The sequence below is a fragment of the Halomonas cerina genome (assembly GCF_014192215.1).
In the GTDB taxonomy this organism is placed as follows: domain Bacteria; phylum Pseudomonadota; class Gammaproteobacteria; order Pseudomonadales; family Halomonadaceae; genus Halomonas; species Halomonas cerina.
Map to the genome: position 1 here is coordinate 56,828 of NZ_JACHXP010000007.1, position 56,323 is coordinate 113,150.

A 56,323-nucleotide genomic window follows, 5' to 3' on the forward strand; every position below is an offset into this window, starting at 1 on the left:
CTGGCTGAGCCTGCCGATCTTCCTCTACTGCTACGTGTTCCGCGGCACGCCGCTACTGATCCAGCTTTACCTGATCTACTACGGCGTGGTCTTCGTCGAGGGCATCCAGGAGACCTGGCTATGGGTGATCCTCGAGGAACCCTTCGTGCCGGCGCTGATCGCCTTTACGCTGAATACCGCGGCCTACACCACCGAGATCTTCCGCGGCGCCATCAAGGCCACGCCCCGAGGTGAGATCGAAGCGGCGCGGGCCTACGGCATGTCACGGGGCCTGATGCTGCGGCGGATCGTGCTGCCCAGCGCCTTCCGCCGCGCCCTGCCGGCCTACGGCAACGAGGTGATCTTCATGCTCCACGCCAGTGCCATCGCCAGCGTGGTGACCATCATGGACCTCACCGGGGCGGCGCGCTTCGTCTATGCCCGCTACTACGCGCCCTTCGAGGCCTTCCTGTTCGTGGCGGCCATCTACCTGTGCCTGACCTTCGCCATCCTCTATCTCTTCCGCACCCTGGAGCGGCGACTGCTGGCCCACCTCAGGCCGGCCGGGGGTTGACCGGCAGCGTCAAACGAGCGTTGGGAACTGGCGTTCGAATCGCGACGGTTGCCTCTTTCGACCCGCCCAGCCATTCGCTATCGTGATCGCGTCATCACCCACGAGGTGAAACCACCAACAACACGGGAAACCACCCCCATGAAGCTACAGAAGATCCTGAGCCTCGGCGTGTTCGGGGCCGCCCTGATCGCCGGCAGCGCCAGTGCCGAGGTCCGCGACATCCGCATCGCCGTCGACGTGCCCTACGAGCCCATGGAATACCGCACCCCCGACGGAGAGCTGACCGGCTTCGACATCGAGCTGGGCAACGCCCTGTGTGCCGAGATCGGCATCCAGTGCGAGTGGGTCGTGCAGGGCTGGGACGGCATCATCCCCGGCCTGCAGGCGCGCAAGTACGACGCCATCATGTCTTCCATGACCATCAACGAGCAGCGTCGCGAACAGGTGCTGTTCTCCGACCCCTACATCACTCCGCCCTCCGCCTGGTTCGCGCCGGCCGACGTCGAGATCGGCACCCCCTCCGACGAGACCCTCGAGGGGCTCACTCTGGGGGTCCAGCGCGGCACCCTGCAGGACAACTATGTCACTGACCTGTACGGCGACGTGGCCGACGTCAACCGCTATGCGACCGCCGATGACATGGTGCTGGACATGGACGCCGGTCGCCTCGACGCGGTCTTCCTCGACTTCCCGATCGGCAAGTCGACCCTACTCGAGAGCGAGGCCGGCGACTACAAGTTAGTCGGCGAGAAGATCACCGAACCCAAGGAGTATTTCGGGGAGGGCTTCGGCATCGCCTTCCGCCAGCGGGACGAGGAACTGGCCGCAGCCTTCAACGAGGCGCTCGCCACCCTCAAGGACAACGGGACCTACGACGAGATCTATGCCGAGTACTTCGGCGAGTGATAGGCGCCCGCCCCGGGCGAACCCGGGGCGGCGACACGGGGTCGAAGTGGGCATCGATCAGGCCGTCGGCATCGCAGCAGGGCCAGTTCGCCGATCTTCATGCTGGTGCTCCGCCGAGGACTTGACCCTATAGTGCCTACAGGGTGTGTCATCACACAAGACACCCAGACGGAGCGTGAGATGACCGACGCCCATGCCCCCCATACCGGTTGCTGCGGTCAGGCGGCCGAAACGCCCCGCGAGGCCGTCGAGGCCCCGCCGGGCACCACCACCCTGCGCCGGCGTATTGCGGAGATGGACTGCCCCACCGAGGAGGCCCTGCTGCGCAAGGCGCTGGCCGAGGCCCCCGGGGTCGAGGCCCTGGACTTCGACCTGATGAACCGGGTGCTGAGCATCCACCATCGCGGCGCCGACCCGGCGGATCTCGACCGGCACATCCGCGCGCTGGGGATGACCCCGCGCCCCGAGCACGACGCCGCCGAGCCCTCCACGCCCCGTGCCGAGCCCTGGGGCCGGATGGCACTCGCCATCGGCCTGGCGCTGGCGGCCGAGCTGATCGGCTGGACCGGCTGGGCGGGAAGCGCCTGGCTCTCGCCCCCCCTGGCGCTGGCCGCCATCGCCCTGATTGGCCTGCCCACCTGGCGCAAGGGCTGGGTGGCGCTGCGCCACCGCAGCCTCAACATCAATGCGCTGATGAGCGTGGCGGTGACCGGCGCCCTGCTCATCGGCCACTGGGCCGAGGCCGCCATGGTGATGGTGCTCTTCACCCTGGCCGAACGCCTCGAGGCCCGCTCCCTGGATCGCGCCCGGGGTGCCATCCGCTCGCTGCTGGACAGCGCCCCCGACCAGGCGCGCCGCCAGACCCCGAATGGGAACTGGGAAAGCGTGGCCGCCGCCGAGATCGCCGTGGGCGAGCTGGTGCGGGTCCTGCCCGGCGAGCGCCTGCCCCTGGACGGCGAGATCGTCCGCGGCGAGCCCACCCTGGACGAGTCGCCGATTACCGGCGAGAGCCTGCCCCGGGACAAGGGGCCGGGCGAGGCCGTCTATGCCGGCACCATCAACCGCCACGGCGACTTCGATGTCCGCACCACCCGGCCGGCGGACGACACCACCCTGGCGCGGATCATCCATGCCGTGGAGGCCGCCCAGTCGAGCCGGGCCCCCACCCAGCGCTTCATCGACCGCTTCTCCGCGATCTATACCCCGGCGGTACTGGGCCTGGCCGTGGCCACGGCGCTGGCCTGGCCGCTGCTGTTCCCCGGCGCCTGGCTCGACGGCATCTACCGCGCCCTGGTGCTGCTGGTGATCGCCTGCCCCTGCGCGCTGGTGATCTCCACCCCGGTGACCATCGTCAGCGCCCTCTCGGCCGCCGCCCGGGGCGGCATCCTGATCAAGGGCGGACGCTTCCTCGAACAGGGCCACCGACTCGCCTGGCTGGCCCTGGACAAGACCGGCACCCTGACCCGCGGCGAGCCGCGGCTAGCCGACTGGCACCCGGTCGATACCGCCGAGAGGGTGCCGCTGGCCCGACAGGCGGCCAGCCTGGCCGGACGCTCCACCCATCCCGTGTCCCGGGCGCTGCATCAGGCGCTGGTCACCGAGGCCGGCGAGACGGAGGTGGAGACCCTGCGGGAGCACCCGGGCCTGGGCGTGGAAGGCGAGGTCGACGGCGAGGCCCTGTGGCTGGGCAACCGCCGGCTGATGGCCGAACGCGGCCTCGGCGACCCGGCGCTGGTCGCCGAGCTCGATGCCCTGGCCGAACGCGGCGACAGCCTGGTGCTGCTGGGCGATGGTCGGCGAGTGCGGGCCTGGTTCGCCCTGCGCGATACCCTCAAGCCCGGCAGCCAGGCGGCCATCGCCGCCTTGCACGGCCTGGGCGTGAAGACGCTGGTACTCTCCGGCGATGCCGCCCCGGCGGTGGCCGCCATCGCCGCCGAGGCCGGGATCGACGAGGCTCGCGGGGAACTGCTGCCCGAGGACAAGCTGGCCGCCATCGAGGCGCTCGGCGCCCGGGGCGTGACCGGCATGGTCGGTGACGGCATCAACGATGCCCCGGCGCTGGCCCGGGCCGACATCGGCTTCGCCATGGGCGCCGCCGGCAGCGACGCGGCCATCGAGACCGCCGATGTGGCGCTGATGGACGACGACCCGGGCAAGCTGGCGACCTTCCTGAAGCTGTCCCGGGCCACGCGTCGGGTGCTGATCCAGAACATCGTCGTCGCCCTGGGGCTCAAGGCGGTGTTCCTGGTGCTGGCCTTCACCGGGCAGGCGACCCTGTGGATGGCGGTGTTCGCCGACATGGGCGCGAGCCTCCTGGTGGTGGCCAACGGCATGCGGCTGCTGCGCGGGCGCCCGGCACGCAGCGAAGCGCCGGAGGCCGCTACAGCGGCCTCCGGCTAACGCAGCACCCGGTGCACCAGCATCGGCCCGAGGGTCTCGAATACCAGGGTGGAGGCCACCACCGCCGAGAGCAGCGCTGCACCATGGGTCGGGAAGCGCTCCGCGGCGAGCAGCGCCATGCCCATGGCCACGCCGGCCTGGGGGGTCAGCGCCAGGCCGATGTTCCGGGGTAGCTCGGCCTGGCGCTCCCGGGCCAGGCGCACCCCCAGCAGGCCACCGAGCACGCGGCCGAGCAGTCGCAGCAGGATATAGGCCAGGGTCAGCCCCAGGGCCTCGTCGAGACTCGCCAGGTCGAGGCTGGCCCCGGAGAGCACGAAGAAGAACACCAGGAAAGGCCACTCGATGTGCTCGATCTCGTTGAACGAACGGGTATGGTGACGGGAGAGGTTGGCGATCAGCATGCCGGTGACCATGGCGGCCAGCAGCGAGGAGACGCCGAGCCAGGTCGACAACCCGGCGAGCAGCAGGATCAGGGCGATGGCCTCGACCTGGGTGGGCTCCCCCGGTGCCAGGCGTCCGGTGAGCCAGGCCGCGGGCAGGCCGATGGCCGTGCCGAGCAGCAGCGCCCCGCCTAGCTCCCAGCCGGCCTCGAGCAGCGCCACTTGGCCATCGCCGGACAGCGCCCAGCCCAGCCCCGCCATGGCCAGGCCGAACACCAGGATGCCCCAGGCATCGTCGATGGCCACGATCCCCAGCAACAGCCTCGCCCGCAGACGGGTATCACCGCTGGCATGCACCGTCTCCTGGACCGCCGCCGGATCGGTGGCCACCGAGATGGCGGCCAGCGACACCGCCATCGCCAGGGGGAAGCCCAATGCCAGCAGGCCGGCCCCCACGGCGAGTGCGCCCACGCCGACCACCGACAGCGAGACGATCAGGATCAGCGGGCCCGTCCGGCGCAGACGCTTGCGGGTCAACTCGCCACCCAGCAGGAAGGCCACCATGACCAGCGCGACCTTGATCAGCGGCTCGCCCAGTCCATCCAGCGGCCGGGCATCGGGCAGCTCCAGCACCCGTTGCTGGAAGACGGCGACCCCCAGCCCCACCAGCACCAGCAAGGAAATGCGCGGCAGCCGGGTGCGGCGCGCCACGGCGTCGGCGAAGATGCTGATCGAGAGGATCACCCCCAGCAGGATCAGCGCTGTCGCCGCCGGCGACAGCGCGAATGGCACCCAGCTCAATCCACCACTCCCTGTGTGGTTCACCGCCGCCTCCCCTCGCCTGTTGCCGGTGCATTGACACCCTCTCCCTGCCGAGCCTAGCATGCCGCACCCGCCGGTCCGGCCCCCGTCGCTCCGCCACACCCGATGTCGACCGGCAACACCGGTGCAGAATAGGGAGACGCCCCGGTGTCACGCGCCCCTGGCCAACGGCGGGGTCAGTGTGCCGCCTTCCGCCATTGCCAGACGCAGGTCAGCTCATGCCACCCAAGGATATCCCGACCCCCCTGTTCGCCCAGGACGCCCCCTCCCTGTCACGCCCGGACTCGGCCTGGGCCGGCTGGGGACAGTGGCTCGCGCTGGTCACCATGACCCTCGACCATCTGGTCCGCTACGCCATCCCCGACAGTTGGGGCTTGGGCTGGGTCGATTCCTCACTCGGACGCATCGCCTTTCCGCTGTTCGCCGGCATGGTGGCCTGGCACGGGCTGTTCAATACCCGCAACCCCATCCGCTATGCCCGGCGCATCCTGGTGATCGGCCTGGTCGCCCAGCTGCCCTACCAGCTCATGCCCCGCGAGGCACTGCTGCAGTTCAATATCTGCTTCACCCTGGCGCTGGGCCTGGTCGGGGCTGTCTGGCTGCAGCGCCGGATGCTGCAACGCACAGCCGGCACGCCGGCCTGGCGGCTGGCCGGGGAAAGCGCGCTGGTGCTGGCGGCCTGGTATATCGCCGGTTTCTGGGTGGAGTACAGTCACCTGGGCCTTTTGCTGATCCCCTTCTTTCTGCTGGCGATCGATCAGCTGCACCGAGCCGGTGAGACGCTCGCCGACCGACTGACGGCCGTGGTCGCCTGCCTGCCGCTGCTGGCGGTGGCCGGCCTGATGAACAGCTCCGACATGGCCAAGTCGTTCACCGTGGCCACCTCGCTGGCGGTCCTGCTGCTGGCGGCGGGCGCCCATCGCGCCATCCCCCGCGTGCCCCTGGCCATGCCGCGCCGCCTCTGGCTCGCCTGGTACCCGGGCCATTTCGCGGCCATCGCCGTACTGCTGATCGCCCTGGGTCAAGCGGACTTTCCGTGAACCGTGACGCGCCGTGAGTCGTGACATCGCACGGCAGGACGGGATCAAGCGACGCCGAAGTGAGACGCCGGAGTGGAATGAGGAGGAGTCCATCCCACTGCCTGGAGCCAGCGCCCCCCATGCCGGGCAAGATCACACCATGTAGCCGGATGTATATCAGCCGCCCACCCCACCGAAGAAGATGAAGACCAGCACCACCAACAGCAGGAACAGCGTCTCGGCGGCCATTAGGATGACCGGCTTCCAGCCGACTACCGCCAGCTTCTGGAAAGACGTCTTGATCCCCAGCGCGGCGATCGCGGTGACCAGGCACCACCGCGACAAGTCGGTGAAGCCTTCGGTGACCACCGGCGGTATCACGCCCAGGCTGTTGACGATCACCAGCGCCACGAAAGCCACCAGGAAACCCGGCAGCATCGTCACCTTGCGGTCGTCACTTTCCTCGCGACGGGCATGGCGGAACAGGAACATGAACGCCATCACCGCCGGCACCAGCATGGCGACGCGCAGCAGCTTGACGAAGGTCGATACATCGCCGGTGCTCTCGGAGATCATGTAGCCGGCACCGACCACCTGGGCGACATCGTGGATGGTGCCGCCGAGAAAGATGCCCGCCTGGTCGTCGCTGAGGCTCAGCATCCCCACGATCAGCGGATAGGTCACCATGGCCATGGTCGACAGCGTCGTGACCCCTACCACGGTAAGGATAGTGTTGCGCTCACTGGTCTCGTGACGCGGCATCACCGCCGACAGCGCCAACGCCGCCGAGGCCCCGCAGATGGCTACCGAGCCGCCGGTAAGCAGGCCCATGTCGCGGTGCAGCCCCAGCAGGCGAGCCAGCACCACCCCCATCAGGATAGTCAGCGAGACCCCGGCGACGACCGTCAGCAACGGGCCGATCCCCAGTTCCATGACCTGTTCGATGGTGATGCGCACACCCAGCAGCGCCACCCCGAGGCGCAAAATGGTACGCGCGGCGAAGTCGACGCCGGCCAGGCAGCGCTCGTCTTCGGAGAGGAAATGCAGCGACATGCCGAACAGCAGGGCATAGAGTAGCGTCGGTCCACCGTAGTGATCGGCGATGAAGGTGGTCGCCAAGGCAATGGTGATGCAGATCAGCACCCCCTTCCCCAGCCGGGGGACCGTGTGAATGGCTCCCTTGGCTACGCCAAGGGGCCATTGCAGTGCCTGTTTTCCACGCTCAAGCATCATGGGATAGCCATCCAATATCCAAACATCACGGCAGCAACACCACCTTGGCGGCAGCGGTACGGCCTGCTACCAGGTCGGCGAAGGCCTCGGCCCCCTCCTGCAATCGGCGGGTCTCGACCCAGGAAAGATCACCCAGCGCTCCCGAGTCCAGCAGTTCGACCGTGGCCCGGAGATCGGTTGCGGTGTAGGTGTAGGCGCCGAGAAACGCGATCTCCTTCAACGTGATGGCACGCACATCGAGACTCCCCTCATTGTCCTGGAGGCCGAGATGCATGATGGCGCCCCCGGGACGGACGGCTGCCACCGCCATGTCTCGGGTCGCGGCGGCGCCCACGCAGTCGAATACAGCCTCGACGCTGGCTTCCGGGGGGATATGATCCCGAGGGTCGAAGGTCTCGAGCCCTGCCTCTTGCGCGGTTTGCCGCCGCAACGGATTGGTGTCTGCCAACCGTAGTGTCCGCACGCCCCTTTGGCGCAGCATCAGCCCCGCCAGCAGCCCAATCGCCCCGGCGCCGATGACCAGCACCCGCGCTTCGGCCAGGGGGCGCGACAATGAACGCTCGAGACGCTGAATGCCATGCAGGGCGGTGGCTGCCGGTTCCGTCAGCGCGGCCGCGACCGGCGACAGGGTCTCGGGCAACTCGATCAGACAGTGATCGGGAATGGTCAGGGACTCGGCAAAGCTGCCCGCTCGCGTCATGCCGATCATGGTGCGATTGCTGCACAGATTCTGTCGGCCACTCAGACAGTAGTCACAGCGGCCACACACGATCAGCGGGTTCATGGTGACGCGCTTGCCAGCCAGAGCGCCTTCCACCACCTCGCCGGCCGCCTCGTGGCCCAGGATCAGCGGCGGCTGGCGGCGCGGATCGTGGCCATGGAAAGCATGCAGGTCGGAGCCGCAGATGCCGGTGGCCTGGATGCGCACCCGGGACTCGCCCTCGGCCAGCGGTACCTCCTCGGTCTCGCGCAGTTCGAGTTGCTCGGGCCCGACGTAATAGAGTGCTTGCATGGTGCATCTCCTAATGGTGATCAGCTCATTTGGCGGTGAAGCCGCCATCGACGTAGAGGGTCTGGCCGGTGACATAGCCGGAGGCGGGGGAAGCCAGAAAGACCGTGGGGCCGGCGATGTCCGCCAGGGTGCCGTTGCGACCGATGGCGGTGCGCCCGGCCAGGGCCTCGGACGCGGCCGAGTCGTCGAAGACCGGCGCCGTCAGCTCGGTGGGGAAGAACCCCGGGGCGATGGCGTTGGCGTTGATGCCGTGGCGTGACCAGGCCTCGGCCATGGCCCGGGTCAACTGCACGATGCCGCCCTTGCCGGCCCCATAGGGCGCGCTGTCGGGGAAGGCCCGCTGCGACTGTAGCGAGGCCAGGTTGATGATGCGCCCGTAGCCCTGCTTCCGCATGCCGGGCACCAGGGCCCGGGACAGGAAGAAAGGGGTGCCCAGATGCAGCTGCAGGGTCAGCTGCCAAGAGGCCAGATCGACCTCCTCGATGGGTTGGCGCAGGTTGACGCCAGCGGCGTTGACCAGAATGGTCACCGCACCGAAGGGCTCGGCCGCCCGTCGGGCGGTCTCCTCCAGGGTGCCGGGGTCGGCGAGGTCGGCGACGAGGGCGGCCGCCTGGCCGCCCTCCCCTTCGATGGCCGCCACGCTCTCATCCAAGGCCTCGCGCCGCCGGGCAGTCACTACCACCCGGGCGCCGGCGGAGGCCAGGGCCTCGGCCATGGCCCGCCCCAGGCCGCTGCTGCCGCCGGTGACCAGGGCGACCTGGCCGTCGAGATCGAAGCTTGGCCGCATCTCACACCTCCTCGGGAATCACCAGGTCGAAAGTCTCGTCCGGGTAGTACTTGGCCAGGCGGACATCACCGGTGCGCGCATGCCCTTCCATGCCCTCGCAGCGCGACAGGCGCGCGGTGGCCGCCGCCACGCTGCGGGTGGCCTCGCGGCTCTGGCGCTGGTAGGTGACGATCTTGAGGAACTTCTGGGCGCACAGGCCACCGGTATAGCGGGCCGCGCCCTTGGTCGGCAGGATATGGTTGGTCCCGGAACACTTGTCGCCGAAGGCCACGGTGGCCTCCTCACCGACGAACAGCGAGCCATAACTGTTGAGCTGTGCTATCCACCAGTCGAGGTCGGCGACCTGCAGTTCCAGGTGCTCGGAGGCATAGCGGTCGCTGACCTCGACGACCTCTTCCCGAGTGTCGCAGAGGATGATCTCGCCGTAGTCGCGCCAGGCGGCGTCTGCCGCCTTGCGCTGGGTCTCGGGCAGTGCCTCGATCAGGCCGGGCATGCGCGCGGTTACGGCGTCGGCCAGCTCACGGGAGGTGGTGAACAGCCAGACAGGCGAATCCGGCCCATGCTCGGCCTGGCCCACCAGGTCGGCGGCGACGATTTCTGGGTCGGCATTCTCGTCGGCGATGATGCCGATCTCGGTGGGACCGGCGAACATGTCGATGCCACAGCGGCCGAAGAGCTGGCGCTTGGCTTCCGCCACGAAGCGGTTACCGGGGCCGACCAGGATGTCGGCCGGCTTGCCGGTGAAGAGCCCGAAGGCCATGGAGGCGATGCCCTGCACCCCGCCCATCTGCAGGATGATATCGGCACCGGCCAGGTCCATGGCATAAAGGATCGCCGGATGGATGCCGTTCTCATCGCGTGGCACCGAGCAGGCCACGACATTCTTCACGCCGGCCACCTTGGCCGTGGCCACGCTCATGATCGCCGAAGCGATGTGCGCATAGCGCCCGCCGGGCACATAGCAGCCGGCGGTTTCCATCGGGATCAGCTTCTGACCGGCAAATAGCCCCGGCGACAGCTCGGTCTCGAATTCGCCGATGCTGTCGCGCTGGGCGGCGGCGAAGCGGCTCACCCGCTCGTAGGCGAAGTGGATGTCCTGCTTCAGCTGCTCGGGGACCTTGGCCTTGGCCGCCTCGATCTGCTCGCGGCCGACCACCACATCTCCTTCCCAGCCGTCCAGGCTGCGACAGTACTCCTTCGCCTTGGCCTCTCCGTCGGCCTCGATCTCGGCCAGCATCCGGGAAACGGTCTCCTGGGTCTGGTCGTAACCGGTGGACGCGTTCTTCTCGGCTTTCTTGTAGTAGTGGATCGCCATTGTTGTCTTCCTCTTGCTTGGGTTGCCTATCGTTGGCTCACCGGAGCCCGGATGGGCCCGGAGTTCACTGCGGGGCGGTCTGCCGCCCTTCCCTTGGCGTGTCGCGAAACATTGGCTGCGACACCCCACCTTTCGCCCCGGGGATTGCGTAAAGCTCTGCATTTCGCTTATGTAAGCGCTTACAATTTCGACTTAATAACCGATCTAGGTTCTTGACTCATGCGTTCCTCCTCAGGGCCTATAGCCACCAGGTCGATAGCCAGGGCACGAAGGCAATCAGCAGCACCACCAGCAACATGCCCAGCACGAAGGGGAAGGCATAACGGGCGATAGCCAATACCGAGCAGCGCGTCAGCCCCGAGACCACGAACAGGTTGAGACCGAGCGGTGGCGTGATGAAGCCCAGGCCCAGGGTGGTCACCATCAGGATCGCGAAATGGAATTCGTTCATCCCCGCCTGGAGGGCCACCGGCAGCAGCAAAGGGGACAAGATCACGATGTTGGGCGTGGTCTCCATGACGCAACCCGCCAGGACCAGGATGCCGATCATCAGCAGGATAATCACCGCCGGGGAGTCGGTCAGTTCGCCGATGCCGCCGACCAGGGTCTGGGGGATATCCAGGCTGGCCAGCGTCTGGGCCAGGGGCAACGACACGGCGATGATCGGCACGATGACGCCACACACCCGTGCCGAGGATTCCAGCATCCGCGGAATATCGCTGAGGGTCAGGCGTTTCTGGTGAAGGCCGATCAGCACGACCACCACGACGGCCACCGAGGCGGCCTCGGTCGGGGTAAAGAGCCCTGAATAGATGCCGCCGAGGATCACCACCGGCACGAACAGTGCCCAGCGGGCATCCCATACCGTGGCTCCCCAGCGGCGCCAGGAAAAGCGCGCCCGATCGCCCTCGAAGCCATACAGACGGTTGAGCACCACATTGGTGATCATCACCGAAAGCATCACCAGCACCCCGGGGATGGCGGCGGCCAGAAACAGGGTCGAGACCGACATGCCCAGTACCAGCCCCATCACGATGTAGGCGATCGAGGGCGGGATCAGGATGCCGGTACAGGCGCCGGAGGCCACCAGGGCACAGGCCGCCGGCAAGGGGTAGCCCCGCTCCACCAGACGATGGATGGTCATGCGTCCCACCGCCGCCGCGCCGGCGGCGTCGGAACCCGAGATGCAGGCGAAGAAGCCGCAGCCGAGGGTTGTGGAGCTACCGAGTCCGGTGCGCATGCCGCCGACGCTGGCCTCGGCCACATCGAGCAGCTTGTCCGAGAGTCCCGAGCGCACTAGCGCATCCCCGGTGAGGATGAACAGTGGCACGGCGATCAGTGCGAAGGCATTGATGCCCTCGAACAGCGACTCACCGAACACCGACAACGGCAACGTCTCGGTCATCGTCAGCATGCCCAGGGAGCCCAGGCCAATGGCCACCCAGATCGGCACCCCCAGCACGATCAGCCCGACCAGGGCCAACAGGGGCCCATAGAAGGTCCACCCCAGATCCGCGGTGGCCTGCCCAATCGTCATGAATTCCATAGCAGACCTCCTCAGTCGAACAACTTGTGGCCATCGAAGGGCGGTTCACCGCGCCGCATGCGACGGATGTCCGCCAGCATCGTCTGTAACACTCGGGACGCTACAAGCAGGAAACCGATGGGGATCGCCATCAGAAATACAGCCTGGGACACACGCAGCCCCGGGGTCACCGAGCCGAACTCCAGTGACGTCAGCACCGGCGAGACCGACAGCCACAGCGCCCATACCGCCAGCACCAGGGTGGCGATGTCCGAGAGCCACCAGGCCAGGCGCTTTATCCGCGGACCGCCGAGATTGACCAGCACGTCGATGCGGATATGGGCGCGGTCACGGACCGCCGCCGCGGCGGCGATCCAGGCCAGGTAGATGAAGGCATAGCGCGCCAGCTCCTCGCCCCACACCGACGAGTAGTCCAGCACAAAGCGGCGGATGACCTCGATGGCGACCGTCAGGATGATCAGCGCATAGAAGGTCAGCAGCAGCCACCGCTCGCTCTTGCGATCAATGCGATCGCAACGCAGGCGGAAGGCATGCCAGGCATCCTTCTTAGGCGTTGTTGTCGACGTAGTAGCCATTAGACACCTCCGTAGCGGCCAGCAGTTCGTCGAATACCTCCAGGGAGCCGGCCAGCTCGCGCTTGGTATCGTCCCAAGCCGACAGCTGGTGGCCGCAGCGTGCCTTCCACTGGGCGAGTTCGTCCTCGGTGGGCGCATAGATCTCGACCCCGGCCTGGCGCATCTGATGGTAGGCATAGGCCCGCGCCGCCGGCACCTTGGCCAGGTTCTCGCGGAAGGTGACATCGGCGGCTTGGAGGATGCCTTCCTGGATCGCGGCGGGCTGGGCATCGAACCATTTCTTGTTGCAGGTATAGACCTGGGCGTCGGGGACCGACTGGATGGTGGAGATGCTGGCCAGGATGTCGGTGAAGCCGAACACCAGCAACGCCTGAACACTGGGATCTAGGGCATCGGCGACGCCCTGCTGAATCGCCGAGGTGGTCTCGCCCCAGGCCACCGGTGTGGGGTTGGCGCCGGCCAAGCGATAGACCTTCTGCAGGATCTCCGAGGACGGCACCCGGAACTTGATACCGGCGATGTCCTCGGGGGTCCGCACCGGGCCGTCGAGCAGGCCATTACGCACCGCCACGGTACGCGGGTCGATGCAGACGTAGTTCAGCACCTTGAAGCCACGCTCCTCCACCTTGTGGTGGACCACATCGCGCCAGCTCCGGGAAGTCACCAGGTTGACCAGGCGTTGGTTATCGCCGCACCAGTAGGGGATGTTGATCAGGTCGACTTCGGGGGCGAACGGTGAAAGGTTGGAGATGGAATGCTGCGCTATGGCGATGGTGCCGTTCTGCACCTTGCTCACCAGGTCCCCGCCAGCGCCAAGCTGTCCGCCGGGTGCCAGCTTGACGTAGAGCCGGCCGCCGGTGAAGTTCTGCAGGTTCTCCTTGAAGTTGAGCTGCATGATCGGATAGGCCCGGGAGGCCCCCAGGGTATAGCCAGTGGCCAGCGTCAGGGTGGTCTCGGCGGCGGCGGCGCGTGCGCGCTCCTCCTGGGAGGTCTGGGCCATGGCTCGCTCCGAGAACAGGGTGCCGCCGACCGCGCCGATCACCGCGGCGCTGAAACCGTAGCGGGCTACGGCGCCCATGAACTGCCGACGCTCCGGCTGCTGAGGCTCGGCGGCGGCCCCGGGGACACGAGTGAAGGGATTCTTGAAGGGTGACATCAGCGTGCTCCTCATGATTGTTGTTGAAGCTCGGCCAGACCCTCGGTCATGGCGTGGAGGACTGTCGCGATTCGAGCCTGAGACACCCGGAGATGAAACAGGCGGTCGCAACCACCAGCAGTGCTGCTTCCAGGGCCGGAGCGATGTCGTACACCCCCGGCCAGAAGCGTTGCACGGCGACGTTGAGGAAGAAGAGAGCGAACAGGCCCAGGGCCAGCCACATCAGGCCGTCCAGGGTCCCGCTTGCCTTGCGTGGTGAATCCGACATCTTGGGTGGCTCCCGCGGTGTATTATTGTCGTTTGCCCGGTAAGGCCCCGTGCGCCTCGACCGGCCCAAGGGTGCGGCGCCTCGTTTGCCGATCCCCCAAGGGGGCTATACTGACAAGGAGCATTTTGTAAGCGCTTACAACCCTATGACTCCAAGCTAGACTCCTATACATGAGTTGTCCAGAAAAAATCTACCCCGCATGATGAGGGTATCCTCATGGCGCGGATGAGAGGCCACTCAAGGAGGCCAGAGAGCCCATGAGCAAGGAAATGCAACGCACGCTGCTGGAGGACGTGGCCCGGGAGGCCGGGGTCTCGACGGCCTCGGTCTCGCGGGTCCTTAATCGGGCCCCCCATGTCAGCGAACGGCTGCGCAAGCGCGTCGAGGCCGCCATTGACCGGCTCGGCTATGTACCCGACGGCACCGCCCGGGCGCTGGCCTCCCGACGTACCGGTGCCATCGGGGCCCTGGTCCCGACTCTGGACAACCCCATCTTCGGCACCATGATCGACAGCCTGGAGCAGCGCCTCAAGCGCCATGATTGCCGGCTGTTGATCGCCACCTATCGCTACGACCTAGACGACGAACTGCAGGCCCTGCGCACCCTGGTCCAGCAGGGGGTCGATGGCGTGGTGTTGATCGGCCACGACCACCGCCCCGCGGTCCAGGCTCTGCTCACGCGGCGTCAGCTGCCCTTCCTGTCCTGCTGGCACAGCGAAGACGACCCCGACTGGCCCTGCATCGGCTTCGATAATGCTGTCCCGGCGCGTCGCCTGGTGGAACACCTATTGGTGCTGGGCCATCGACGACTCGCGGTGGTCAGTGCCCCCACCGTGGGCAACGACCGGGCACGAGCCCGGCTGGAGGGCTTTCGCCAGGCAGCCGAGGCAGCGGGCTATCCCCTGCTACCGGAGCGCATCGTCACGGTGAACTATGGCATCGCCGAAGGAGTCCAGGCCTTCGATACCCTGATGGGCCTGGACGAACCACCCACGGCGATCCTCTGCGGCAACGACACCCTCGCCTTCGGGGTCATGCTGGCCGCCCAGCGGGCGGGGGTGCGTGTCCCCGAGCAGCTCTCGATCACCGGTTTCGACGACCTGCCCCAGGCATGCTTCATGTCGCCGCCGTTGACCACGGTCGCCGTGCCGGCGAGCGCAATCGGCCGATGGGTGGCCGATGACCTGATCGCGCGCATCGGCGGCGAGACCCTACCCCACCGCCGGTTGCTGGACGCACCCCTGGAGCTACGGGAGTCGACCGGCCCCGCGCCGATGACCGACTAGCGCCTCGGCCCGCCGGCGAGGGTCCCCCCACAGCGACAGGTCTATCATCTGGCCGCTGCGGCTCCTGGATCACACACGGCGACGCCCCCACCGGCAGTGGAGGCATCGTGGCCATGTTGTATCAGGCGCTTTCGTAGAGACGCGTCATCGCAAACTCACGATGCCCCAGCGCCTCGGCCGCCGTGTGGCGACCATTGGCGGTACGCAGCATCATTTCCAACAATGCATCACCCGCCTGACTCATATCCATTTCACGCCTGAGGATATGAGTGACATCGACATCGATGTGTTCGCTCATGGTACGCATGGTGCGTGGATTAGCGCAGATCTTGATGACTGGCAGGATCGGGTTGCCGATCACATTGCCCTGGCCGGTGGGGAAGAAGTGCACCACGTAACCCGCGGCGGCACACAGGGTGACCATCTCAGCGGCGGCTGACGAGGAGTCCATGAACCACAGCCCCGGCTTGTCCGGTGTCTCGGCCTTGTCCAACACCCCATCCACCTGACAGCGCTTACCGATCTTCTGGATGTTGCCCAGCGCCTTCTCCTCGATGGTGGTCAGGCCGCCCTCGATGTTGCCCTTGGTCGGCTGAGACTCGGACAGGTCGCTGGTCTTGTGGCGGTCGATCATGGCGCTGTAGCCGTCGAACATCGCCTGGAACTGCTCGCGCACCTCTGGGGTGGCACAGCGCTCGGCGACGAGATGCTCGCCCCCGGTCAGCTCCGAGGTCTCGCCGAATACCAGCGTACAGCCTGCATCGTAAAGCTTGTCGAAGGCGTTACCCGTCGTCGGGCAGGAGGCCAGACCCGAGGTAGTATCGGACTCGCCACACTTGGTGGAGACCCACAGTTCGTCGACGTCACACTCCTCGCGCTGAAGCTCACTGGCATGCTGCACGTACTCGCGGGCTTTCTTGGAGGCGGCACAGATGGTGTTGTGATCCCCGTTCTGCTCTATCCAGAAGCCTTCGACGGGCTTGCCGGTGGCCTTGATGCCGTCGACGACCTTGTTAGTCCAGCCCGGCTCGATACCAATCACAATCACCGCAGCAACGTTGGGATTACTACCGATCCCGATCAAGGTGCGAAAGTGCAGATCCAGATCGGCGCCGAACTGCAACCGGCCATAGGCGTGCGGCAATGCCAGGGTACCCTTGATGTTATTGGCGACGGCCTCGGCGGCGGCGTTGGAAATGTCGTCGACCGGCAACACGATGACGTGGTTTCGCACCCCCACACGGCCATTTTCGCGACGATAGCCCAGAAACTTGCGACTCTTGATTTCCATTTTTACCACCTCTTAGTTTTGACGTTATGGACGTGCAGGTGCTCACCTTTCTTGATGGGCTTGATCACGCGGCCGATATCGACGTTGTACTTCATGACGGCGTCACCCTCCGCCAGGTCGCGGATCGCCAGCTTGTGACCGATGGGAATGGGATCGCTCACCTGGCAGGTGATGGTTTGATTCTCCTGCATGACCCAACCGGTCAGCTCCTGACCGGCCTGAATTCCCTCGACCACCGCGACGCCGACGCTGTCGTCGGCTTCATGTACTACGAAGTCGATACTCATGATGTCTCCTCTCCACCTGGGAGGTTGATTGGCGTTGTCTCGATTCCAGCCTGAGGACAAAGCCGCGGTGAACCGGATACTGCAAACCCTCAATTCATGTATATGACATATGATATAGGACCGTCAAGTCTTCTACATGTTTTTTTGCTATCATCACCAAAGGGCCATGGCGCTCGAACGGAGTGAGCGCCGCACCGGCATCGACCCGAAGGACACGAGACATGGAACATCAGCTGACACCGAGCTATCGCCCGCTCTACCAGCAGATCAAGGAAGCGCTGCTGACACGGATCGTGTCGGGGGACTGGCCTCCCGGCACCTTCATTCCCAGCGAATCCGCCCTGTCGAAGGAGTACGGGGTCAGCGTGGGCACCTTGCGCAAGGCGCTGGATGCGCTGGCCCATGAGAACGTGGTGATTCGTTACCAGGGAAAGGGGACGGTGGTGGCCACCCATGACACTGACCGTTCTTTGTTCCAGTTCTTTCATCTGGTAGGACTGAATGGCGAGCGAAGCCTGCCGATCTCGCGTGTGCTCATCCGGCAACGCCGGGCGGCGAGAAGCGAGGAAGCCAGCGTACTGGGGCTGGCAGCGGGTGAGGAAGTGGTCCATATCCGCCGGGTCCGCGAACTGGATGACCGCCCTGCCCTGCTCGAGGACCTGGTCGTCTCGGCGATAAGGTTTGCCGGACTAGAACGGGAGCCCGAGCCCCTGCCCAATACCCTCTACCAGCTCTACCAGCAGCGTTTCGGGCAGAGCGTGGCCCAGGCCGAGGAACGGCTCTTCGCCGTTGCGGCTGGTCCGCAAGACCAAAGGTATCTTAGCGTTAGTCCCGGTATGCCTTTGCTCGAGATTCGCCGCATCGCCAAGGACCTCCAAGGCAACCCGCTGGAATATCGCGTTTCTCGATGTGAGACCCAGCACCACTGCTACTTGAACCAGTTATAGAAAAACACGGCGCAGGCGGGCATCGGCGGATGCTCGCCACTGGCCCGCAGAAACACCTTGAAGGCCTGCCATCGCGGACGGCGGTAGCGCTTGGGTTGCCGAGGCGCTATCCGGCCAGGGCGATGGGCGCCAGCACCGCCTGCAAGAACTCGAACCCCAGGCTGACCAGGATCAGCAGCAGGAAGGTACCCAACAGCACCATCTCGGACCAGCGCCCCAGCACCTGCACCTCGCCTTGCGGCGCCTTGAACATGAGCACCGCGATCACCCGCAGGTAATAGTAGAGCGACACCAGGGTATTGAAGGCGGCCACCACGGCGAGCCAGGCGTAGCCTGCCGCGATGGTCACCTCGAAGAGCAGGAACTTGCCGAAGAACCCCACCAGCGGCGGAATGCCCACCAGGGACAGCAGCGCCACGATCAAAGCGGCGGTCACCAGCGGTTGTCGTCGGGCCAGGCCATGATAGTGCGCGAGCTCGGTGCGGCCACGCAGGTGGGTGACCACGGCGAAGGCCAGAAGATTCGCCACAGCATAGGCGACGAGAAAGGCCAGCAGGGCCGGCAAGGCGGCCACACCACTCCCCACCACGACGATGGCCATCAGCGCGTAGCCGGACTGGGAGACGCTGGACCAGCCCAGCAGCCGCCGGAGATCCGTTTGCCGGAGCGCCGCCAGGTTACCGAGCGTCATGGTGGCCACCGAGATCAGCGCCACGATGACCGGCCAGGCCTGGCTGTCGGGCAGCAGGGAGACGAAGCGCGCCAGCGCCACCGCCGCGCCGATCTTCGGTGCCACGGTCAGCAGAGCCGCGATGGGCGCCGGCGCGCCCTGGGCCACGTCCGGCATCCAGGCATGGGCCGGCACCGCGCCGAGCTTGTAGGTCAGCCCCATGACGATGCAGGCCACCGCCACACTCAAGGCAAGGGGATCCACGCCTGTCTGGAAGACGTCCGAGGCCCTGGCGTAGTCCGTGTCCCCCACTAGGCCGAACAGGATCACCACCCCGATCACCAGCAGCGCATTGGCCAGAGCACCGATCAGGAAGTACTTCATCGCCGCTTCCAGGGCCGGAGGAAAGCCGCGATGATAGGCCGCCAGCGGGTAGCTCGCCGCGGAGGACAACAGCACCCCCACCACCAGTTCCATGGCGTCATGGGCGGAGGCCATCATGATCATGCCCAGCAGCGAGAACAGGCAGAGTGCGTAATACTCGCCGTGACGCCGGTCGCTGCGCATCCAGTCCGGCGACAGGGCGACCACCAGGGCGCCGCTCGCCAGGATCAACAGCTTGGCGGCGATGGCCACGTCATCCAGCGCCCAGACCCCGGCGAAGGTCAGCCTGGGAGGCAGGCCCCACTGTCGGGCACCGAGCCCCATCGCCACGACCAAGGCCAGCAGGGCCAGCCACACGGCCCCCGCTTGCCGGCGCTGCGGGGCGAAGGCCGCGAACAGCACGATGACCACGGCCCCCAGCAAGAGGACGAGTTCCGGCAGCAGGTCACCGAGGGGCATCAGCGACCTCCGATCAGCAGGGTACTGGCGCCATCGATCACCTCGAGCAGGAAGCGTGGATACACACCGATGATCACGACGGCGAGCCCCAGCACGCCCAGCACCATCGCCTCGACACGACTCAGTTCGGCGAAACGACCGAGATGGGCCGGCAAGCGGCCGAAGAATAGCTGGCGCAGGAAATCCAGGAAGAGGCCGGCGGTGATCAGGATGCCCAGCACCCCGAACACGGCGAGCCAGGGATAGACGGCGAAGGTGCCGGCGAAGATCTGGAATTCGGCGACGAAGCCGGCCAGCCCCGGCATGCCGAAGCTGGCAAAGGCGACCAGCACCGTGAGGCCGGTCAACAGCGGCGCCTGATGGGCCAGGCCGCCGTAGTACGCCAGGTCGTATTCGCCGGTACGCTGCCAGAAGCTGCCACAGATCAGGAACAGCGCCCCGGTGATCAGGCCGTGGGCGACCATTTCCACCGTGGCCCCGGTCAGCGCCAGCTGCTTGGCCGCCAGGTTGTCGCTGACGCTTGCCGCCACGGCGATGCCCAGCACCGTATAGCCCATGTGGTTGATCGAGGTATAGGCGATGCGACGCTTGAGATTGCGCTGGCCCAGAGCCACCAGTGCGCCGTAGAGAATCGCCACCAGGGCGAGGATGGCCACCACCGGGGCATAGCGGGCGAAGGTCGCCGGCAGCATCGCCAGCGGCAGGCGTATCATGCCGTAGGTGCCCATCTTCAATAGCACCCCGGCAAGAATCGCCGAGGCGGGCCCGGGGGCATCCACGTGGGCCTGGGGCAGCCAGGTATGCAACGGCACCAGCGGCGTCTTGATCGCCAGACCCAGCATCAAGCCCAGAAACACCAGCCCGGCGTAGAGGCCGTCTCCGGCCAGGGGTTGTTGCGCGATGATCTGACGCATGTCGAAACTCGGCGACTCCAGCGACAGATAAAGACCGATGATCGCCAGCAACAGCGCCAGGGAGCCGGCGAAGGTGTAGAGAAAGAACGTCAAGGCGGACAGTTGTGGCTGGCCATGGCCCCAGCGCCCGATCAGGAAATACATGCCCACCAGGCTGAGATCGAAGAAGACGTAGAACAGCAGCAGGTCCAGCACCACGAAGAGCGCCAGGGAGGTAGCCATCAGAAACAGCAGCCAGGCATAGTACTGACGCGGTTGCCCCTGGGTATCCACCGGATAGGCGATGGCCGCCAAAAATAGCAGGGCGCTCATGGTCGCCACCACCAGGGCGATGCCATCCACCCCGACCCGATAGCCCACGCCGATGGAAGGCACCCAGGGGACGTCCAGCACATGCTGGAACAGGGGGCCGGCAGGGTCGAACCCGATCCAGGCCCAGACCAGCATGGCCAGGGAAAGGGCCGCGACAAGCATGCCGAACCCTCGCGCCTGCGTCTCACCCCACTGTGGGGCGATCATCAATGATACGGCCCCCAGCAGGGGGAGTAGCCAGGCGAGGGTGAGTATCACGACGGGTCTCCCAGCAGCAGGATGATCAGGACAAGGGCGAAGCCGATGGCGATAGCAGCGTAGTAATGATGGGACTGGCCGGTCTGAGCCTGGCGGGCCCAGTGCCCGGCCTGTCCGATCAGGCCGCTCAGGGACCCCGGCAGCCAGCGCGTCAGCGCTCGGTGCCGTTCGTCCTCCCAGGAGGCCGCGTTGTCGCGCCCGCGCACGCCGGCATCGAGCAGTTCGTCGTCGCCCCGCGCCAGCCCCAGGGCGACGCATCTCGTCCGCGCCGCCAGGGCGTGGGTGCCCGCTTCCAGTTCGTCGTCGCCCCGCGCGAGCCCCTGGGCGGTGCGTCTCGCCCGTGCCGCCAAGGCGTGGGTGGCCGCTTCCAGCACCTCGCCATCGAAGCGCGCCAGGCTGGTGCCTAGCCTCACCACGGCCGTGCCGATATCACGGGTCAGGGGCACCAGCCCCCACCAGCGGGCCGCGAGCCACGCCCACCTCGGCGCTTGGCCCCATCGCGTCAGCCCCCAGCCCAGGGCGATGCCCAGCATCACCAGGGCCAGGGACAGGACGAGCAACCCGACATGGCTGTCGACATGCGCCAGCCCCAGGCGCCCTCTCAGCCAGGACTGCGCCTCGGGCCACCAGAGCACGGACAGCACCAGGGTCACACCGGCCAGCCCCCCCACCGCCAGGCGTTCGGCCCAGTGGATGCGCGGCGGCCCCAGTTCGCGCCGACGGGAGCGACCGAACATGGCGAGCTGGAAACGGGTCGCGTAGAGCGCGCTCAGCCCCCCGGCCAGGGCCACCCCCAAGGCCAGCCACAGCGACACCTCATAGGCGACGGAGACGATCTGTTCCTTGGTCCAGGCGGCTCCCAGGGGGGCGAGCCCCGCCAGGGCCAGCGCGAGGATGGCGCTGAGCAGCGCCAGGCCCGGCAACCGGCTCCCCAGGCGCATCTCCACCAGCCGATAGCTTCCCGTCTGACGCTCGGCGACCCCGGTGACCAGAAAGAGCCCGGCCTTGAAGACGCCATGGGCCAGGAAATGCAGGAGCGCCACTCCCGGATAGCCGCTCCCTACCGCGACCCACATCAACCCGTACTGCGCCGAGGTGGAGGCGGCCAGCAGCTTCTTGGCATGGCCCTGGGCGATGGCGACCAGCCCCCCGGCCAGGGCGGTACTCAAACCGATGGTGACGATGGCCGGCATCAGCCAGACCACGTCGGTGAGCAAGGGCTGCAGGCGTGCCAGCAGATAGAAACCCGCCGCCACCAGGGTCGCCGCGTGCAGCAGGGCCGATACCGGCACCGGCCCGGCCATGGCGGCGAACAGCCAGGCGGAGAACGGTAGCTGGGCCGACTTGGCCGCGGCAGCCAGCAGGATGCCCGCCGCCGCCACCTGCATCAGGCCGTTATCGAGCCCGGAGAGTTGCGGGTAACCCAGCCCCTGGCTTCCGGCGAACACCGCCCCCGCAGCGATATAGAGCCCCAGATCACCGAAGCGGGTAACGATAAAGGCCTGGATGGCCTCCCCGGGAGCGCGTGAGTCCTGCCAGTGAGAGGAAATCAACGCCCAGGAACAGGCGCCGATCAGCTCCCACCCCACCAGCAGGGTCAGCAGATCCTCCGCCAACACCAGCAGCTCCATGGCCCCCACGAAGACCACCATGATCGCCAGCAGTCGTCCCAGGGGCGGGCGTTCATGCGCCGCCGCGAACAGCAGGATGGGCAGCGCGATCAGCGGTACCGCCAGGGCGACGATGCCGCTCAGCGGCGTCAAGCCCAGCCGCAGGACCAGCAGCGTATTGAGCGCGTACGTTCCCCGCCAGTCATGACCGATGGCCAGGACGGCCAGCACCAGCACGGCCGCCACACTCAGAAGGGCTAGCGAGCCAGGCCCCGCTCGTCCGCCGCGACGCCCACTGACGTAGATCAGCGGCGCGGCGAGCATCGGCAGCAGTGGCACCATCCATAGCATGATGACCGATCCCGGTATCAGTGTCTGAGATCAGCGATGGCCTCGGTCACATCCGCCTGCTTGCCCCGATAGACCGCCACCACCAGGGCGAAGCCCATGGCCATCTCGATGGCCATCACCGCCATCACCACGATGGTCAGCAGCTGCCCTTCCGGGGCGCCGGCACCGCTCATCGCCCAGAAACCCACGGCGGCGAGCATCACCCCGTTGAGGATCAGCTCGAGCCCCATCATCAGCATCACGAAGGACTGCTGGGAGAGCGCCCCGTAGATGCCGATCCCGATCAGTGCCGCCGCCAACAGCAATACCGTGGTGAGTGTCATCCCCTCTCTCCTTATCTCGATCCGAGCTCGCTCAATGACAGTGGTGATGCCCACCGCCTTCCTCGTCGTCCTTTGCCGGCATGCCCGCCGGCTCGCCGCCGGGTTCGAGCCCCGGGGGCATCGAGCCCTCCCCCGCATTGCCGTAGCGCCCGCGTTGGCTCGACAGCACCACCACCCCGATCATGGTCGCCAAGAGCACTACCCCGACGGATTCGAAGATCAGCATGGACTCCCCGAGCAGTTCGTTACCCAGAGACGGGACCGCTTGCAGGTCTGCGGGCAGTGGCCGGTGGGGAAACCGAGCCAGAAGCGCCATGGCCGCCACGATGACAAAGCTGGCGATCCCTGCGCCGATGGCGAGCCTGTGCTGATGCACCATCATCATCGGGTTGAGCCCCGCCGGATTCATCATGAACATCACCATGAACAGCGCCATGACCATCATCTCGACGCCCATCATGAAGAACATGGCCACCCCCAGATACATGGCGGACAGCAGCAGCATGATCGCCCCCACGGCGATGAAGGAGAGCAGCAGGAAGAAGGAGGCCCGCACCATGGAGTCGGTGCGAAACACCCGCCAGCCCGTGTAGACGGCGAACAGCGCCAGCAGGATAAAGGCGATATCCACGGCCAGGGGAAAGTTCATAACAGCGCCTCCACGCCGGCCCAGATCAGATCGACGAAGGCGAGCGGCAGCAGCACCACCCACATCAGGCTGACGCAGCGCTCCGGGGTGATCCTGGCGAAGGCGGGCCCCAGCCAGGCCAGCAGCGCCAGTACCGCCAGCATCTTGAACGCCACCCAGAGTGGCCCGGGCAGCCAGGGGCCCAGCCAACCGCCGAGAAAGGCCGTGGTCGCGATACCGCTGAAGGCCACCAGCATGGCGCTCCGGGCGAACTCCCAGACCAGCCGCTGGGCACCGGAGACATCCGCGCTGGTGCCGCCGGCCAGGTCCGTGGAATCCGCCAGATTGAAGGGGCCGCGAAAGGTGATGGCGAGACCGACGATCAGAAACAGCGGCAAGCCCAGGGGCTGGCGCAGCACATTCCACAGCTCCTGCTGGGAGGTGATCACCTGGGTGAGCGCCAGGGACTCCGCAGGCAACGCCACGCCGATCAGCACGAACATGCTGATCAGGATGTAGGAAAGCCCCAGGGCCACGTAACGGTAGGCGCCAACCAGGGTCAGGTGAGTATTGGCTGACCAGCCCTGCAGAAAGATCACCACCGTGGCCAGCGCCTCGATGCTGCCCCACAGCACCAGGCTGGTGGCGATATCCGTGGCGACCCAGGTTCGCGACCAGGGCACCAGGGCCAGGCCACCGGCGGCCAGGGCCAGGTAGAGCGCCGGGGCGAGCCGCCAGGCCCGCCCGTCCGGGGCCTCGGTGACGTTGGTATGCTGAATCAGCCACCAGGCCCCCCGACTCAGGGGCGCGAGCCAGATGCCTGGCCCTCGCGTCGGGCCAAGGCTTCGTGCCACCAGGCCATCCAGCACCGCCAGCAGATAGGGACCCAGCACGAGGGCGGCCAGTACCCACGTCAGCGGCCAGACGAGCTGATCGAGGATCACGCGGCGCCCTCCTCTGGCGTTTCCGCCGGCTCCTCGCGGGGCCAGGGAGAGAGCGCCGCCAGCTCCAGGCTGGCGAGGGTCGCCAGGGCCTCGCCCCACTCGAGCCCGGGTAGCAAATCTTCCAGCAGGTGGCTCGTGTCCTTGGGCCGCGTGTCGTGCCAGGCACCGCGCGGGGTCTCCACCGCGTCGGTCTGGGCGGTATGCATGTCGTCGCGTTGCGCCCGGGCAGCGAGGTCGAACGACTGGGCGATTTCCGCCAGCCGCTGGCGCCAGCGCGCGCGGGTATCGCCGGCTTGCTGGGTCATCATGGAAAAGGCCAGGCGGCGATACCCGTCGTCCTCGGCGCGCACATCCCGCTCGATCCCCGCGGCCCGGGCGGCGAATCCCCCTTGGCTCTCGGCCTGCTTCTTGCGGAGTGCTCCGCACTTCGGCAGATGCAGGACGAAGAATCCCCGGCGTCTCAAGCGCCGCTCGAAGGCCGTGAACCACTTGGCGAGCAGGACGATGTCCCCTGAAGGACACGTATCGGCCAGGCGCAGCGCGTGCCGGGCCAGATCCTCCAGGCCGGCCAGATGCAGGGCATGAAAGAGCGCCTGCAGATGGTGGCGCGCCCGTGCCCGTTCCAGTACGGCGATGGCGACGGGCCGTTCCCGAGCCTCGTGGAACACGGGCGCCAGGGCACGGGGAAAGGGCGACGACCGGACGGAAAACTGCTGGATGATATCCCCCTGCAGGGTCACCTCGGCCTCGAACCCCGGGGGCCAGAGGGGGAAGAAGGGCCCCAGGCGAAAGGTCAGGATGTCGAGGGCCAGGCCATCGCGTAGATCCGCCGTGGGCGGCATGGCCATGGGGCGCCCGTAGGGTACACCGCCCATCATGCCCTCGCCGCCATGGCCGTCGTCCCCCAGGCCCTGCCAGGGATGGGGCGGCGCGTCCGGCAACAGACGGGGCGAGCGGCCGACGGTGTTTCTCAGTAGCCTGCCATGGCTTTCCACCAGCGCCCCGGGCAGCGCGTCCAGAGAATCTACCGTCGTCACCGCCGCCTGAGGCAACTCCACCAGCGGCGCACTGCGGTACCAGAGCGTGGTAAAGGGCGCGGGAAGCTGATCGTGGACACGCCGCAACGCTTGTTGCATGGACGGGGGCACCCCGCCAGCCACCAGCAGCAGCGAGGCATGGCGCGGAGAGTCCACCCGCTTGATGTCGGGGCTCAGCGCCAGCCGGTAAAGGGCCTCCTCGCCCCGCATCCCCAAGGCGGGAAACACCGGTACGGGGGCGCGGGCTGCCAGGCGCGCCAGCCAGCTCACTGCCATCTGAAGACCCCCTCACGCCAGCCATAGAGGATGCCCACGGACAGGATGGCCAGGAACATGCCCATCTCCATCACCGCCTTCATGCCCTGCGCCACATAGACCACCGCCCAGGGGTACATGAACATCATCTCCATCTCGAAGGCGATGAGCAGCAGGGCCATGGGATAATAGCGGACGTGAAAGCGGCTCCAGGCATGGGTATCCGGCAGGCCGCCGCCCAGGAAGGGCGCGCGTTGCGGGTAGGTGGGCATGGGGTGATGGCGTCCAGGCCACCACTGCAGCAGCAGGCCGGCGGCGAGGCTCAGGATCAGGATGACGAAGAGTACGAGCAATTCCATGCATCCCCCCAGCGTCGTCGGCGTGTTCGGCCGCCTTCCGGCCGAACCAGCAGTTGCCTTTCAACAACCCTAGCAGAGCGACGCTGGGGGGGGGTGCCCGAAGCGAATCCAAATGGCCGGCCTTCCAATGGCTCGTGGCCGTCAATCCTCGAAGCTGAAGCGCGGCGCCGGAGCCTCGGGGAGCAGCGCCGCGCAGGCCCGGACCTTCTCCAGCAGCGCCTCGTGGGTCGGTGCCACCAGGTTGACGTGGCCGAGCTTGCGACCGGCTCGCTCACTCTTGTCGTAGCGGTGCAGGTGGGCGTCCTCGATCTCGAGCAGCTTCGCCGGATCGCCCTCGCAGCCGATGATGTTGACCATGCAGGTCGGCAGCCGTGCCGCGGTGTCACCCAGCGGCAGACCCTGGATGGCCCGCAGATGATTCTCGAACTGGCTGGTCACGGCGCCGTCAATCGACCAGTGGCCGGAATTGTGCACCCGGGGCGCCATCTCGTTGGCCAGCAGGCCGCCGTCGCGGGTCTGGAACAGCTCCAGGGTCAGCACCCCCACGTAGTCGAGCTCGTCGAGCAGCGTCCGGATGTAGCCATCGGCGGTCTGCTGGACCGCCTCGTCCAGGTCCGGTATCGGCGCCACGGAGTAGCGCAGGATGCCGTCGACGTGCTGGTTCTCGGTCATGGGATAGAAGGCGATCTCACCATTACGGCCACGCACGGCGATGATCGAGACCTCACGCACGAAGTCGACGAAGGCCTCGACAACCAGCCGCGGGTGGTTGATCGCATGCCAGGCCTCGGCCGCCTCGCCAGGGTCGCGCAATACCGCCTGTCCCTTGCCGTCATAGCCCTCGGTGACCGACTTGGCCACCACCGGGCAGCCCAGTTCGCGCGCCGCGGCCTCGAGTTCGTCGGCATGTTCCACCAAGCGATAGGCCGGGGTGGGGATGCCTAGGCGGTCGAACAGCGCTTTCTCCTCGGCGCGGTTCTGGCAGATCCGGATCGCCTCGCTGGAGGGGTACACCGGCCTGACCTCCTCGATGGCCTGGACCAGCGCCACCGGCAGGTGCTCGAACTCGTAGGTGACCAGGTCGACCTTCTCGAGAAAGGTCTCGAGATGCTTTCGGTCGGTGTCGATCATCACCTCGCCGATCCCGGCGCTGGGATGGCCGGTGGTATCGAGGAAGGTGAAGCGGTTGGCCAGCGGATAGCCCGCCAGCGCCAGCATCCGGCCCAGCTGGCCGGCTCCCAGTACGCCGATGTTCATGGTTGGCTCCTCACTCGTCTCTCGATCAAGGCTGGGGACGCGGGTCGGGGTTGTCGAGCACGGTACGGGTCTGCTCGGCGCGGAAGGCCTCCACGGCGGTGCGCACGGACGCGTCCTGCAGCCCGACGATCTGGGCCGCCAGCAGGCCCGCATTGGTCGCCCCGGCCTTGCCGATGGCCAGGGTGCCCACGGCGATGCCGCCGGGCATCTGCACGATGGACAGCAGCGAATCCAGTCCCTTGAGGGCCTTAGACTCCACCGGTACGCCCAGCACCGGCAGCACCGTCTGGGAGGCCACCATACCCGGCAGGTGGGCCGCCCCACCGGCGCCGGCGATGATCACCTGAAGGCCGCGCTCGGCGGCAGACTTGGCATAGTCGAACAGCAGATCGGGGGTGCGGTGGGCCGAGACCACGCGGGTCTCGCAGGGGACCCCCAGCCGCTCGAGCATGGTCACGGCATGCTCCATGACCGGCCAGTCGGACTTCGATCCCATGATCACGCCGACGCGTGGCGAAGCGCTCGTGGAAGACATCTGGACTCCTCGGAAACGAACAATGACGCCGCCGACGATGCCGTCGCCGGGCAGGTAAAGAAACGGATCAGGCATTCTAGCAGAGCCTCGCCCGAGCTACCTCTCCTGGCCACCGCGCGTCGCGGCACCGCGACAGCGGGTTTCACCCCATGTGCTAGATTGGGTGCTATGGTCGAAGTGAGTCGGTCGAAAGGACCACGACCACCCTGAGCCCAGCAGAGGAGACTGCCCATGAAACGCCCCCTGATCATGATCGCCGCCTTGACCGGCACCCTGATGCTCGTCGGGTGTGACGACGGCAACGACAGCGAACCGGCTGCCGAAGCCGAGCAGGAGATGCAGCAGGGCGCCGACACGGCAGCCGAGACCGCCGATGAGGCGACCGAGGCCATGGAGGCCACCGGCGAGGAAGCCACCGACGAGACCATGAATGCCGCCGAGGAGACGGCAAGCGAAAGTGCGGACACCATGGAGGCCGCCGGAGATGAGACTGCCGACGAGACGACCGAGGCCATGAACGCCGCCGAACAGACCACGGATGAGGCTGCCCAGGCCACCGAGGACACCGCTGAGGACGCGGCCAGCGAGACCGCCGGCGCCATGGAAGCCGCCGAGGACATGGTCGGCGACGCCGTGGAGGCCACCCAGAAGGCGGCCGGTGAACTCATGGAAGGCACCCAGGAGGCGGTGAGCGAGGCCATGAACGCCACGGAGCAGACCGCAGACGAGGCCGCGGAGACCACCGAGGAAGCCGTCGAGGAGACCGAGGAGACCACCGAGCAGCCAGCCGGCGAGATGGACGCCGAAGCCGATACGGAGGCCGAAGCTTCGACCCAGCAGTGATCCAGACCATGCGGTGGCCCGCGGGGGCCGCCGCCTACCGTTCCCGGTTCCCGCTCCCTTCCCGCCATCCCCCTTGCCTACCGCGCCGAGCGGCCAGCCAGTTGCCGGCCAGCGCCAGCGCCATCACCCCGGCGCCGGCGACTTCTATCCGCAGGTCGGGATAGAAGGCCGCGACGATGGCTGGCAGCAGCACCAGGCGCACCGGCCAGGACATTCGGGTGAACAAATACCCCTCCAAGGCCGCGGCGAAGGCGCCCAGGGCCAGGAAGCCGATGAAGGCGGTCCATATCAGCACCGGCAACGGCCCGCCCATGATGATCTCCGGGTTGTAGACCATGAACAGCGGGATCAGATAGAGCCCCTTGGCGAACTTCCAGGCCTGGAACCCAGTATCCATGGGCTTGGACCCGGCGATCGCCGCGCCGGCGAAGCCGGCCAGGGCGATGGGCGGCGTGACGTTGGAGTCCTGGGAGTACCAGAACACCACCAGGTGGGCGATCAGCAGCGGCACGCCGAACTCGGCCGTCAGTGCCGGCCCCACCAGCACGATCAGCACGATGTAGCTGGCGGTGACCGGCAGGCCCATGCCCAGCACCAGGCTGGCCAGCAGCACCATCACCAGCGCCAGCAGCAGGTTGCCGCCAGAGAAGGCCATCATCATGGAGGAAAACTTCAGCCCCAGCCCGGTCAGGCCCACCACGCCGACGATCACGCCGGCCACGGCACAGGCCATGGAGACGGCCACGGCATTGCGCGCCCCCAGTTCCAGGCCGCCGACCAGTTTGACCAGCCCGACCCTCAGCGCCTCGCGCAGGGTCTCCCCGGTCACCCTCTGCCCCTCGCGCGGTGCGATGAACAGAAACCACACCGCGAAGCGCAGCACCGCCACGGCCAGCATGGTGAGGATGGCGTAGTAGCCGACCCGCATCGGCGACATGTTCATCACCAGCAGCCACACCAGCACCAGCAGTGGCAGCAGGAAGTGCCAGCCGGCCCCCATCACGTCGCGCATCTGGGGCAGTTCCGAGCGCGCCATGCCCTGCATGCCCTGCTTCAGCGCGATGATATGCACGAAGAGGTAGACGGTGGCGAAGTACATGATCGCCGGCAGGATGCTCACCTTGACGACCTCGAGGTAGGGCATCCGGGTGTACTCGGCGATCAGGAAGGCCCCGGCGCCCATCAGCGGCGGCATGATCTGACCGCCGGTGGAGGCCGCCGCCTCGATGCCCCCGGCCTGATGGGGCTTGTAGCCCAGGCGCTTCATCAGCGGGATGGTGAAGGCCCCGGTGGTTACCACGTTGGCGATGGCGCTGCCGGAGATCGAGCCCATGCCCGCCGAGGCCAGCACCGCCGCCTTGGCCGGCCCGCCGCGCTGGCGGCCGGTGGCGGCATAGGCCAGGTCGATGAAGAATCGGCCGGCGCCGGTGATCTCCAGGAAAGCCCCGAACAGCACGAAGATGAAGATGTAGGTGGCGGCCACGCCCATGGGCAGGCCGAAGATGCCCTCCTGCCCCAGGTAGAGCTGGCCGACCAGGCGCTCCAGGCCGTAGCCGCGATGCCCCATGATGCCGGGCAGGAACTGCCCCAGCCACGGCAGCTCGCCGCGGGGGCCGGCGAAGGCGTAGAGGATGGCCAGCAGGCCGATGAGGGTCATGCCCAGCCCCACCGCCCGACGTGCCGCCTCCAGCACGGTGACGGTGGCGATGCAGCCCACCACGATGTCGGTCTGGTTCCAGAAGCCGGCACGGTTGATGATCTCGTCGAGGAAGAGCACTAGGTAGCCGCCGGTGATCAGGGCCCCGACGAGGAAGACGGCATCGACCAGGCCGCTAAAGGGCCCGCGATCATGCTTCGGCCCCAGCAACGGAAACATCAGGAAGGCCAGCATCATGATCAGCATCAGGTGGATGCTGCGCTGGTAGAAGAGGCCCAGCGGCTGGATGCCGGCCGAATAGAGCTGGAACAGTGACAGTCCCACCGCTACCAGGGTGATCAGCCAGCGGATCGGCCGTGAGTGGTTGGCCTGGCTACCGGGAATGACGGCGGCGGGTCCCGATTCGCTCATTGCGTTTGCCTCGCTCGGTTCGTATCGGCACGGCTAGTGTCGCCCCGCACGCCCGGGGCGTCAGGGTGAGGCGACAGCAGGCTCGTCGTGCAGGCGGATCGTCACCGGCTCGTGGGCGGCCAGCCGGCTAAGGCTGACCTTGCGCGTCGCGGTGACCAGGCGGTGGTCGACCTCGAGCGAGCCCACCCGCAGCCGGTAACGGTCGCCGGGCACCGGCTCGTCGATGTCCTCGATCCAGTAGCCGCCCCGGCCATCGGAGGTCTGCCGGCCGCGCCCCGGCACGTGGCCGAGCCCGGCGGCGAAATCGGGCTGATGGCTGCGCACCAGCACCATGTGGCCGCGACGATGGCGATAGCAGTCCAGCACCGGGAAGCCTGCCACCGAATGGTTCCAGGCCAGGCACCAGCCCTCTCCCTCGGGCATCGGCTGGCGTACCAGCACCTCGCCGTCATCGGCCAGCACCTCGAGGTGGGTCGCCGCCCCGGCCATGGCAGGGACCAGGGCCAGACAAGACAGCAGGGCGGGCAGCAAGGCCCGCCCCGATGTCAGGCGTGAGGACGACATAGGGCGTTCACGGCCGCTGGTGGTCGGCGATCTCGGCGCCCACCTCCTCGTAGTAGCGCAGGGCCCCGGGGTGGAAGGCAATGGGGGTGGCCTCGACGCTGAACTCGACGGTGGTGTCGTTGGCCGCCGGATGAATGGCGATCAGCTTGCCGGTCTGCTCGAAGAGCAGCTTGGTGATGTCATAGGCGAGCTGCTCGTCCATGGCGGCGTTCACGGTCAGCACGTTGGGAATGCCGAGGGTCTGCACCGGCGCCTCGACCCCCTCGTAGATGCCCTCGCGCAGGGTGTAGCGGGCGAACACGTCGGACTCGCCCTTGGCATTGGCCACTTCCTCGTCGGTGAGACCGATCAGTCGGATATCGCGGGTAGTGGCCAGATTGAGGATCGAGCTGGTGGGTGGCCCCACGCTCCAGAAGCCGGCGTCGATATCGCCGTCGCGGATGGCATCGGCGGTCTCGTTGAAGTTGAGGCGGCGCGCCTCGATATCGTCATAGGTGATGCCGTTGGCCTCCAGCACGGCGCGGGCGTTGAGCTCGGTACCGCTGCCCGGGGCGCCCACGGAGACGGTCTTGCCTTTCAGGTCGGACAGCGATTCGATGCCGGAATCGGCCAGGGTCACGATCTGCACGGCGTTGGGGTAGAGAGAGGCAAGCGCCCGGACATCCTCGACCTGACGACCCTCGAAGTCGCCGGTCCCGGTATAGGCCTGGTTGACGGTATCGGCCAGGGCGATGGCCAGATCGGAATCGCCGCGATAGATCAGCCCCATGTTCTCCACCGAGGCACCGGTCACCTCGGCCACGGCCTCATGGCCCTCGAGCTGGTTGTTGATCAGCTCGGCGATGCCGCCACCGTAAGGGTAGTAGGTGCCGCCGGTGCCGCCGGTGGCAATGGAGAGCTGCTGCTGGGCAATGGCCGCGGGGGCCCCCACCAGCAGGGATGCCGCCAGGGCATAGCTGAGAACGCGCATGTCATTCCTCCGTTCCGGTTCTGGAACCCGTCATGATGGATGGTGGGACACGGCGCTCGTCTCGAACGCCTGTCTGAACGCTAGCACTTCCCCGCGTGAGCGCCCAACCGGACGATTTCTACGGTCCGGGGAAGGCCCGGCTCCCGGCACGGGCGTCGCTCAGGCCGGGGCCGTGGTCCGGCGTTCGTCGCCGACCTGGGCCCTCACCTGCTCGACGATATGCGCGCCGATGGGCAGCGCCGAGGTGGCCGCCGGCGAGGGGGCATTGCCGACGTTGAGGGTGCGCGGTGTCTTGACGAACAGGAAGTCGTCCACGAGCCGACCATCCCGGGAGACCGCCTGGGCCCGGACACCGGCCGGATAGGGCTTCAGGTCGTCCAGGGTCAGGGTCGGGCAGTACTTGCGCACCAGTTCCAGGTAGCCACGGCGATACAGCGAGTTCTTCATCTCGGCCAGCCCCGGGCGCAGGTTGCGGGCCAGTACCTTGAGGATGCCCGGATCGCGGAGCATGCCACCGATATCGGCCAGCGAGACATCCCGCTTGCGATAGCCCTCGCGCTTGAAGGCCAGTACCGCGTTGGGCCCGACGGTCACCGTGCCGTCGATCATCCGAGTCAGGTGCACGCCGAGAAACGGCATGGCAGGGTCGGGAATCGGATAGATCAGGTGGTTGACGATGTGGTTGTGGCGTTCCGGCAGCCGGTAGTACTCGCCGCGGAAGGGACAGATGCTGAACCCGGGGTCCTGACCCAGCATGCGCACCACCCGGTCGGCCATCAGTCCCGAGCAGGACACCAGGTAACGGCTGGGAAACTCGCCCCGGGAGGTGGTCACCACCACTTCCTGACGGCGCTCCTTCAGGCCCGTGACCTCGCATTCGTAGCGGATCTCGCCCCCCAGGCGCTGGAACTCCGCCGCCATCGCCCGAGTGACCTCGGCGAAGTCGACGATCCCGCTGGAGGGCACGAAGATCCCACCGACCCCGGTGATGTTCGGCTCGCGTTCATGCAACTCCTCCGCCGACAGCCATTCCCGCTCCAGGCCGTTGGCCGCGGTGCGCTCCCACAGCGCCTGCATGCGCTGCATCTCGAGGTCATTGGTGGCCACCAGCAGCTTGCCGCAGGTGTCGTAGGCGATGCCCTGGGCGTCGCAGAAGGCCTTGGTGGCCCGGTTGCCGGCCAGGCAGAAGCGCGCCTTGAGGCTGCCCGGGGTGTAATAGACCCCGGCATGGATCACCCCGCTGTTGTGGCCGGTCTGGTGGTGAGCCGCCCCCGCCTCCTTCTCCACGAGCAGCATGCGATGCTCCGGATACGCCTGCTTGAGCTGCATGGCGGTGGACATGCCCAGGATACCGCCGCCGATGATGACGAAATCGTGCATGACGTGCCTCATGTGATGGATGAGCGAGTGCCACGCCGCCTACCTGCATGACATTCTTTTACCACTCTAGCGCAGTAGGGGGCTCGATCGTCATGCCGGGCCGCGATCTCGCCGCGTCGCCGCAGGCGTGAAATATCCCCACTGGCGTCCACATCGAAGATCGCATGGTAGATATCCTTGGCGATACCCACCGCCATGCTCTAACCCGGCCAGGCCACCATCACGAAAAACCCCGATCCATAGGGACCGGGGCTCGTCTCGGGTCAGGTGTCGTGGGACGGGTCAGCCGTCCTGGGCGGAGGCGATGGCCAGCTCGCGCTTCATCATGGCATCGCTGTAGGCCACGCCGTAGCGGGCCCGGGACCATCCGTAGAGGGCCAGCCCCAGCAGCATCCAGCCGGCGAACATGCCCCACTCGATGGCCGACAGGGCGGAGGGGCTGCCGGGCAGGTACATGCCGATCAGCACCAGCGACAGGATCACCGAGAGCGCCCCGACGGTCTTGGCACGGCGAACCCGGAAGGGTCGCGCCATCTGCGGCTCGCGGCGCCGCAGCAGCACGAAGGAGAGCGCGACGAAAAGGTAGGCGATGACGATGCCCAGCCCCCCGGCTACCACCAACCAGACCAGCGCCGGGCGACCGAAGAAGGGAGCGATGCAGGACAGCGCCCCCATCACGAAAATGGCGTTGGTCGGGGTACGATGCGTCGGGTGGAGCCTGGCGAGGAAGGCCGGCAGCATACCGGAGTGCGCCAGGGCGTAGATGGCCCGGGAGCCGCCGACGTAGAAGGCGTTCCAGCTGGTGATGATGCCGGCGATGCCGGCCAGGATCATCAGGTTGCCGGCCCAGGGCGCCTGGAAGACCGCCTGCATGGCATCGGGCACGGCCAGCGAGCTGCTCGCCAGGGCCTCGGGGTCGAGCATCAGCGAGGTCCCCAGGATGATGAAGGAGTACCAGAACACCGCCAGGATCACCGAGATCATCAGCACCCGGCCGATCTCGCGAAACGGCAGGTCGATCTCCTCGGCGGCCTGGGGGATCACGTCGAAGCCGACGAACATGAAGGGCACCATGATGATCACCATCATGATACCGCCGATCACGCCCTCCTCGACCTGGAACAGCGGGTCCATGGTGGCGGTGTTGCCCTGGAACAGCGCCCCGGTGATGAACATGATCCCTACCACCAGGATCAGCAGGGTCACCACCTTCTGCACCAGCGCCGCCGTGCGGATGCCCACGTAGTTGATCGCCATCATCGCCACCGAGCCGGCCACGCCGACCGCCACCCAGGTGGCCTTCACGTCCCAGCCGGCGATGGTCCACAGCTGGCCCACCGCATAGTTGGGGAAGAGATGCTCCACCACCGTCGGCAGCGCCACGGCCTCGAAGGCCACCACGCTCACATAGCCCAGGGTGATGGCCCAGGTACACAGGAAGGAGGCGAAGTGGCCCATGGCCCGGTAGCTGTAGACGTGCTCGCCGCCCACCTGAGGCATGGCCGAGGCCAGTTCGGCATAGGTCAGCCCCACCAGCACGATCACCAGACCGCCGAGCAGAAAGGCGGTGATGGCGCCGAGACTGCCAGCGGACTGGATCCAGCTGCCGGTCAGCACGATCCAGCCCCAGCCGATCATGGCGCCGAAGGCCAGTGCCAGCACATCCTTGCGGGCCAACACCCGCGTCAGATGCGTCTCGTGGGGCGTTGGGTTGGTCATAGGAGGCTCCTTATCAGCGATGCCGACTCTTGTAGTAATAAATACTTTTTTTCAAAGTATCGATAAAAGTAGACCTCCTGTGAGACGACCACAATCCGACCCGGCTCGCTCTTTAGTCGAAGCTCAAGGCAGACGTCACGCCGGCGAGCCCGGCATGACTGGCCTGGCCGCGAACGGTACGGCTGCCTTCTGACGAGACCCGTCACAAGACTGGCGAAACACGCCAAAAGGTTGCATGCTGTGCACGTCGCAATTGCCCACTGGAGCACCATGAGTACGGCACGACTTTCGACTAGCGCGGAACTCCTCGACCCTCCGCGAAGTTGCCCTGACCTCGATGTCAGGGCCCTTGAACAACGTACCCGCCTGATGCGCATCATCACCCGGATGATCGCCGTCTCGGATCTCGGCAGCCGCGAGATCGCCCGGCGTGCCGGACTGCCGATGCAGAAGATCAGCGACCTCCTCTCCGGTCGCCTGGAGCAGCTCAGCATCGACGAACTCCAGCGCCTGCGTCGTACCATCGACCCGCAGCTCACTCCACCCTGAGGCCTGTCGTCGGCAGGCGCCACGGGGCCTGCCTTCGCGTCTCTGATCCTATCCCCATCGACAGCATCCTCACCGACAGGGAGTCACCCCATGCGATATCTCGCCGCCGGCCTGTTGATGGCCGCCACCCTGCCCGCCCTCGCCGATGGCCAGGCGACCCTGCAGAGCGGCAGCGGGCAGAACCACGCCACCATGGAGGTTCACTGGGCCGGGAGTGATCTGCGCATGGACTTTCCCGGTCAGGATCAGGCGGGCTTCATGCTGTTCAAGGACGGCAAAGGCTACATGGTGAGCAACATGCAGGGCCAGACCGTCATCCTGGAACTGGCGAAGCTCAAGGCCATGGCGGAGGGCATGGGCGGCGGTGAGTCCCAGGCGGCCATCGCCAGCCAGCAAGCCAGCGAGGTCACCGCCCTCGAACCTACCGGCGAGACGGAGACCGTGGCCGGTGTCGAGGGCGACGTCTACCGGATGACCTGGACCGACAAGGGCGGCACGTCCCACGAGGACACGCTGGTGCTCAGCGACGCCGCGGCGGTACGGGAGCTGTCGGAGCGCTTCGACGCCTACCAGCAGTCGGTGACCGGCGAGCCGGATGCCATCGCCACCACCCTGGCCGACCGCGAGCTCGGCCTGTTGCGCTTCGGCGAGCGCTTCCGCCTTACCTCGCTCTCCGACGCGTCTCCCTCACCGGAAGCCTTCGAGTTGCCCGAGGATGCCCTGACCATGGAGGAGATGATGCGCAACGCCATCTCCCAGTGAAAGCCTGTCGGCAGGACCACATCCGACTGACGTCGATCACCTGAACGCCGCGCCTCGCGCGGCGTTGTCGTTTACGGCCCCCTGTCGGGCAACGCAAAGGCCGCCTCGAACAGGAAGGGGTCGTCGAAATGGCGCCGGCCGACGAACACGGTGGCGTGGGTTCCCCACTGGCGCATGGCACCGGGGCTCAGGATCCCCGCCGGCCACAGCAGGAAGCGCTCGAGGCGCTCGGTGCCGGGCACCAGGCCGCGGGGATCGAAGAGACTTCGCCGCCCGCCACCGGGCAGCGCCAGCGAACGTTGCCCGTAGCGCGGCGGATGCGAGACCGGCACCAGCGTGTATGCTCGCGCCCCGGTCACCCGTGACGGGCCGGCGCCCAGGTTCTCCAGGTAGTGGCTGGTGGCGGCCAGGTGCAGGTGAAGCCGCTCCCCGGGCGCCAGCCGCGGCGCGGGCCGGGGCGTCAGCGGCGCCTCGCGCAGGTCATGATCGGCCGGTACCTCGACCCGTTCGAGCGGTGACACCGGGAAGAATAGGTGATAGCAGCCGCAGGGGTGGATGCTGTCGTAGATCAACGGCGTGCCGTCCTCTCCCAGGGTGACTCGCCAGACCAGCCCGTCCAACCGCCCGCCGAGCAGGTCCAGCGGTCCCTGGCGCGGCCGGGCCGGGAACCACAGCGTATAGACCAGTTGCGGCAACACCGCCCCCTGGAAGCGAGTATGGACCAGGCGCACATCCACCGCCGGCCGGGTGGTATCCACCGCCGGTAGCGGCCCCCGTGGACCGTCACGCCAGTAGGGCGTGCCCGGCCGGTCGGCGACGCTATGGGTCTCGATCCGGTACACCGGCGCATGTCGGGCGGCGAGCCGCTGCAGTGCGGCGGCGTCGAGTTCGGGGATGCCCAGCGGGCTGCGCGGCGCCCCACGCACCAGAGCGGCCACGGTGTCTCCTTCACCGCCCTCCCCTCTCTGCTCGTCATCCTCTGCGCTGACCGGCACGTAATGCCGAACGCGCGACGTGCTGGCCGCCATGGTGGCCAGCGGTCGGGCGAAGGGCGTGAGCTGCTCCTGCTTCCACTGCTGGTAGCCCAGCGCCAGGCCGAGGCGGGTCAGCGGATAGAGCCCGACCACCCGACGCCAGGTCAGGTAGTGGTCGGGGGCCTTTACGGCACGCACCAGCGCCCGGCGGGCCGGCCCCCCGGCGGTCAGCAGCTCGTGGTGCACCAGCCGCTCACCGCAGGCATTGGCGGCCGGGGCCAGCGCCGGCACGCCGAACCGCCGTGTCAGGGCCCGGCGAGGCGCGACGGGCAGGTTGGCTACCTCGACGCGGCGCGCCTGGGCATCTCGCCGGCGCAGGCGTGCGACCCAGTCGGCGAAGGCCTCGGAGGTGGTCAGCTCATGGCGAAAGCTGGCCAGGAAGCGGTCGACACGCAGGTAAGGAAAGCCTTCGATACGCGCGGCGGCCCCGTCCGCTACCCCCGCTTCGGTCACCGCGGCATCCAGCGAGGCCAGCAGCGTGAGGCAGACCCGCTCGGCCAGCGGCGGCGCGGGGCGTGCGGCGTGCCAGTCCGGGCTCGTGGCACAGCCAGCCAGCAGGGCCAGGCCGAGGACGATGCCCAGCCCGCCCAGTGCACGACCGCCGCTCATGGGCTTCTCGCACCCGGGGGCCGGCCTAGTCCGGCCGGTCGGTCACCGCCCCGGTGCTGGCGGAGCTGACCAGCCGAGCGTACTTGGCCAGTACGCCGCGGGTGTAGCGGGGCTCGGGCTGGCGCCAAGCGGCACGGCGGCGCATCAGTTCCTCGTCGGAGAGGTCGATCTCGATGGTGTCGGCCTCGGCGTCGATGGTGATCAGGTCACCATCCTCCACCAGCGCCAAAGGTCCGCCATCGAAGGCCTCCGGCGTCACGTGACCGACCACGAAGCCGTGGCTGCCGCCGGAGAAGCGTCCGTCGGTAATCAGCGCCACCTCGCTGCCGAGCCCCCGGCCCATGATCGCCGAGGTGGGGGTGAGCATCTCGCGCATGCCGGGCCCACCCTTGGGGCCCTCGTAGCGGATCACCACCACGTCGCCGGCCGCCACGGTACCGTCGTTGATGCGCGCCTGGGCCTCCTCCTCGGAGCCGAACACCCGCGCCGAGCCGGAGAAGCGCGTGCCCTCCTTGCCGGTGATCTTGGCCACCGCCCCTTCCGGCGCCAGGTTGCCGTGGAGGATGCGCAGGTGGCTCTCGGCCTTCAGCGGCGTCTCCAGCGGGGCGATGATCGCCTGATCGGCCGGGTACGGGGGCACGGCCGCCAGGTTCTCGGCGAGTGTGGCGCCGGTCACCGTCAGGCAGTCGCCATGCAGCAGGCCGGCATCCAGCAGCCTCTTCATCAATGGCTGGATGCCGCCGATCGCCACCAGTTCGCTCATCATGTAGTGGCCGCTGGGGCGCAGGTCGGCGAGTACCGGCACGCGACGGCCGATCTCGGTGAAGTCGGCAAGCGACAGCGGCACGTCCACCGTGCTGGCCATGGCGACCAGGTGCAGCACCGCATTGGTGGACCCGCCCAGGGCGATCACCACGGTGATGGCGTTCTCGAAGGCCTCGCGGGTCATGATGTCGGAGGGCTTGATATCGCGCTCAAGCAGCGTCAGCACCGCGGCTCCGGCCGCCTCGCAGTCCTGGCGCTTGTCACGGGAGATGGCATTCTGCGCCGAGCTACCCGGCAGGCTCATGCCCAGCGCCTCGATGGCCGAGGCCATGGTGTTGGCGGTGTACATGCCGCCGCAGGCGCCCGGGCCGGGAATCGCCGTCTCCTCGATCTGCTTGAGCGCAATCCGGTCCAGGTCGCCGCGGCTGTGGGCGCCCATGGCCTCGAACACCGAGACGATATCGGTATGCCCCTTGCCGGGCAGGATGGTGCCGCCGTAGACGAAGACGCTGGGACGGTCGAGACGCGCCAGCCCCATCAAGCAGCCCGGCATGTTCTTGTCGCAACCGCCGATGGCCACCAGGCCGTCGAAGCCCTCGCAACCGGCCACCGTCTCGATGGAGTCGGCGATCACCTCCCGCGACACCAGCGAGTACTTCATGCCCTCGGTGCCGTTGGCGATGCCGTCGGAGATGGTGATGGTATTGAAGACCACCCCCTTGCCGCCGGCCGTATCGGCTCCGGCGCAGGCGTGTTCGGCCAGTTCGCCGATATGGCTGTTGCAGGGGGTGACCATGCTCCAGGTCGAGGCGATGCCGACCTGGGGCTTGGTGAAGTCGTCGTCGGTGAAGCCCACCGCACGCAGCATGGCGCGGCTGGCCGCCTTGCCGGGGCCATCCACCACCGGGGCGGAGTGGCGGCGGCGGGGATCTTCGGGAGTATCGCTCATGGGGTGGCCTCCTCGGGTCGGTCACAGTGGATCTTCAGAGGGTGGACCGCAGTCCGCATGGATGTCCATAAGGAGTGGACACGACCGCGCTCCTAGCGGAAGGCGGGAAAAAGGCCGTGCACAAACTGGCTGAGGGATGAATTCGCGCCATAGACGGCGTTAAGGTGCCGATCCGCCTCTTCCAGCTGGATCACGAGACGCCGCCAGGCCTCCTCCGCCCCCAGCAGGCTGACCAGCGTGGTCTTGCCACGATCCTGATGGACGTCCTTGCCGTGAGTCGCGCTGCCGTCGCTCAGGTCATCACACAGCTGGTAGGCCTGCCCCAGGGCCAGGGCGAAGCGGTCGAGAGCGGTCATCGCCGCCTCGCTTGCGCCGGCGGCCAGGGCCGCCATGAACAGGGTGGCCTGGAACAGCACGCCGGTCTTGCGCGTGTTGGTGGTCATTACCGCCTCGATGGAGCGTGGGTGGCAGGCTTCGTGCAGGTCCTCGTACTGGCCCTTGACCAGCCCCTGGATGCCCACGGCAAGGCTGAGCCGCTCGACCATCTGCATGCGCCGCTGGGCAGGCAGACCCGCCGTCCCAGCCACCACGCCGGAAGCCCGGCTAAGCAGGGCCACCACCGCCAGCATGGCGACGTCTTCGCCGTACTGTCGATGCAGGGTGGGGCGTCCGCGCCGCAGGCTGGCATCATCCATGCAAGGCAGATCGTCGAGAACCAGGGACGCGGTATGCACCATCTCCACCGCGCAGCCCAGGTCAAGCAGCGCCGGCAGCTCGCCATTCAGTTCCTGGCCGGCCAGGACCAGCAGCATGGGCCGCACCCGCCTACCCGGCGCCAGCAGACTGTCGCGCATGGCTCGGGATACCGGATCATCGCCGCACTCGGAAAGCAGCTCCTCCAGGCGACGGTCGATGCGACAGCGAAGCTCGGTGAACGCATCGCGCCCCTCACCCATGGCAGCGGGGTTGGCAATGAATGAACCCATGAGCGAGACTCCCAAGTCGTGTTGAAATCGATTGTCGAGGAGGGCTGCCTGCTGAATAGGCCAACGGCCTGTACAAATTTTTCACAACTCTAAATAGTGCCTTATACAACGGCAATCCAACGTATCTTCCAGCGGGAGCGCGACATGGCCGATGACGGTCTGGTAAAACGCAAGAACGATCATCTCGACATCGTGCTGGACGCTCGTCGGGCCGCTGCCCCGACGCTTACGGGATTCGCCGACTATCGCTTGGCTCATTGCGCCTTGCCACAGCTGCACCTGGACGATATCGATCTAAGCACACGACTTTTCCATAAGCCAGTAAGCGCGCCGCTGTTGATCAGTTCCATGACCGGCGGCGTCGAACGGGCCAGAACGATCAATCATCACCTGGCAGAAGCCGTCCAGCACCTGGGTATCGCCCTGGCCATCGGCTCTCAGCGAGTCGCCCTGCAGTCCGGCAGCGATCATGGCCTGACTCGGCAGTTACGACGCATCGCGCCGACCATCCCCCTGCTTGGCAACATCGGCGCAGCTCAGCTGCGGGAACCCCAGGGGATCGACTGGGCGCGCCGGGCAGTGGAGATGATCGAGGCGGATGCATTGATCGTCCATCTCAATTCCCTGCAGGAGGCGGTGCAACAGGGCGGCGACCGGGACTGGCGCGGGGTGCGTCAGGCCATCGGCACGCTGGTCACGTCGCTTGAGGTGCCGGTGGTGGTCAAGGAAGTGGGCGCGGGTATCTCGCCCGACGTAGCCCGGGCGCTGGTGGAAGAAGGCGTGGCGATGATCGACGTGGCCGGCGCCGGGGGCACCAGCTGGGCGGCGGTGGAGGCGGAGCGGGCGACAGGCGAGACCCAGCGCCGGATCGCCATGGCCTTCGCCGGTTGGGGCATCCCCACCGCCCGGGCCATTCAGTCAGTGCGCCAGATCCTGCCGGAGACGCCATTGATCGCTTCCGGCGGCATTCGCGATGGGGTGGACGCCGCCAAGGCAATACGCCTGGGCGCGGATCTGGTGGGCCAGGCCGCGGCGGTGCTCGAGAGTGCCACCGCATCCAGCCAGGCGGTGATCGAACACTTCGAGGTGGTCATCCAGCAGTTGCGCATCGCCTGTTTCTGTACCGGCAGCGCCGATCTGCGCGCCTTGCGTTCGGCGGTGCTGCTGGATGAGCGCGGCGTCCCCCTGGAAATGCCCCATGGGTAGGCATATCGCCGTCATCGCCCCTGCCCTGCCGAGCCATTTCCACGCCCTGGAGGCACTGGCCTGTGAGCTGATCGGGCGGGGACACCGAGTGACCTTTCTGCACCAGGCGGATGCCGTGCGCTGGCTGCGGGACCCGCGGATCGGCTTTCAGGCGCTGGGGGAGGTCAGTCATCCCCCGGGCTCTCTGGACAAGACCCTGCGCCTGGCCGCCAGCCCCGGTGGTCTCCTGGGACTCAGGCGGTTGATTCAGGACATGGGCCGCACCACCGACATGCTCTGCCGGGAAGCCCCCCGGGTGCTCGAAGGACTCGGGATCGATGCCCTGCTCTGCGATCAGATGGAGGCCGCCGGCGGGCTTCTGGGAGAAGCCCTCGGTCTACCCTATGTGTCCGTGGCCTGTGCCCTGCCAATCAATCGCGAACCCGGGCTGCCGCTGCCGGTCATGCCCATGACGCTGCGCGACGACCCCCGGAGCCGACGCGTCTACGCCGGCAGCGAACGGGTCTACGACGACCTGATGACGCCTCATCGTCGCGTCGTCGCGCGCCACGCGGCCGGCTTCGGCCTGCCGGCCCGGGAAGGCCTGCACGAATGCCTCTCCCCCTATGCGCAGATCAGCCAGACGGTGAGCGGTTTCGACTTTCCCCGCCGCGGCCTGCCGGAACACTTCCATCACGTGGGGCCGCTGCGTGGGGTGGCAGAGAGGGAATCCGCCCTGGAGATTCCCGTCGCCCGGGACCGCCCGCTGGTCTTCGTCTCCCTCGGCACCCTGCAGGGCCACCGCTTCCCGCTGTTTCGGCGTATCGCCCGGGCCTGCCGTCGGCTCGAGGTGCAGTCGTTGCTGGTTCACTGCGGCGGCCTGGATCGCGCTCAGGAGCGAGCCCTCGAGCGGGAAGGCGCGACCTGGGTGCGGGATTTCGTGCCTCAGCACGCCGCGCTGGCCCGGGCCAACGTGGTGGTTTCCCACGGCGGCCTGAACACGGTGATGGACGCCCTGCTTGCCCATACGCCGCTCCTCGTTCTGCCGCTGGCCTTCGATCAGCCCGGGGCGGCGGCGCGAGTGGTGCACGCCGGCGTGGGACTCAAGGCCTCGGCGCGCTTCGCCGGCACGCGCGCCTTGAGCGACCGGCTCGAGACGCTCCTGTCCGGCTCCCGCTTCGCGCATCCTTTGGCGCGCCTGAGCGACGAGATCAGGGCCGCCGGCGGCACGTCCCGGGCGGCGGATATCGTCGAGGACGTTGTCGACGCGCCGCGGCCTCTGCCGCGCCGGTCGCTGGCTACGGGATATGACTCATGAACGCGCCGGGCCATGACCTGATACTGGTGGGGGGCGGCCTGGCCAATGGCCTGATCGCCCTGCGCCTGACACAGGCGCGCCCCGGGTTGCGCCTGCTGATGCTGGAAAGCGAAAGCCGTCCCGGTGGCAATCACACCTGGTCGTTCCACGATGGCGATCTCTCCGAGGCCCAGCATGCCTGGCTGGCGCCTCTGGTGGGCCGTCGCTGGCCGCGGCACCGAGTGATCTTCCCGCACCGCGAGCGCCTGCTGAACGGGGGCTATGCCAGCATCTTCTCCCGGGACTTCGCCCGCATTCTGGAAGAGGCCCTGGGGGACAGCCTGTGGGTCGATACGCGCGTGGCCCGCCTGGCTCCGGATCGCGTGGAACTCGAGGATGACCGCGTGCTGCACGCGAACGCGGTGATCGACGGCCGGGGCCCCGCCGACAGCGCTCACCTGACCCTGGGCCATCAGGCGTTTCTCGGCCGGGAAGTGCGCCTGGACAAGCCCCACGGCCTGGAAGAACCGATCCTCATGGACGCCAGCGTGCCCCAGCAGGACGGCTATCGCTTCGTCTACCTGCTGCCCTTCAGCCGCGATACCCTGCTGATCGAGGACACCCACTACGTGGACCGCCCGGAGGCGGACGCGGCCCGACTGCGAGACCATATCGACGCCTATGCGCGGAATCGCGGCTGGCGGATCGTCGACACCCTGCGGGAGGAGAGCGGCGTGCTGCCGATCATCCTGGCGGGCGATTTCGACGCCTTCTGGCAGAACGCCCAGGGCCAGCCGCGAAGTGGCCTGCGCGCCGGGCTGTTCCACCCCACCACCGGCTACTCCCTGCCCCAGGCCATGGGCCTGGCGGAGCGTATCGCCGAGCTTGGAAATCTCGATGCGGAGTCGCTGTTCCAGGCCATCCATGCCTTCGCCGCCCGAGAGTGGCGGCGCCAGGGCTACTTTCGCCTGCTCAACCGCATGTTGTTCCTGGCGGGCCGCCCGGAGCGGCGCTGGCAGGTCATGCAGCGCTTCTACGGCCTGTCGGAACCCCTGATCGAACGCTTCTACGCCGGACGCCTGACCCGTGCCGACAAGGCGCGCATCCTGATGGGCAAGCCGCCGGTGCCGCTTGGCGAAGCGCTCAAGGCAGTGCGGCTGAACTCGCCGCAAAAGATCGCCTCCACCTCCTTCGGAATTCGCTCATGACCCAGCCCCAACGTGCCCTGGTGATCGGCGCCGGCTTCGGCGGCCTGGCCCTGGCAATTCGCCTGCAGGCCGGCGGCTACCGGACCACCCTGCTGGAAAAGCGCGACAAGCCCGGTGGCCGCGCCTATGTCTATGAAGACCAAGGGTTCACCTTCGATGCCGGTCCCACGGTGATCACCGATCCCTCCGCCCTGGAAGAGCTCTTTCGACTGGCGGGCAAGTACCTGGCGGATCATGTCGAACTGCTGCCGGTCACGCCCTTCTACCGGCTCTGCTGGGAAGATGCCCCGGCCTTCGATTACGTCAACGATCAGGCCACCCTGGAGCGACAGATCGCCGAGCGCAATCCCCGGGATGTGGAGGGCTATCGGCACTTCCTGAGCTACTCGAAGGCGGTGTTCGAGGAGGGCTATCGCAAGCTCGGCGCTGTGCCCTTTCTCGCCTTTCGCGACATGCTCGCCGCCGGGCCACAGCTGGCGCGGCTTCAGGCCTGGCGCAGCGTCTACTCCATGGTCTCGGAATTCATCGAGGACCCGCACCTGCGCCAGGCCTTCTCCTTTCATTCCCTGCTGGTGGGGGGCAACCCTTTCGCCACCTCCTCCATCTATACCCTGATCCATGCCCTGGAGCGGGAGTGGGGCGTATGGTTTCCCCGGGGCGGCACCGGCGCCCTGGTGCAGGGCCTGGTCCAGCTGTTCGAGGACCTCGGCGGCACCCTCGAACTGAACGCGGAAGTGGCACGCATCGAGACCGCGGGGGATCGGGTGAACGGCGTCACCCTGGCGGATGGCCGGCATGTTCCGGCGGATGCACTGGCCTCCAACGCGGACGTGATGCATACCTACAGCAGGCTGTTGAGCGGGCATTCCCGCGGCGCCCGCCAAGGCAGGGCCCTGGGACGCAAGCGCTTCAGCATGTCGCTGTTCGTGATCTATTTCGGTCTGGACAGGCCACCGCAAGGCCTGGAGCACCATACGGTGTGCTTCGGCCCCCGCTACAGGGAGCTGATCGACGAGATCTTCAATGCGGACACCCTGGCGGAGGATTTCTCCCTCTACCTGCACTCCCCCTGCGTCACCGATCCGAGCCTGGCACCGGAAGGCTGTAGCGCTCACTATGTCCTGGCACCGGTGCCGCATCTGGGCAAGGCGAACATCGACTGGGAAACCCAGGGTCCGATATACCGCGACCGCATCCTCGACTATCTGGAGCGCCACTATATTCCCGGGCTTCGGGAACACCTGGTGACCTGCCGGCATTTCACCCCCCTGGATTTTCGCGAGGAGCTCAACGCCCACCTGGGCTCCGCCTTCTCCCTGGAGCCGATTCTCACCCAGAGCGCCTGGTTCCGGCCCCACAACCGGGACGCCAGGATCGACAACCTCTATCTGGTGGGGGCCGGCACCCATCCCGGCGCCGGGGTGCCCGGCGTGGTCGGGTCCGCCAAGGCCACCGCGGGTCTGATGCTGGAGCGACTCAATGACGGATAAGCTGGGACAGCACGCCGCACAGACGATCGCCGCGGGCTCCAGGAGCTTCGCCACTGCCGCCAGGCTGTTCGATCCGGCCACTCGGCGCAGCGCCCTGATGCTTTACGCCTGGTGCCGCCACTGCGACGACGTGATCGACGACCAGCAGCTGGGCTTTCGTGCTCAGGAAACCACCGGCGAAAGCAGCGAGACGCGCCTGAACGAGCTGCGACACTTGACGCGCCGCGCCTATGCGGGGGAGCCCATGCAAAGCCCGGCCTTCGCCGCCTTTCAGGAGGTCGCGCTCGGCCACGGGATTCCCGAGCGCTATCCCCTGGCACACCTGGACGGCTTCGCCATGGACGTGGCACAGCGGCGCTATGTCACCCTCGACGACACCCTGGGCTACTGCTATCACGTGGCCGGCGTGGTGGGCATCATGATGGCCTGGATCATGGGCGCGAAGGATGAGGCGACCCTGGACCGCGCCTGCGACCTGGGGATGGCCTTTCAGCTGACCAATATCGCCCGGGACATCATCGAGGATGTACAGATCGGTCGCTGCTATCTGCCGGCACAGTGGCTGGAGGAAGCCGGCATTCCACGCCAGGAGATGACCGCGCTACGGCATCGCGAGGCCCTGGCAGGTCTGGCCCGACAGCTGATCGATCTGGCGGAACCCTACTATGCCTCGGCCCATGGTGGATTGACGGCCTTGCCGCCTCGCTGCGCCTGGGCCATCGCCACCGCCCGCGGCGTCTATCGGGAAATCGGGATCAAGGTCAAGGCGCACGGTGCTCGGGCCTGGGACACGCGCATCTCGACCGGCAAGGTGGACAAGGCGCGCTTGCTGGGTCAGGGACTCGCTCAGGCGATGGCATCCCGCTGGCAAAGGCCGGCGCCAAGAGCTAGCGGTCTCTGGCAGCGTCCAGGGTAGTGGCCTTCTTCACGGGACCGCCGTGCTTTTATGCCCAAGAAAGCCGCTATCACAAGCACGAGTGGCCAGAACCAATCCATCCTGCTTTACCAAAATGCGCGGAATGCCCCGTACTTTTAGTGCGGGGAAGGATGGGGCCGCCGAGGTAGCGCGGGCCGCGAAGCGGCCCTCAATGTGGACGGGCCTGCTGCTCGATGTATTGCCGAACCCACGAGATCGGAGCACCGCCAACACTCCCGGCAAAGTAGCTGGGGCTCCATAAGGCATTCTTCTGGTACGCCGGCTTCACTAGCTCGGGATGCATCAACTTGAGCCTTCGGCTGGATACCCCTTTCAAGCTGTTTACCAGCCGGGACAGCGCGACTTTGGGTGGATAGATCACCAGCAAGTGAACGTAATCGCCTTCGCCATTGAACTCCACCAGTTCCGTCTCAAAGTCGGCGCAGACGTTGCGGAATATCCCCTCCAGGGAGTCAAGATGCTCGGCGCCGAAGAGGTCACCTCTGTACTTGGTAACAAAGACCAAGTGTGCGTGAAGCATGAAAACGCAGTGCCTGCCGGTTCTGTATGGTTGTTGAGTATCCATAGACCAACGATACTCGAAGACATGAAACAGACCAAGACTCTCAAGGTTCGCGTGAAGGACAGACACGCCGCCCACCTGAGCCGCATGGCCCGCAGCGTGAATTTCGCCTGGAACTACCTCAACGAACTGTCTGCTCGATCCATCCGGGAGAAGGGGCTGTTTTTGTCTGCCTACGACATGGATCGCTATACCAAAGGGGCCGGGAAAGACCTGGGGTTGCACTCGCAGACGCTCCAAGAGGTGTCGCGGGAATATGCCACCCGCCGCAAGCAGTTTCGCAAGACCCGCCTGGCATGGCGCAAGTCGCGTGGCGTACGCCGATCCCTCGGCTGGGTGCCCTTCAAGTCGGGCGCGACCAAGTGGAGGAGCGGGCAGGTCACCTTCAATGGCCAGCACTTCAAGGTCTGGGACAGCGTTGGCCTGAGCCAGTACAAGTTCCGCTCCGGCAGCTTCAACGAGGATGCCCGGGGCCGCTGGTACTTCAATGTGGTGGTCGAGGTCGATGTCCAGCCGTCCGCCGGCCAAGGTGCTATCGGCATCGACCTGGGCCTGAAGGACGTGGCGACCTGTAGCGATGGCGTGAAGCTGGAGAACGGCCGTTTCTATCGCGATCTCGAAGACACGCTGGCCACCGCCCAGAGGGCTCGCAACAAGCGCCGAGTGAAGGCTATCCACGCCAAGATCAAGAACCGACGCAAGGACGCCCTACACAAGTTCTCCCGCCGGCTGGTCGATCAGCACGGCGAAATCGTGGTGGGCGATGTCTCGTCCACCAAGCTCGCGAAGACCCGCCTGGCCAAGTCGGTACTGGATGCTGGCTGGGGCCAGCTCAAGACGATGCTGGAATACAAGTGCGATCACGCAGGCATCGTCTTCCGAGAAGTCCGCGAGGCCTACACCACCCGCACCTGTTCGTCGTGCGGCTCGCTCAGCGGGCCACGGGGTGTCAACGGGCTGCGAGTAAGAGACTGGGAGTGCGGGGAGTGCGGTGCGCTCCACGACCGGGACGTGAACGCGGCCCGGAACATTCTCAGTCTCGGGGCAGGACGTTGCCCTCCAGCAGTGGGAATCACCTCCCTTTAGGGAGGTGAGGACGTCAAAACCTCTCTTAGGCAGGCGTTTTGAATAAGGGTAGAGCTGCTAAAAGCAGGCACACTAGTGCCACGGCAGCCAAGATGCCGCTGGGCTGGGCTAGCTGAGCCCAGCTGTCGCCGCGGATCAACGCTCCGTAAAAACCTTCAATAGCCCAGGCATTTGGGGTGAACAAGCTCACCGTCTGTAGCCAGTCAGGCATCATAAAACGTGGCACCATTGAGCCGCCGAGGACGGAAATAATGAGCACAAAAAACGGAGATAACGTTGCCGCTTGTTGAGTTGTTCGACACAGCGACAGGAGTAAAAGTGCCAGCCCAGCACTAGCGGCGGCGCAAGCAAGTGCCATGACAATGACTTGCGCCAAAGCGCTCTCTATCTCTAGCCCAAACCCGAACCTTGCGACTAAGAATATAGCGCTAGCCTGCAAAAATCCCAGACTTAACAAAAACAGAAACCGTCCCAATAGCAACCGTGAACGCGCAGCTTTGCTCAGTAGGAGGCGCTCGGAGATGCCGTTTTGGCGTTCTTCCAGACTGACCATGCCCGCGTTCACGGCGGACAATAATAAGAACAAAATAGTGGTGGCACCGGCATAGTAAGCAATACCGCTAACCCCAGATATAGACGCCGGCGCCTGGCCATAAACGGGCTGTAACTCGATAAGCGCGTCTTCGGCTGCTGCGTTGTCCGGTTCTTGGGCCATTGCTCCTAAAGCGGCGTCTAAGCGCGCCTGTTGTTCGGGCGAGAAGCCATCAACTAAAACTTCTGTGCTTTGCGCAAGACGTTGCACAAGAACTTGTGGTTGTTGTGCGGCCAGCCTTTGTCGCAGCCAGCCTTGTAAAGACAGGGCGGCAATTTCACGTGTGGGTTCGCTGACGATGGTAAACAGCGGACTGTTGTTAGTGTCTAGTTGCCCGTGGATGATCACCGCTGTGTCGAAATTGCCTTGTCGCACCTGTTCCAGTAGTTGAGCACGGCTCGCATCGGGCAGAGCCGTAATCTCCAGGTCTTCGGTTTGTGTCAGGTACTGCGCGAAGTCTTGCAATACCGGATCTTCGGTTTCCACCATGAGGCCAACCCGCAAGTACAAGTCGCCTTCCGTGGCGCCGGAGAAGATGCTGGCAAATATGGCGAATACCAAGCTGGGCAAAGCAAATGCTAAGAGTAACGCACCGCGGTCACGCCAAAAGCCCAAGGCCATCACTCGGAAAATTGCGCTCATGACACCGGCTCCGCAGCAGAATCGGTTCGGGCACCGGTAAAGTGCTGCATCACGTCTTTTAATCCGGGCCGGCGTACCGAGACCTCGGCAATTGCATCACGTGCTCCGCCAAAGTCGCGGTAGAGGTGATCGATCAACATATCCAGCGGTAGGTCACTTTGTAGCCACCATTCATTGCTCTCATCACTATCACGGCGAAAGCCGATCTCCTGCAGCCGCTCATAGAGTGCCAGGGGGAGCATGTGAACCGTACGCACAACGAATAGCTGACTGTTGCCGAAGGTTTCTTGTACTAACGTCTGTGGCTCGGCCAAGGCTTTCAACTGACCTTGATGAAGAAGGGCTACGCGGTGGCATAGCGCTTCAGCTTCATCTAACTCATGAGTAACGATTACCACGGCCGCACCTTGCTCGGCGCGGCGGCGAATAAGGTCGTGGATTGACATGCGCACACCCAGGTCGACCCCGGCCGTGGGTTCGTCCAGCACGAGTAGAGAAGGGTGCGAGACCAGGGTGGCTGCCAGGTGTAAGCGCCGTTGCATACCACCGGACATTTGGTCCACCCGCACATGGGCTTTGTCTGTTAACTCGATTTCTTCGAGCGCTTGGCTGACCCGTATGGGTACCTGGTGGCGACTGACACCTGTGCAGCGCGCGAAAAACTCCAGGTTCTCCCGCCCCGTCAGGTACCGATATAAACCTAGGAACTGGGGTGCGAAACCGATGGAATGCTGATAGGCCTTACCCGGAGAAAGCGCTCTTTCTGCAATGAATATTTTCCCAGAGGTGGGGCGCAGCTTGCCGGTAATGGCGCGCAACAGTGTCGATTTTCCTGCACCGTTAGGCCCGAGGATGCCGAGTATTTCGCCTGGGCGTACCTGTAAAGAAACGTCGTCTAAGGCGCTGTGGCTGTCGTAGACTACCCGTAATTGATCAATGGTGAGTGCTGCAGTCGCGGTCATTCGCTAAGTCTAAACTCCAAGCCTTTGCGCCGCACCGTCGAAGGTAACGAACGCTAGCGGTCTCTGGCAGCGTCCAGCGTAGTGGCCTTCTTCACGGGACCGCCGTGCTTTTCCCGCAGTTGGCGCTTCAGGGTACTGATGGAGGGCGCCACCAGAAAACCGAAGGATACGCAGCCTTCTCGACCCGTTACCGCATGATGCATGCGATGGGCCTGGTACAGCCGTTTCAGGTACCCCTTGCGCGGCACGTAGCGAAACGGCCAGCGCTGGTGCACCAGCCCATCGTGGGCGAGAAAATAGAGCGCGCCGTACAGCGTCATGCCGGCGCCTATCCACTGCAGCGGATACCCGCCCGCGGTGCCCAGGGCGATCAGCAGGATCGCGATGCCGGCGAAGACCACCGCGTAGAGGTCGTTCTTCTCGAACCAGCCCCGTCGCGGCTCGTGATGGGAACGGTGCCACCCCCAGCCCCAGCCGTGCATGATGTACTTGTGCGCGTACCAGGCGAAGGCCTCCATGCCGGCCACCGTGGCCAGCACGATCAATGTATTGACCAGCAGCATCATGGCCGATATTCCTCCAGCGTTCGACGCAACGCCTCGGCGGACCGAAACTCGCGACGTTCGCGTACCTTGATGTCATCGAGATCCAGCCAGAGTACCGTTATCATCACCGCCGAGGGGCTGCGGCGCAACGCGATTCTCTCGGTCGAGCAGCGCGCGATAGTTCGCCGAGCGCATCGACGGCACCAGTACGAATTTGGCGACCAGGCCGGGAATACGCAGCAGGCTCGTCTGCTCGTCGAGCGTCACGGTATCGCCGAACTGGTCCTCCAGGGTCCAGGGCGCAAGACGCTCGCCCACCTCGATGGCCTGCGCCGAGGCGCTGACGAGCAAAAGACCGAGCAGGAAGACGAGCGGGGCAAGGCAACTGGAGGCCTTACCGACACCCCCCATTACCGGGGTGGGATGGCGGCGGGGCGCTTCGGGCGTGGCGCTCATGGGGAGATCTCCTCGATCGGTCAGGCGATGAATGGGTCACTCGACAGGTAGTGCACGCTGAACAGCGCCTCGGCATCCTGCCAGACGGCACGCGACCGGTAGCCGGCCCGCTCGGCCAGGGCCTGGAAACCCGCCACGCTGTACTTGCAGGAGTTCTCAGTATGCAGCGTCTCGTCCCGGTCGAAGGCGAAGCGATGGCCGTCGAGGAGGATGGTCTGCCGGCACCGGCTGACCAGGTGCATCTCGATGCGCGAGGCTGGCGCAGCGAAGAAGGCCCGGTGCCGGAAGTCGGCGACCTCGATCGTGGCCCCCAGTTCCCGGCATATGCGCTCCAGCAGGTTTAGGTTGAAGGCCGCCGTGACGCCGGCGGCGTCGTTGTAGGCCGCCTCGAGGATACGGGCATCCTTAACCAGGTCGACACCGATCAGCACCCCGCTGCCCGGCGGCAACGCCCGACGCAGTCGCGAGAGGAAGGCCTCGGCCTCGGCCGGCGTGAAGTTGCCGATGCTCGAGCCGGGGAAGAAGGCCACCACCCTTCGCCCCTCGATGCCCGGCGGCAAGTGCAGGCGACGCGAGAAGTCGGCCCAGGCGGCGTGCACCTCGAGCCAGGGATAGTCGGCCGCCAGCCGGCGGGTGCTCTCGAGCAGGAAATCGCGCGAGATATCGATGCCCAGGTAGCGGCGTGGCCGCATCGCCTCCAGCAGCAGCCTGACCTTGCGACTGGCGCCGCTGCCCAGTTCGACCAGCAATGACTCCGGCCCGACGATGGCGGCGATCTCCTCGGCGGCCTCGGCCAGGATGCCCTCCTCGGTCCGGGTCAGGTAGTACTCGGGCTGGCGACAGATGGTCTCGAAGAGCCGGGAGCCGCGCCGGTCATAGAAGTACTTGGGCGAGAGGCGCTTGCGCGGAAGGCCCAGCCCGGCGATCACCTCGTCGCGAAACGAGGACCCCGTCCCCTCGACATGCTGATCATGGAAGCGCACGGCAGTGGACATCGCGAGCCCTCGCTGGCGACAGGATGGCGTCTCGTCGCGGGAATCCATCTAGACTGGACCGGCAACGCGATTCCCCCTCAATCTAGAGCGAGCTTGACCATGCAGCAACCGCAGCAACCGGTGTTACGCGACATCGTGCTGGTCGGCGGCGGCCACAGCCACGTCGGCGTGCTGAGGCGTTTTGCCATGCGCCCCGAGCCCGGGGTGCGCCTGACGCTGATCTGTCGCGATACCCATACCCCCTATTCCGGCATGCTGCCGGGCTACATTGCCGGGCATTACACTCATGATGAGGTGCATATCGACCTGCGCCGACTGGCGGAATATGCCGGGGCACGCTTCCTGCGCGACGAGGCGATCGGCATCGACCATGACGGGCAGCGTGTGCGGTGCCGTTCACGTCCCCCGGTGCCCTATGACCGGCTGTCGATCAACATCGGCTCGACCCCGCGCGTGGAGGCGGTCTCGGGGGCTGGCGAGCATGCCGTGCCGGTCAAGCCGATCCATCGCTTCCACGATCGCTGGCAGACGCTGCTCGAGCGCGTCCTGCATCACCCCGGCACCACCCGCATCGCGGTGGTCGGCGGCGGGGCCGGCGGGGTCGAGCTGCTGCTGGCCATGCAGCACCGCCTGCGCCGCGAGTTGGCCGAACGGCGGCGCGATCCCGACGAGTTGGCCTTCACGCTGTTCACCCGCGGCGAGCGGCTGCTGCCGACGCACAACGCCCGGGTACATGCGCATTTCCGGGACACGCTCCGGCGTCGCGGCGTCGAGGTGCATACCGGCACCGATGTCACCGCCGTCGACAGCGGCCGGCTGCAGGGGGACGACGGCACCTGGCATGACGCCGACGAGATTATCTGGGTGACCGACGCCGGCGGGGCCGCCTGGCTGCGCGATACCCGGCTCGAGCTCGACGACGGAGGCTTCATCAAGGTCGACGACACCCTGCAATCGCTGAGCGATCCGCGCATCTTCGCCGCCGGTGACATCGCCCAGCAGGCCAACCACCCGCGCGAGAAGGCCGGGGTCTTCGCCGTGCGTCAGGGTCGCCCGCTGGCCGACAACCTGCGCGCCGCCGTGACCGGCCGGCCGCTGAAGCCCTACCATCCCCAGGCCCGCTGGCTGGCCCTGATCAGTACCGGCGACCGGCATGCCGTGGCTTCGCGTGGCGGGCTGTGCCTGACCGGCGACTGGGTATGGCGCTGGAAGGACTGGATCGACCGACGCTTCATGGCCCGCTTCAACGATCTGCCGCCCATGTCGGAAGACGACGGGAAGGCGCCGGACAAGACCCGGGTGGCGCTCGACGAGGAGGAAAGCGCCCAGGCCATCTCGGCCATCGCCATGCGCTGCGGCGGCTGCGGCGCCAAGGTCGGCGCCTCGGTGCTTTCCCGCGCCCTGTCGACCCTGACGCCGATCCACCGCGACGAGATCCTCGTGGGCCTGCACGACCCGGACGATGCCGCCGTGGTGCGAGTTCCGCCGGGCAAGGCGATGGTGCATACCGTGGACTTCTTCCGCGCCTTCATCGATGACCCCTACGTGTTCGGCAAGGTCGCCGCCAACCATGCCCTGGGCGACATCTTCGCCATGGGCGCCGAAGCGCAGACCGCCACGGCTGTCGCCACGGTGCCTCAGGGGCTGGAAGCCAAGGTCGAGGACACCGTCTTCCAGATGATGGCCGGGGCGGTCGAGGTGCTCAACGCGGCCGGCTGTGCGCTGGTCGGTGGCCATACCGGCGAGGGCCGCGAGCTGGCTCTGGGCTTCGCCGTCAACGGCCTGATCGATACCGAGGGCGACGTCGCCCTGCGCAAGGGCGGCCTGCGTCCCGGCCAGGTCCTGATCCTCACTAAGCCCCTCGGCACCGGCACCCTGTTCGCCGCCCATGCCCGGCTGGGGGCCCGGGGGCGCTGGATCGATGCCGCCCTGGACAGCATGGGCCAGTCGAACCGCGAGGCTGCGAGCTGCCTGCGCGAGCACGGGGCCACCGCCTGTACCGACCTCACCGGCTTCGGCCTGCTCGGTCACCTGGTGGAGATGACGCGACCCTCCGGCGTCGATGCCGAACTCGACCTGGCGGCCCTGCCGGTCCTCGACGGTGCCGAGGAGACCATCGCCGCCGGCATCCTGAGCTCGCTGCAACCGGCCAACGTGCGCCTGCGCCGGGCTATCTGTGACCAGGCAACCTGGATCGACCATCCCCGCTACCCGCTGCTGTTCGATCCCCAGACCGCCGGCGGGCTGCTGGCCGGCGTGCCGGCAGAACGCGCCGAGGCGTGTCTCGCCGCCCTGCACGCCCGGGGTTATCCCCAGGCCGTGATCATCGGCCGCGTCCTCGCGCCCGGCGAGGCACTGGAGCCCATTAGCCTGAAAGGCTAAGGACCGAGGGCTGAGGGCCGAGGACAAGACTCAGGACACAAGCTGGCAGGCGGCGAGCACGCCGGCCAGGGCCTCGCGTTCGGCCGCGGGAGTGAACAGCGGTGCCCGGGCCTGCACATGTCGGCGGAGCTGCTCGACGAAGGCCGGCTCCCGCTCGGCGCGCCGCAGGCAAGCGCGCAGGGCCTCGGTATCGCCCACCGGGAAGTAGCCGGGATAGTCCTCGCCCAGCAGGCCGCGATTGCCGGGGATATCGGAGGCTATCACCGGCAGGCCGGCCACGCAGGCCTCGCTGACCACATTGGCGCCCCCTTCCATACGCGAGCTGATCACCATCAGCCGGGCCCGGGCCATCCACTGGCGAACGCGCCAGCGGGGCAGGTCACCGAGCCAGCGGTAGCGTGGGTTGCGGGCCATTTCGTCGCGTGCCGCGCGGGCCCAGTCCAGGCCATGGGCGCCACCGAGCTGGACTACCCGCAGCCGTGACGCCGGCGGCAGGTCGCGCACCGCCAGCGCCGCCCTCAGCGAGTCCTTCTCCTCGCGCAGGTGGCCGGCGACCAGCACATCGAAGGTCCGCTCACCGGGGCCCGCGGCCCGGGACGGCAGCGGAAGCGCCGACTGGTGCACGACCCGCAGGCGCGGATGGAAGCGTGCCGGCAGATCCTCCTCCAGGCAGTCATGCAGGCCGACAAGCACATCCGCGGACACGA

General features: G+C 66.7%; 52 protein-coding genes (2 of these 52 cut by a window edge). 16 read left to right on the forward strand and 36 right to left on the reverse strand.

Annotation, left to right across the window (positions count from 1 at the left end; all coding sequences use genetic code 11):
• From FHR94_RS08630 to FHR94_RS08640, 3 genes are all read left to right on the forward strand, one after another.
• Positions 1-553 carry the 3' portion of an ABC transporter permease gene (locus tag FHR94_RS08630; protein WP_183325241.1) on the forward strand. It extends 179 nt beyond the left edge of the window, so only the last 553 of its 732 coding nucleotides appear in the window; its start codon lies off the left edge, out of view; the stop codon is at positions 551-553.
• 138 nt (positions 554-691) lie between these two features.
• Positions 692-1,459 carry a transporter substrate-binding domain-containing protein gene (locus FHR94_RS08635; RefSeq protein WP_183325242.1) on the forward strand — a complete coding sequence of 256 codons (768 nt, stop codon included), beginning with the start codon at positions 692-694 and terminating at the stop codon, positions 1,457-1,459.
• A 180-nt stretch (positions 1,460-1,639) separates the two neighbouring features.
• On the forward strand, positions 1,640-3,859 hold the full coding sequence (locus FHR94_RS08640; RefSeq protein ID WP_183325243.1) for a heavy metal translocating P-type ATPase: 2,220 nt from the start codon (positions 1,640-1,642) through the stop codon (positions 3,857-3,859).
• Here the strand turns inward: FHR94_RS08640 and FHR94_RS08645 are convergent.
• Positions 3,856-5,031 (reverse strand): cation:proton antiporter, encoded by a 1,176-nt coding sequence (locus tag FHR94_RS08645; protein ID WP_343064653.1) that lies wholly within the window; start codon positions 5,029-5,031, stop codon positions 3,856-3,858. The genes FHR94_RS08640 and FHR94_RS08645 overlap by 4 nt on opposite strands.
• Before the next feature lie 248 nt (positions 5,032-5,279).
• Between FHR94_RS08645 and FHR94_RS08650 the strand changes: the two genes are divergently transcribed.
• Positions 5,280-6,101, forward strand: a complete 822-nt coding sequence (locus FHR94_RS08650) for a TraX family protein (protein WP_183325245.1) — start codon at positions 5,280-5,282, stop codon at positions 6,099-6,101.
• Positions 6,102-6,257: 156 nt separating this feature from the next.
• Here the strand turns inward: FHR94_RS08650 and FHR94_RS08655 are convergent, their stop codons facing one another.
• The 8 genes from FHR94_RS08655 to FHR94_RS08690 all read right to left on the reverse strand — a co-directional run bounded on the left by FHR94_RS08655 (position 6,258) and on the right by FHR94_RS08690 (position 13,972).
• The gene (locus tag FHR94_RS08655; protein ID WP_221188427.1) at positions 6,258-7,313 is read right to left on the reverse strand and encodes a YeiH family protein; all 1,056 of its coding nucleotides are present in this window, start codon (positions 7,311-7,313) and stop codon (positions 6,258-6,260) included.
• A gap of 25 nt (positions 7,314-7,338) precedes the next feature.
• A complete protein-coding gene (locus FHR94_RS08660; RefSeq protein ID WP_183325246.1) occupies positions 7,339-8,325 on the reverse strand; it encodes an alcohol dehydrogenase catalytic domain-containing protein in 987 nt (328 codons plus the stop codon).
• Between the two features lie 25 nt (positions 8,326-8,350).
• Positions 8,351-9,112: an SDR family NAD(P)-dependent oxidoreductase gene (locus FHR94_RS08665; RefSeq protein ID WP_183325247.1), complete on the reverse strand. Its 762-nt coding sequence runs from the start codon at positions 9,110-9,112 to the stop codon at positions 8,351-8,353.
• Position 9,113: 1 nt separating this feature from the next.
• Positions 9,114-10,427 (reverse strand): histidinol dehydrogenase, encoded by a 1,314-nt coding sequence (gene hisD, locus FHR94_RS08670; protein ID WP_183325248.1) that lies wholly within the window; start codon positions 10,425-10,427, stop codon positions 9,114-9,116.
• 238 nt (positions 10,428-10,665) lie between these two features.
• Positions 10,666-11,973 (reverse strand): TRAP transporter large permease, encoded by a 1,308-nt coding sequence (locus tag FHR94_RS08675; protein WP_183325249.1) that lies wholly within the window; start codon positions 11,971-11,973, stop codon positions 10,666-10,668.
• 11 nt (positions 11,974-11,984) lie between these two features.
• Entirely contained in the window at positions 11,985-12,548 is a 564-nt protein-coding gene (locus FHR94_RS08680) for a TRAP transporter small permease (RefSeq protein ID WP_183325250.1), read from the reverse strand.
• Entirely contained in the window at positions 12,520-13,704 is a 1,185-nt protein-coding gene (locus FHR94_RS08685; protein ID WP_183325251.1) for a TRAP transporter substrate-binding protein, read from the reverse strand. The genes FHR94_RS08680 and FHR94_RS08685 overlap by 29 nt, the downstream gene beginning before the upstream one ends.
• Positions 13,705-13,750: 46 nt before the next feature.
• Positions 13,751-13,972 carry a hypothetical protein gene (locus tag FHR94_RS08690; protein ID WP_183325252.1) on the reverse strand — a complete coding sequence of 74 codons (222 nt, stop codon included), beginning with the start codon at positions 13,970-13,972 and terminating at the stop codon, positions 13,751-13,753.
• A gap of 257 nt (positions 13,973-14,229) precedes the next feature.
• Between FHR94_RS08690 and FHR94_RS08695 the strand changes: the two genes are divergently transcribed.
• Entirely contained in the window at positions 14,230-15,258 is a 1,029-nt protein-coding gene (locus FHR94_RS08695; protein ID WP_183325253.1) for a LacI family DNA-binding transcriptional regulator, read from the forward strand.
• A gap of 121 nt (positions 15,259-15,379) precedes the next feature.
• Here FHR94_RS08695 and FHR94_RS08700 read toward each other — a convergent pair whose 3' ends face one another.
• Positions 15,380-16,549 carry a UxaA family hydrolase gene (locus tag FHR94_RS08700; RefSeq protein WP_183325254.1) on the reverse strand — a complete coding sequence of 390 codons (1,170 nt, stop codon included), beginning with the start codon at positions 16,547-16,549 and terminating at the stop codon, positions 15,380-15,382.
• A 2-nt stretch (positions 16,550-16,551) separates the two neighbouring features.
• A complete protein-coding gene (locus FHR94_RS08705; protein ID WP_183325255.1) occupies positions 16,552-16,836 on the reverse strand; it encodes a UxaA family hydrolase in 285 nt (94 codons plus the stop codon).
• A gap of 221 nt (positions 16,837-17,057) precedes the next feature.
• Between FHR94_RS08705 and FHR94_RS08710 the strand changes: the two genes are divergently transcribed.
• Positions 17,058-17,783 (forward strand): GntR family transcriptional regulator, encoded by a 726-nt coding sequence (locus FHR94_RS08710; protein ID WP_183325256.1) that lies wholly within the window; start codon positions 17,058-17,060, stop codon positions 17,781-17,783.
• A gap of 106 nt (positions 17,784-17,889) precedes the next feature.
• On the opposite strand, the gene FHR94_RS08715 is transcribed toward FHR94_RS08710, so the two are convergent.
• The 10 genes from FHR94_RS08715 to purE all read right to left on the reverse strand — a co-directional run bounded on the left by FHR94_RS08715 (position 17,890) and on the right by purE (position 28,079).
• Positions 17,890-19,296, reverse strand: a complete 1,407-nt coding sequence (locus FHR94_RS08715) for an NADH-quinone oxidoreductase subunit N (RefSeq protein ID WP_183325257.1) — start codon at positions 19,294-19,296, stop codon at positions 17,890-17,892.
• On the reverse strand, positions 19,296-20,780 hold the full coding sequence (locus FHR94_RS08720; protein ID WP_343064650.1) for a complex I subunit 4 family protein: 1,485 nt from the start codon (positions 20,778-20,780) through the stop codon (positions 19,296-19,298). Before FHR94_RS08720 ends, FHR94_RS08715 begins: the two co-directional genes overlap by 1 nt.
• Positions 20,777-22,741, reverse strand: coding sequence for an NADH-quinone oxidoreductase subunit 5 family protein (locus FHR94_RS19625; RefSeq protein ID WP_183325258.1), 1,965 nt, complete (start codon positions 22,739-22,741; stop codon positions 20,777-20,779). Before FHR94_RS19625 ends, FHR94_RS08720 begins: the two co-directional genes overlap by 4 nt.
• Positions 22,742-22,758: 17 nt before the next feature.
• Positions 22,759-23,064, reverse strand: coding sequence for an NADH-quinone oxidoreductase subunit NuoK (gene nuoK / locus FHR94_RS08730; protein WP_183325259.1), 306 nt, complete (start codon positions 23,062-23,064; stop codon positions 22,759-22,761).
• Positions 23,065-23,095: 31 nt separating this feature from the next.
• Positions 23,096-23,713, reverse strand: a complete 618-nt coding sequence (locus tag FHR94_RS08735; RefSeq protein WP_183325260.1) for an NADH-quinone oxidoreductase subunit J family protein — start codon at positions 23,711-23,713, stop codon at positions 23,096-23,098.
• Positions 23,710-24,636 (reverse strand): NADH-quinone oxidoreductase subunit H, encoded by a 927-nt coding sequence (locus tag FHR94_RS08740; protein ID WP_183325261.1) that lies wholly within the window; start codon positions 24,634-24,636, stop codon positions 23,710-23,712. Before FHR94_RS08740 ends, FHR94_RS08735 begins: the two co-directional genes overlap by 4 nt.
• Entirely contained in the window at positions 24,633-25,949 is a 1,317-nt protein-coding gene (locus FHR94_RS08745; RefSeq protein WP_183325262.1) for an NADH-quinone oxidoreductase subunit D-related protein, read from the reverse strand. Before FHR94_RS08745 ends, FHR94_RS08740 begins: the two co-directional genes overlap by 4 nt.
• Positions 25,940-26,287, reverse strand: a complete 348-nt coding sequence (locus tag FHR94_RS08750) for an NADH-quinone oxidoreductase subunit A (RefSeq protein ID WP_183325263.1) — start codon at positions 26,285-26,287, stop codon at positions 25,940-25,942. The genes FHR94_RS08745 and FHR94_RS08750 overlap by 10 nt, the downstream gene beginning before the upstream one ends.
• 141 nt (positions 26,288-26,428) lie before the next feature.
• Positions 26,429-27,544, reverse strand: a complete 1,116-nt coding sequence (locus FHR94_RS08755; protein WP_183325264.1) for a 5-(carboxyamino)imidazole ribonucleotide synthase — start codon at positions 27,542-27,544, stop codon at positions 26,429-26,431.
• 25 nt (positions 27,545-27,569) lie between these two features.
• Entirely contained in the window at positions 27,570-28,079 is a 510-nt protein-coding gene (purE, locus tag FHR94_RS08760; protein ID WP_183325265.1) for a 5-(carboxyamino)imidazole ribonucleotide mutase, read from the reverse strand.
• Positions 28,080-28,310: 231 nt separating this feature from the next.
• On the opposite strand from purE, the gene FHR94_RS08765 reads away from it, so the two are divergent.
• Positions 28,311-28,922: a hypothetical protein gene (locus tag FHR94_RS08765; RefSeq protein ID WP_183325266.1), complete on the forward strand. Its 612-nt coding sequence runs from the start codon at positions 28,311-28,313 to the stop codon at positions 28,920-28,922.
• Positions 28,923-28,956: 34 nt separating this feature from the next.
• On the opposite strand, the gene FHR94_RS08770 is transcribed toward FHR94_RS08765, so the two are convergent.
• From FHR94_RS08770 to FHR94_RS08790, 5 genes are all read right to left on the reverse strand, one after another.
• Positions 28,957-30,990 carry a TRAP transporter permease gene (locus FHR94_RS08770; protein ID WP_183325267.1) on the reverse strand — a complete coding sequence of 678 codons (2,034 nt, stop codon included), beginning with the start codon at positions 30,988-30,990 and terminating at the stop codon, positions 28,957-28,959.
• A gap of 60 nt (positions 30,991-31,050) precedes the next feature.
• Positions 31,051-31,554 (reverse strand): DUF1850 domain-containing protein, encoded by a 504-nt coding sequence (locus tag FHR94_RS08775; protein ID WP_183325268.1) that lies wholly within the window; start codon positions 31,552-31,554, stop codon positions 31,051-31,053.
• Positions 31,555-31,561: 7 nt separating this feature from the next.
• Positions 31,562-32,524, reverse strand: a complete 963-nt coding sequence (locus tag FHR94_RS08780) for a TAXI family TRAP transporter solute-binding subunit (protein ID WP_183325269.1) — start codon at positions 32,522-32,524, stop codon at positions 31,562-31,564.
• Between the two features lie 159 nt (positions 32,525-32,683).
• On the reverse strand, positions 32,684-33,904 hold the full coding sequence (gene lhgO, locus FHR94_RS08785; protein WP_183325270.1) for an L-2-hydroxyglutarate oxidase: 1,221 nt from the start codon (positions 33,902-33,904) through the stop codon (positions 32,684-32,686).
• 282 nt (positions 33,905-34,186) lie between these two features.
• Positions 34,187-35,623, reverse strand: coding sequence for an APC family permease (locus tag FHR94_RS08790; RefSeq protein WP_183325271.1), 1,437 nt, complete (start codon positions 35,621-35,623; stop codon positions 34,187-34,189).
• A gap of 270 nt (positions 35,624-35,893) precedes the next feature.
• Here FHR94_RS08790 and FHR94_RS19835 point away from each other — a divergent pair, with 270 nt between their 5' ends.
• Together FHR94_RS19835 and FHR94_RS08800 are read left to right on the forward strand one after the other, a co-directional pair.
• Positions 35,894-36,172: an XRE family transcriptional regulator gene (locus FHR94_RS19835; RefSeq protein WP_183325272.1), complete on the forward strand. Its 279-nt coding sequence runs from the start codon at positions 35,894-35,896 to the stop codon at positions 36,170-36,172.
• Positions 36,173-36,262: 90 nt separating this feature from the next.
• Positions 36,263-36,934 carry a hypothetical protein gene (locus tag FHR94_RS08800; RefSeq protein ID WP_183325273.1) on the forward strand — a complete coding sequence of 224 codons (672 nt, stop codon included), beginning with the start codon at positions 36,263-36,265 and terminating at the stop codon, positions 36,932-36,934.
• 71 nt (positions 36,935-37,005) lie between these two features.
• On the opposite strand, the gene FHR94_RS08805 is transcribed toward FHR94_RS08800, so the two are convergent.
• The 3 genes from FHR94_RS08805 to FHR94_RS08815 all read right to left on the reverse strand — a co-directional run bounded on the left by FHR94_RS08805 (position 37,006) and on the right by FHR94_RS08815 (position 41,277).
• Entirely contained in the window at positions 37,006-38,577 is a 1,572-nt protein-coding gene (locus FHR94_RS08805) for a hypothetical protein (protein WP_183325274.1), read from the reverse strand.
• 25 nt (positions 38,578-38,602) lie between these two features.
• Positions 38,603-40,291: a dihydroxy-acid dehydratase gene (gene ilvD, locus FHR94_RS08810; protein WP_183325275.1), complete on the reverse strand. Its 1,689-nt coding sequence runs from the start codon at positions 40,289-40,291 to the stop codon at positions 38,603-38,605.
• A 92-nt stretch (positions 40,292-40,383) separates the two neighbouring features.
• Positions 40,384-41,277 (reverse strand): polyprenyl synthetase family protein, encoded by an 894-nt coding sequence (locus FHR94_RS08815; RefSeq protein WP_183325276.1) that lies wholly within the window; start codon positions 41,275-41,277, stop codon positions 40,384-40,386.
• Between the two features lie 144 nt (positions 41,278-41,421).
• Here FHR94_RS08815 and fni point away from each other — a divergent pair, with 144 nt between their 5' ends.
• From fni to crtB, 5 genes are read left to right on the forward strand one after another with little or no spacing between them, the layout of a single operon-like run.
• Positions 41,422-42,483 (forward strand): type 2 isopentenyl-diphosphate Delta-isomerase, encoded by a 1,062-nt coding sequence (gene fni, locus FHR94_RS08820; RefSeq protein WP_183325277.1) that lies wholly within the window; start codon positions 41,422-41,424, stop codon positions 42,481-42,483.
• Positions 42,476-43,780 (forward strand): glycosyltransferase, encoded by a 1,305-nt coding sequence (locus FHR94_RS08825; protein WP_183325278.1) that lies wholly within the window; start codon positions 42,476-42,478, stop codon positions 43,778-43,780. Before fni ends, FHR94_RS08825 begins: the two co-directional genes overlap by 8 nt.
• Positions 43,777-44,967, forward strand: a complete 1,191-nt coding sequence (gene crtY / locus FHR94_RS08830; protein ID WP_183325279.1) for a lycopene beta-cyclase CrtY — start codon at positions 43,777-43,779, stop codon at positions 44,965-44,967. The genes FHR94_RS08825 and crtY overlap by 4 nt, the downstream gene beginning before the upstream one ends.
• Positions 44,964-46,457, forward strand: a complete 1,494-nt coding sequence (locus FHR94_RS08835; protein ID WP_183325280.1) for a phytoene desaturase — start codon at positions 44,964-44,966, stop codon at positions 46,455-46,457. The genes crtY and FHR94_RS08835 overlap by 4 nt, the downstream gene beginning before the upstream one ends.
• Positions 46,447-47,373, forward strand: a complete 927-nt coding sequence (gene crtB, locus FHR94_RS08840; RefSeq protein WP_183325281.1) for a 15-cis-phytoene synthase CrtB — start codon at positions 46,447-46,449, stop codon at positions 47,371-47,373. Before FHR94_RS08835 ends, crtB begins: the two co-directional genes overlap by 11 nt.
• A gap of 169 nt (positions 47,374-47,542) precedes the next feature.
• On the opposite strand, the gene tnpA is transcribed toward crtB, so the two are convergent.
• The gene (gene tnpA, locus FHR94_RS08845) at positions 47,543-47,959 is read right to left on the reverse strand and encodes an IS200/IS605 family transposase (protein ID WP_183325282.1); all 417 of its coding nucleotides are present in this window, start codon (positions 47,957-47,959) and stop codon (positions 47,543-47,545) included.
• A 21-nt stretch (positions 47,960-47,980) separates the two neighbouring features.
• On the opposite strand from tnpA, the gene FHR94_RS19635 reads away from it, so the two are divergent.
• Entirely contained in the window at positions 47,981-49,042 is a 1,062-nt protein-coding gene (locus FHR94_RS19635) for an RNA-guided endonuclease InsQ/TnpB family protein (RefSeq protein WP_183325283.1), read from the forward strand.
• 25 nt (positions 49,043-49,067) lie between these two features.
• On the opposite strand, the gene FHR94_RS08855 is transcribed toward FHR94_RS19635, so the two are convergent.
• The 5 genes from FHR94_RS08855 to egtD all read right to left on the reverse strand — a co-directional run bounded on the left by FHR94_RS08855 (position 49,068) and on the right by egtD (position 53,234).
• On the reverse strand, positions 49,068-50,276 hold the full coding sequence (locus FHR94_RS08855) for an ABC transporter permease (RefSeq protein WP_183325284.1): 1,209 nt from the start codon (positions 50,274-50,276) through the stop codon (positions 49,068-49,070).
• The gene (gene ccmA / locus FHR94_RS08860) at positions 50,273-51,238 is read right to left on the reverse strand and encodes a heme ABC exporter ATP-binding protein CcmA (RefSeq protein ID WP_183325285.1); all 966 of its coding nucleotides are present in this window, start codon (positions 51,236-51,238) and stop codon (positions 50,273-50,275) included. Before ccmA ends, FHR94_RS08855 begins: the two co-directional genes overlap by 4 nt.
• Positions 51,239-51,291: 53 nt before the next feature.
• A complete protein-coding gene (locus FHR94_RS08865) occupies positions 51,292-51,804 on the reverse strand; it encodes a sterol desaturase family protein (RefSeq protein WP_183325286.1) in 513 nt (170 codons plus the stop codon).
• Between the two features lie 72 nt (positions 51,805-51,876).
• Positions 51,877-52,239 carry a hypothetical protein gene (locus FHR94_RS08870; RefSeq protein ID WP_221188429.1) on the reverse strand — a complete coding sequence of 121 codons (363 nt, stop codon included), beginning with the start codon at positions 52,237-52,239 and terminating at the stop codon, positions 51,877-51,879.
• Positions 52,240-52,259: 20 nt separating this feature from the next.
• Positions 52,260-53,234, reverse strand: coding sequence for an L-histidine N(alpha)-methyltransferase (gene egtD / locus FHR94_RS08875; RefSeq protein WP_183325287.1), 975 nt, complete (start codon positions 53,232-53,234; stop codon positions 52,260-52,262).
• Positions 53,235-53,333: 99 nt separating this feature from the next.
• Here egtD and selD point away from each other — a divergent pair, with 99 nt between their 5' ends.
• Positions 53,334-55,616: a selenide, water dikinase SelD gene (gene selD, locus FHR94_RS08880; RefSeq protein ID WP_183325288.1), complete on the forward strand. Its 2,283-nt coding sequence runs from the start codon at positions 53,334-53,336 to the stop codon at positions 55,614-55,616.
• A gap of 30 nt (positions 55,617-55,646) precedes the next feature.
• On the opposite strand, the gene senB is transcribed toward selD, so the two are convergent.
• Positions 55,647-56,323, reverse strand: partial view of a selenoneine biosynthesis selenosugar synthase SenB gene (senB, locus tag FHR94_RS08885; RefSeq protein ID WP_221188430.1) — the 3' portion only. The gene runs 313 nt beyond the window's last position; 677 of the gene's 990 nt are visible here — the last part of the coding sequence; the start codon falls outside the window, past its right edge; the stop codon is at positions 55,647-55,649.

Coding starts and splice junctions, on each gene's coding strand:
- FHR94_RS08635 (WP_183325242.1), top strand. CDS start 692: ATGAAGCTACAGAAGATCCTGAGCCTCGGCGTGTTCGGGGCCGCCCTG.
- FHR94_RS08640 (WP_183325243.1), top strand. CDS start 1,640: ATGACCGACGCCCATGCCCCCCATACCGGTTGCTGCGGTCAGGCGGCC.
- FHR94_RS08650 (WP_183325245.1), top strand. CDS start 5,280: ATGCCACCCAAGGATATCCCGACCCCCCTGTTCGCCCAGGACGCCCCC.
- FHR94_RS08655 (WP_221188427.1), bottom strand. CDS start 7,313: ATGATGCTTGAGCGTGGAAAACAGGCACTGCAATGGCCCCTTGGCGTA.
- FHR94_RS08660 (WP_183325246.1), bottom strand. CDS start 8,325: ATGCAAGCACTCTATTACGTCGGGCCCGAGCAACTCGAACTGCGCGAG.
- FHR94_RS08665 (WP_183325247.1), bottom strand. CDS start 9,112: ATGCGGCCAAGCTTCGATCTCGACGGCCAGGTCGCCCTGGTCACCGGC.
- hisD (WP_183325248.1), bottom strand. CDS start 10,427: ATGGCGATCCACTACTACAAGAAAGCCGAGAAGAACGCGTCCACCGGT.
- FHR94_RS08675 (WP_183325249.1), bottom strand. CDS start 11,973: ATGGAATTCATGACGATTGGGCAGGCCACCGCGGATCTGGGGTGGACC.
- FHR94_RS08680 (WP_183325250.1), bottom strand. CDS start 12,548: ATGGCTACTACGTCGACAACAACGCCTAAGAAGGATGCCTGGCATGCC.
- FHR94_RS08685 (WP_183325251.1), bottom strand. CDS start 13,704: ATGTCACCCTTCAAGAATCCCTTCACTCGTGTCCCCGGGGCCGCCGCC.
- FHR94_RS08690 (WP_183325252.1), bottom strand. CDS start 13,972: ATGTCGGATTCACCACGCAAGGCAAGCGGGACCCTGGACGGCCTGATG.
- FHR94_RS08695 (WP_183325253.1), top strand. CDS start 14,230: ATGAGCAAGGAAATGCAACGCACGCTGCTGGAGGACGTGGCCCGGGAG.
- FHR94_RS08700 (WP_183325254.1), bottom strand. CDS start 16,549: ATGGAAATCAAGAGTCGCAAGTTTCTGGGCTATCGTCGCGAAAATGGC.
- FHR94_RS08705 (WP_183325255.1), bottom strand. CDS start 16,836: ATGAGTATCGACTTCGTAGTACATGAAGCCGACGACAGCGTCGGCGTC.
- FHR94_RS08710 (WP_183325256.1), top strand. CDS start 17,058: ATGGAACATCAGCTGACACCGAGCTATCGCCCGCTCTACCAGCAGATC.
- FHR94_RS08715 (WP_183325257.1), bottom strand. CDS start 19,296: ATGCCCCTCGGTGACCTGCTGCCGGAACTCGTCCTCTTGCTGGGGGCC.
- FHR94_RS19625 (WP_183325258.1), bottom strand. CDS start 22,741: ATGCTATGGATGGTGCCACTGCTGCCGATGCTCGCCGCGCCGCTGATC.
- nuoK (WP_183325259.1), bottom strand. CDS start 23,064: ATGACACTCACCACGGTATTGCTGTTGGCGGCGGCACTGATCGGGATC.
- FHR94_RS08735 (WP_183325260.1), bottom strand. CDS start 23,713: ATGAACTTTCCCCTGGCCGTGGATATCGCCTTTATCCTGCTGGCGCTG.
- FHR94_RS08745 (WP_183325262.1), bottom strand. CDS start 25,949: ATGGCAGTGAGCTGGCTGGCGCGCCTGGCAGCCCGCGCCCCCGTACCG.
- FHR94_RS08750 (WP_183325263.1), bottom strand. CDS start 26,287: ATGGAATTGCTCGTACTCTTCGTCATCCTGATCCTGAGCCTCGCCGCC.
- FHR94_RS08755 (WP_183325264.1), bottom strand. CDS start 27,544: ATGAACATCGGCGTACTGGGAGCCGGCCAGCTGGGCCGGATGCTGGCG.
- purE (WP_183325265.1), bottom strand. CDS start 28,079: ATGTCTTCCACGAGCGCTTCGCCACGCGTCGGCGTGATCATGGGATCG.
- FHR94_RS08765 (WP_183325266.1), top strand. CDS start 28,311: ATGAAACGCCCCCTGATCATGATCGCCGCCTTGACCGGCACCCTGATG.
- FHR94_RS08770 (WP_183325267.1), bottom strand. CDS start 30,990: ATGAGCGAATCGGGACCCGCCGCCGTCATTCCCGGTAGCCAGGCCAAC.
- FHR94_RS08775 (WP_183325268.1), bottom strand. CDS start 31,554: ATGTCGTCCTCACGCCTGACATCGGGGCGGGCCTTGCTGCCCGCCCTG.
- FHR94_RS08780 (WP_183325269.1), bottom strand. CDS start 32,524: ATGCGCGTTCTCAGCTATGCCCTGGCGGCATCCCTGCTGGTGGGGGCC.
- lhgO (WP_183325270.1), bottom strand. CDS start 33,904: ATGCACGATTTCGTCATCATCGGCGGCGGTATCCTGGGCATGTCCACC.
- FHR94_RS08790 (WP_183325271.1), bottom strand. CDS start 35,623: ATGACCAACCCAACGCCCCACGAGACGCATCTGACGCGGGTGTTGGCC.
- FHR94_RS19835 (WP_183325272.1), top strand. CDS start 35,894: ATGAGTACGGCACGACTTTCGACTAGCGCGGAACTCCTCGACCCTCCG.
- FHR94_RS08800 (WP_183325273.1), top strand. CDS start 36,263: ATGCGATATCTCGCCGCCGGCCTGTTGATGGCCGCCACCCTGCCCGCC.
- FHR94_RS08805 (WP_183325274.1), bottom strand. CDS start 38,577: ATGAGCGGCGGTCGTGCACTGGGCGGGCTGGGCATCGTCCTCGGCCTG.
- ilvD (WP_183325275.1), bottom strand. CDS start 40,291: ATGAGCGATACTCCCGAAGATCCCCGCCGCCGCCACTCCGCCCCGGTG.
- FHR94_RS08815 (WP_183325276.1), bottom strand. CDS start 41,277: ATGGGTTCATTCATTGCCAACCCCGCTGCCATGGGTGAGGGGCGCGAT.
- fni (WP_183325277.1), top strand. CDS start 41,422: ATGGCCGATGACGGTCTGGTAAAACGCAAGAACGATCATCTCGACATC.
- FHR94_RS08825 (WP_183325278.1), top strand. CDS start 42,476: ATGGGTAGGCATATCGCCGTCATCGCCCCTGCCCTGCCGAGCCATTTC.
- crtY (WP_183325279.1), top strand. CDS start 43,777: ATGAACGCGCCGGGCCATGACCTGATACTGGTGGGGGGCGGCCTGGCC.
- FHR94_RS08835 (WP_183325280.1), top strand. CDS start 44,964: ATGACCCAGCCCCAACGTGCCCTGGTGATCGGCGCCGGCTTCGGCGGC.
- crtB (WP_183325281.1), top strand. CDS start 46,447: ATGACGGATAAGCTGGGACAGCACGCCGCACAGACGATCGCCGCGGGC.
- tnpA (WP_183325282.1), bottom strand. CDS start 47,959: ATGGATACTCAACAACCATACAGAACCGGCAGGCACTGCGTTTTCATG.
- FHR94_RS19635 (WP_183325283.1), top strand. CDS start 47,981: ATGAAACAGACCAAGACTCTCAAGGTTCGCGTGAAGGACAGACACGCC.
- FHR94_RS08855 (WP_183325284.1), bottom strand. CDS start 50,276: ATGAGCGCAATTTTCCGAGTGATGGCCTTGGGCTTTTGGCGTGACCGC.
- ccmA (WP_183325285.1), bottom strand. CDS start 51,238: ATGACCGCGACTGCAGCACTCACCATTGATCAATTACGGGTAGTCTAC.
- FHR94_RS08865 (WP_183325286.1), bottom strand. CDS start 51,804: ATGATGCTGCTGGTCAATACATTGATCGTGCTGGCCACGGTGGCCGGC.
- FHR94_RS08870 (WP_221188429.1), bottom strand. CDS start 52,239: ATGAGCGCCACGCCCGAAGCGCCCCGCCGCCATCCCACCCCGGTAATG.
- egtD (WP_183325287.1), bottom strand. CDS start 53,234: ATGTCCACTGCCGTGCGCTTCCATGATCAGCATGTCGAGGGGACGGGG.
- selD (WP_183325288.1), top strand. CDS start 53,334: ATGCAGCAACCGCAGCAACCGGTGTTACGCGACATCGTGCTGGTCGGC.